Source organism: Pseudomonas sp. MB-090624, assembly GCF_003205245.1.
GTDB lineage: Bacteria > Pseudomonadota > Gammaproteobacteria > Pseudomonadales > Pseudomonadaceae > Aquipseudomonas > Aquipseudomonas juntendi.
The window spans coordinates 1-57,671 of sequence record NZ_QJRK01000020.1 but is presented as its reverse complement, the minus strand read 5'-3'; the positions used below and the strand labels follow the sequence as shown (position 1 = coordinate 57,671).

The window sequence follows — 57,671 nt, the reverse complement described above, 5'->3', positions numbered from 1 at the left end:
CTGGGCCGCTTCTTCGGCGTTGCGCGCCACATCGTGCACGGTGGCGGTCATCTGTTGCATGGCGGTGGCGACCTGTTCGGTTTCCTCTTTCTGGCTGCCCACCTCACGGTTGGTCTGTTCGGTCACCGCCGACAGCGCCTGGGCACTGCCTGCCAGTTGCTCGATGCCCTGCTGCAAGCCACTGACAATACCGGCCAGCCCCGCGGCCATCTGCTGCATGGCCTGCATCAACTGCCCCACTTCGTCACGCCGCGGCGCCTGGGCATCGAACGCCAGCTCGCCCGCAGCAATGCGCTGGGCGCGGGCGATCACATGCTTGAGCGGGCCAACCACCGCGCGGGTAATCAACCAGGCCGCCAGCACGCCGGCCAGCAGCGCCAGCACCGTGGCCAGGCCAATGGCCAGGGCATTGCGCTGCAGCTCGCCCTGCAGGGCCTGCTCCTGCGCCAGGTAGGCCTGGTCGACGCGCCCGGTGACCTGCTCGGCGCTGGCCTGCAACTGGTCCTTCAACCCTTGTTCACGGGCCAACTCGTCGGTGTATTCGTTGAGCTTTTCCGAGAAGCTGCCGATGTGCCCCGCCACTTCGCCCAGCACGCTCTGGTAACCGGCATCGGTAACGGCGCCCTGCAGCTGGCCGACCAGGCTGGCCGCCTCGACGGTTTGAGCAATGCGCTCTTTACTGACACCCTCTTCGCCCTTGCGGCTTTGCTCCAGGCGCACCCGCGCTTCGTCCATGGCCTGCAGCATCAGCCGCGACACCTGTGCCACCTGCCCGGCTTGCTCGAGAAACTCGCCGCCCTGCTGGCCTTGGGACTGCTTGAGGGTGTACACGCCATCGTCGGCTAGGCCGGCTTGCAGCACATCCAGGTTATTGGCCACGCTGGACACCGACCAGCTGGCCATGTCCAGCGCCAGCTCCTTGGCCTGCACCGCCTGCACGAAGGCCTCGAATGCCTGGCCGTAGGCCGCCAGGTCGGACTCTGCCGCCGTCAGCGCCGGCAGGGTACGGGCGCGCTCGGCCAGGCCCTTGAGGCCGCTGCGCAGCGCCTCGGCCTGTTTCAGGTCGGAACGCAGGGCAAATGCCTGTTCGTGCTGGCGCAAGCGCAGCAGGTCGGTATTGAACTGGGCCAGCTGGCGCAAGCTGTCGAAGCGCTGGCCCACGCTGTATAGCGCCGCAACACCAATGGCTGCAACCGCCAGTGTCAGCAGCAGCACCAGGGCAAAGCCCAGCCCCAGTTTACGGGCCATGCCCAGGTTGGCCAGCACACCATGCTTGCTCGCGCCCATTGCCCATTCCCCTTGTGCTTGCGAGGTTAACCCGAAGGCCAAGGTTGGCAACGTTGCCTGCTGCTGAACAAGGGCCTGACGTCAGAATAGTGTCAAATAGCTATGTCTTGTCGCTTTTAGCTGCGCTGAAGTCGGTTTCATCAGATCGCTGTCGCCCCACCGTCCACGGTCAGGCAGTGGCCAGTGGTGAACGCCGCGCCGTCGCTGCACAAGTACAGCACCGCACTGGCAATTTCCTCCACCTTGCCAATGCGCCCGACCGGGTGCATGGCCGCGGCGAATTCAGCCTTGCGCGGGTCGGCTTCATAGGCACGGCGGAACATGTCGGTGTCGATCACCGCCGGGCACACGGCGTTCACGCGGATGCCCTTCTTGGCGTACTCGATGGCCGCCGACTTGGTCAGGCCGATGACCGCATGCTTGCTGGCACTGTAGATGCTCATCTTCGGCGCCGCGCCCAGCCCTGCCACCGAAGCGGTATTGACGATCACCCCGCCGCCCTGGGCCAGCAGCAACGGCAGCTGGTACTTCATGCACAACCACACCCCCTTCACGTTCACGCCCATGATGGCGTCGAACTCGGCCTCGCTGCCATCGGCCAGGCGATGCTGCTCGATCTCGATACCGGCGTTGTTGAAGGCGTAGTCGAGCCGGCCATAGGCCGCCATCAGCTCGTCGTGCAACTGGCGCACCGATGCGTCACGGGTTACGTCGCAGGCAATGAACAGCGCCTGGCCCCCCGCTGCCTGGACAAGCGCTACGGTGGCTTCACCGCCGACCGTGTCGCGGTCGGCCACTACCACCTTCAAACCCTGCTGGGCGAACCCCAGGGCGGTTGCCCGGCCAATGCCGGCCGCCGCGCCGGTAACCAGGGCTACCTGGCCAGAAAAGGTCATGCTCATCGCGCGCTCCTGTGACGGTATGATGGGGTTCAGAGCATAGTCAGGCGTTGGCTGGCGGGGCAGCATCATCACATGAGCATTTGGGCTGCCATGCTTGTCAGTGATATTAAGGACCTGTCTTCATCAACAGGGTAGATTGAAGCCCTGTTTCCCTCCACTGCCTACAAGGACCCCGTCATGAGCCAAACCAACCGCCGCTTCCTGCTCGCCAAACGCCCGGTGGGTGCCGTGCGCCGAGACGACTTCAGCTACGAGACCGTACCTGCCGAGCAACCCGGCGAAGGCCAGGTGCTGGTGCGCAACCTGTACCTGTCGCTGGACCCCGCCATGCGCGGCTGGATGAACGAAGGCAAGTCCTACATTCCGCCCGTAGCCCTGGGCCAGGTGATGCGCGCGCTGGGCGTGGGCGAGGTGGTGGCTTCCAACCACCCGGACTTCAAGCCCGGCGACCATGTAAGCGGCGCGCTGGGCGTGCAGGACTACTTCACCGGCGAGCCCCAGGGCCTGCACAAAATCGACCCCAACCTGGCGCCGCTGCCACGCTACCTGTCGGCGCTGGGCATGACCGGCATGACCGCCTACTTCGCCCTGCTGGAAGTGGGCCAGCCCAAGGCTGGCGACACCGTGGTGATTTCCGGCGCGGCCGGCGCGGTGGGCAGCATTGTCGGGCAGATTGCCAAAGTAAAGGGTTGCCGCGTGGTGGGCATTGCTGGCGGCGCCGAGAAGTGCCAGTACCTGAAGGACGAACTGGGCTTTGACGGGGTGATCGACTACAAGGCCGAAGACGTGCTGGCCGGTTTGAAGCGCGAGTGCCCGAAAGGCGTGGACGTGTACTTCGACAACGTGGGCGGCGAGATTCTGGACGCGGTGCTGACGCGCATCAACTTCAAGGCGCGCATCGTGATTTGCGGCGCCATCAGCCAGTACAACAACAAGGAAGCGGTGAAGGGCCCGGCCAACTACCTGGCATTGCTGGTGAACCGCGCGCGCATGGAAGGTTTTGTGGTGATGGACCACACCAAGGAGTACGGCAAGGCCGCACAGGAAATTGCCGGGTGGCTGGCCAGCGGACAGGTGAAAAGCAAGGAAGATGTGGTGGAGGGGCTGGAGACCTTCCCAGAGACCTTGCTGAAGCTGTTCAACGGTGAGAATTTCGGCAAGTTGGTGCTGAAGGTTTAACCCTACCCGAATGCGCAGCCCCCGGAAGTTGCGGCCCGGCTTCACGCCGGGCTGCGCAGCACAGCCCCCCTCGTTCCCGCACGCTCAGCAGGCGCCCGTGGCCCTGCTGGCGCCGCGAATTGCAGCATCCTTCGGCGTACCGGATTCACAGGTTGACCTTGCCTGTCAGATACCTGCCGTATCCCTTCGTTGCCCCTTCATTTAGAATGGGTAAAGCCTGAGCAAGACATTGGATTATCATCACTTCAGGCCTGGGCAAACAGGCAGTCTGCACCTAAGCGTCAGACAAAACGGATCAACGCTAGGGGTTTGAAATGTGTTCTGAGAATCACGCCGTTACTGACAATCCGTTGGTGACAGTGATCATCGCGTCTTACAACCATGCGCGCTACATCGAAGCCAGCATCATGAGCGTCATCAACCAGACCTACAAGAATATCGAGCTTCTGGTGATCGATGACGGTTCCAAGGACGACAGCCCCGCATTGCTCACGCGTTTGCAGCAGCAGCACGGTTTCTACCTACGCCTGCAGGCCAACCAGGGCCTGGCACGCACCCTCAACGATGCGATCGCGCAAGCCAAGGGCGACCTGATAGTGCCTTTTGGCTCTGACGACATCATGCTTGCGCACCGTATCGCCACCCAGGTGGCGTATATGCAGGGCAAGCCCGAGGTGGGAATTTGCTCAGCCAACATCGAAACCATCGACCAGGACGGCAAGGTGATGGGTGCCCGTGAGCAGCGCAACCGCAACCTGCCCTTCCGCCGCCTGGACTTCGACGACTTGTTCCTCGACCGCAAGCCAGGGCCCATGGCAGCCACTTTGATGCTGCGCCGTGAGGCCCTGGAAAAGGTAGGTGGCTTCAACCCGGATATCCGCCTGGAAGACGTTTACATCGAGTTGTCGATTGCTCGGGCCGGTTATTACATCGACGTGTTGGGTGAAGTACTGGCGCAGTACCGTGACCACCCTACCAATACCTTCAAGAACGGCCGCTTCATGGTTGATAACGTACTGCGAACCTTTGCAGTGTTCAGCGACCACCCGCAGTACGAGCAGGTTTGCATGAAATTCCGCAACTCCATGCTATTGAAGTACGCCAACCGGGACAAAGCGCTGAGCCGGGAAATGCTTGCGCAAATCCCGCTCAGGTACTGGAACCGCAAGACCCTGCGCGGGCTGTGGCGGTTGCTCTGGTCTTAAGTAACGCGGCCGCGCTGCCAATGGATCAGTGACTGCCCGTAGACCAGCGCCAACGGAATCCAGATCAGGAACCAATGCTCTTTCGGGCGTGACATGAACGCACTGCCTTCAGTCAGGCCCGAAACAAAGCCGAAGATCAGCCAGGTGGCAGCCAGCGTTACACCAGGGTGCTTGCGATAATTCCAGCAGAAGTACATGGCCAGGCTGTAGATCGTCATCCACAGCACCAAGCCCACCACCCCGCCTGAATACAGCACGCCCAACTCGATGTTATGGGGGTCGGCAAGCGTTTGCGCGAGGCCCGGAATAATCACGGTCATGGGCGCGTCGTAACCATGCCCCAGCCACGGATGCTCGCCAATCTGGCGCAGCGCCTCCAGCCAAATGGCCGGGCGATACGAAAAGCCCCGCTGCGTGAAGGCCTCCGGGTAGACCAGCACCATGCCCAGCAGCGCGACCAACACCGCAGCCAGCGCCAACAGCCCGCGTTTACGGTCGCCGACAATAATCAGCCACGCCAATGCAGCGCCAAGGCCCATCAAAGGCGTCCGCGAACCTGTGGCTACTACCGTGGCGCCCAGGATCGCCAGGCACACCAGCGACATTGGATCGAGCAGGCGCTTTGCCTGGAACCAGTACGCCAGCCATACGGCTGTGAAAGCGCCCAGCACATGAGCGGTTAGTAGAGGGTTGTACAGGGCCCCGTAACCTTCCAGCCGGCTGGCACCCGCTGGCCGTTGGTAAAGCAGGAAATAGCCGAGGTATAGGGCAGCCGCTATCCCTACCAGAGTTGCAGCGATGCGCACGCACTGCTGGAGATGGGCCGGGGCATGCAGGCTGATCATGCCCGCCGATAGCAGCACCATGGCGATGTACAACGGCCTTTTCAGCAAGCTCCCTGCGGAGTTGGCCGAGTCGGACCATGCAATGCTCAACATGGTGTACGCACAAAACACCAGGAATGCGATGAATAAAGGATTGCCGGCCAGCTTTTTCAGCATTGCCGGCTGCAATAGCAGCGCCACCAAGGTTGGCATTGCCAGCAGGATATAGAACAGCTTGTGGTAGAGAGAACGTTCCCCCACCCAGAACATGCCCGTGAGCATGACCAGCCAACCCAAAGGGAGAACATAGCTGTTGACCTTCCTTCCCCAGCGCTGGGCCGGGGATTCGACTAATACATCGGCTGACATTGACGTTCTCGACAAGAGTGGGGAACTCACGGGCTGCTTACTCGATGTGACCGTAACACAGGCATGTGAACAGAGCGCCTAACGCGCAAGGCTTTGGCCCAACGATGGCTCGGCACTCAGTTGCGAATTTCGGCAACAACGGCTGACAGCGCCTGGCCAGGGTTTGCCGCTTGGCTGATGGGCCGGCCGATCACCAGGTAATCCGAGCCGGCATCCAGCGCTTGGCGCGGGGTGAGGATGCGGCGCTGGTCATCCTGCGCGCTACCCGCCGGGCGAATACCCGGGGTCACCAGCTGCAGCGCGGGGTGCGCCGCCTTCAAGGCCGGGGCCTCCAACGCCGAGCAAACCAGCCCGTCCATGCCCGCTTTCTGCGCCAATGCCGCCAGTCGCAATACCTGCTCTTGCGGGTCTACATCCAGGCCGATGTCGGCCAGGTCTTCACGTTCCATGCTGGTCAGCACGGTCACGCCAATCAGCAACGGCTGCGGGCCGCTGCGCTTGGCCAGCTCTTCGCGGCAGGCCGCCATCATGCGCAGGCCACCGGAGCAATGCACGTTGACCATCCACACCCCCATTTCGGCCGCTGCCTTTACCGCCATGGCCGTGGTGTTGGGGATGTCGTGGAACTTGAGGTCGAGGAACACTTCGAAGCCCTTGGCGCACAAGGTTTCGACAATACCCGAAGCGCTGCTGGTGAACAGCTCTTTGCCCACCTTTACCCGGCACAGCGCAGGGTCAAGCTGGTCAGCCAGCTTCAGGGCGGCATCACGGGTCGGGAAATCCAGGGCGACGATCAGGGGCGTCTGGCAGGCGGACATGGCAGGGTCTCTTGGCAAGTCGAAAACGGCGCGCATTGTAAACGAAGTGGCGCGGGCTTTGGGGCCCGCAGGTCACGGAATTGGCCCGGCACCGGCCGGCACCTATAATTGAACCAACGGAACGGGTAATTGCTCAAACTTTACACACGCGTTGCCCATGGCCCGATCAAAGGAGAACGACAATGCCCTGGTATGCCTGGCTGATCCTCATCATAGCCCTTGGCTCCATCGTCGGCGGGCTGATGATGCTGCGCGACACAGCGAAAAAACTGCCGCTGACCGACGAGCAACTGCGCAAGGTGCATGAGCGCAACGCCGAGGCAGATGCCAAGGATGCGCGGGATCGCTGAGACGGCCCGCCGTTGCCCGGGGCGCGAGGATTGATTTTACGGCCACTTGTAAACGGGGCTGGGGGCTAATGCCTGTTAGTTAAGCGTTACTGGGGCTGCTTTGCAGCCCTTCGCGGGCACGCCCGCTCCCACAGGTTGGGCGCTGAACTCAAGAAATGCGCGATCCCCTGTGGGAGCGGGCGTGCCCGCGAAGGGTCGCAAAGCGGCCCCAAATTACTTAACTGACTGGCACGACCCCTGCCCCTCCTGCAGTTACTCCACCATCACCTTGTCCCGGTTGCGCTCCAGCAGGGCATTGCCTATCCCCTTGATCTCCAGCAACTCATCCACCGAGGCAAACGGCCCGTTCGCTTCGCGGTAGGCCACAATAGCCTCGGCCTTGGCCTTGCCAATGCCATTCAGCTCCTTCTGCAGTGTGAGGGCATCGGCCTTGTTCAGGTCCAGCCGTTGCGGCTGCTGCACCTGCTGCTGGCTGACTATCGGCACCGGTTCGGCAACCGCTGCCGTATTGGCCGGGGCGGCACTGAGGGAAAAGGACAGGCTGGCGAACAGCGGCAGCAGCAGGTACGACAGAACGTTGTTACGCATGGTTAACACTCCTTGGGTTGGTCTTTTACAGCAGCCGGTTTCCTTCGGCTGTGCCAACAACCCTAGCGACTAATCCGGAAGCAAAACACCCACGCCCAGCAGCGAATGGTTACCAGATCCGTCAACAAGCCTATCAACCTCGCCGAACCTCAAACCGAGTTCACAGCCCCCCCTAGGCGTTGTCCTCACTGAGGCATGGCCCTGCCGACCGACCTGTGGGCAAATGCCTAAATCTCCGCAAGCGCCTGCCCACCCTTAGCCGGCTGTTTTCCCACAAGGCACGCCGCACAAGCCTATGATCACGCGCAATAGCACATTGACATCGCGCTAGGTTGTGGCATTAAAGGCGTTGATTATTTGCCAATGTCAAGGATGCGCGATGCCGAGCGGAAAAAAATCCACTCCCAGCCAGCTATGGAACCACCTGGTCAAGGATGCGGGCCTGGAGCTGAACCTGAAGAAAAAACCCGGTCGTGATGCCGACTTGGAGTTGGAGGTACTCCGGCAGCTAGACCCCGCCCACGGCACCCCGTCGGCCTACCCTAGCGTTAAAGCGCTGCTCAAAGCCGACCAACAGGCAGCGGCACCGGCCGTAACGGTAGAACGCTTGCTGGTGGCCGTGCTGGAATCCCAGAAAGGTTTTGCGGCGATGATGGGCGAGATTCTCGACACGCTGGCCATGGCCGAAGCCACCTTGGGTGAGCACAACCTGACTATCGACTTCAGCTATGACGCGGTGACCGATAGCCACCTGAAACAGACCTTGGAACAGTTCCGGGTAGATGAAGAGCGCACCCGTAGAGTATGTGTCAGCCGCTTTGTATCGCTGTCGCAAGAACAACGCTTTGACATCTACAGAATTCTCCGCGCCCTGAATAACCCCAGGCAGGGCGCCCGTGACGATCGCCTTCCGCTCACACCTCAAGTGAATGCCACGCCTGTTCCGACACGGTTCCGTGCCCCATTGCTTGCACTGGAAACAGTGGTGGCGGACTTTTTGCGAAAGTGCAGCGTTTATGGCGTTTCTCGCGAGGGTATCGGAACCGGCATGAGGCACTCAGGGAACTGGTCGGAGTTTACCGACGAACAGAAGGAAGACGCACGTACAGCCGCAGCTGTTCTAGATCATTGGGACGTTGATATCGTCGATAGCATCAACTTCATCAAACACCGCGCAAGCACCACACCCTCGGAGCAAACCTCACTACTGGCCACGCTGAATGAGGCCGTGGCGTTGATCCCGACCAAGCAACAGTGGGTCGACGAAACCTACAAGCAATTGCTCGACCTACTGAACCTGCCAACCTGGAAACGGCGCCACGAGCTGTATTCGGTTTGGGTTGGCACACGGCTGCTCAACGTAGCCAAAACCCATGCAAGCCAGCTCACCTTCCACACGCACGGCAAGGTGCTGTCGTTCGCCTTTGGTGGAAGTGCGTTGGCCACCTACACGTACAACGGCGAGCAGTTCGCAATCAAATGCGAGGTACGCAGCGACCTGGTAGGTACCAGCACCAAGCGCAAGCGCGCCATTCAGCCAGACTTCAGGGTGTTCCGGGAAGGCGGTACCGCCACCCCCAACGACGCCACCTACCTGGTGGTTGAATGCAAGCATTACCTCCAACAAAATGTGAACAACTTCGCTACCGCCGCCAGCGATTATGCACGCAGTTGCCGCTACGCCACTGTATTGGTGGTGAACCACGGCCCCGTGGAAGAACCCAAACTGTTGAGCGCCGTGGAACCTGAAGTTCAAAACCGCGCACGCTTCATCGGCGATGCCACGCCAGGCACGCCGGCCCAACTGCAAGCCTTTATACAAACTGCGCTGTTTTCGACGCCCGCCAGGGCGCCGTCGGTTCCTTCACCCCGCGCCCAGGCAAGCGCCAACGCCCCAAGAACCGGAAGCCCGACCGCGCCACTGTTGTCGGTGGAGGTGGAATGGGACGCCGCGTTACAAGACATTGACCTTGCCCTGGCCTTCGATCCCGACGCGACCAATCAACCTGTCGAAATCAATTACGGCAACAAAGGCAGCATGGGTGCGCCCTACTACGCGATGCTACAGCAGGATGTACGCAGCGGCCCCGGCAAAGAGACGATTGATATCTACCAACTGACGTCGCGGCGATACGAAGTGATAGTGCGTAACTACTCGAACATAGGCTATTTCCCAGCAGCGCACCTGTGCGGACGCATCTTGCTCGGCAATCACCGAATCTTGGCGACTCCACCCGTGGATAACGTCATCGAATGGAAAATGGCGGTTTTGATGATTGATGCAGACGGCACAATCACCGTCGAATCCTGACTCTGCCGCCCTCACCAGCGCCACGGGGACGTGAGGAGCGGGTGCAGGCTGACATGTCAGACTTTCCTGAAACACTTCCCCGCCTCTTCAGCTTTGGACAACAAGCGAACTATCCTACGCTCCGGTCAGAAGCAGCTGAATAGCCGGGGAAATGCCCCAGGGATAACTTCACCGGGTCGCCGATTTGGTGACCGGGTGTGAGAACCTGCTAAGCACTGCTGCTCTCCTGTTCATGGCGGCCATTCGCGGGCAAGCTTCGGCTTGGCCGGTTTTCAGTGCATCGGTTTCTCACCCCGCGTAATGGCTGCCACCTTTGTCCGTGAGAAAGATCGAGGTGGTGGTTTCTGCCAACGCACTGGAACCCCAACATGAAAAACCACGACCAAGCCCCCATCCTAACCGCAGGCATCGAAACCTTCCTCGAAGCCGGCAACCCCACCCTGGACCTGCTGCGCGTGCAACCCGGCGTTCCGGTAGACGATGCGTATGAGCACGTCTCCGTGCTGCTAGGCTACTGCAAGCACCTGGTACGCGAAGGCGACATGGAAGATGACCACAAGATGCTGGGCGCAGCGGATTACCTACTGGCCCTGGCCAAGGCCCTGATGAACGACATCGAAATTGCCAAGAACAAACGCCACTAAAAGCACTGCCACCAGGCAATCCAAACCCAGTGATCGGGTCGCGGTAACGGGACAAGCCCGTCCCCCGTCCAACCGCCGGGTGCGGTTTTCCGCACCCGGCGGTTGGACAGCAGGCAAATGCGGCGATACCCCCGACCGAAAGTGAATGCATACGAGCCGGCCAAAAGCTTACCTCCCCGCGAATGCTCAAAAAGCGGCAGAAAGATTGTAGAATCCCCCCGTCTGCAGTTAGCAAGGGCATGCTGACTACAATTCCTTTGCCATGTCCCAATGGCTGCCCTTTGGGCCTATCGAGTAAAAAATGATCAAGATCAACTCCACCATCGAATGCTCCAACTCGGCTCCTTTTGTGCTGTTCGGCGGCATCAATGTTCTCGAGTCTGAAGACCTGGCGCTGACCGCCTGTGCCGAGTACGTGCGCGTCACACAGAAGCTGGGCATCCCATATGTGTTCAAAGCCAGCTTTGATAAAGCGAACCGCTCATCGATCCACTCCTACCGTGGCCCCGGCATGGAAGAAGGGCTGCGGATCTTCGAAAAGGTGAAGGCCGAGTTCGGCGTACCGATCATCACCGACGTTCATGAAATCTACCAGGCGGCCCCGGTCGCGGAAGTGGTCGATGTACTGCAGCTGCCGGCTTTCCTCGCCCGTCAGACAGACCTGGTGGTCGCCCTCGCCAAAACCGGCAAGCCAGTGAACATCAAAAAGCCGCAATTCCTTAGCCCGTCGCAAATGCAGAACATCGTGCACAAGTTCAAGGAAGCGGGTAATGACCAGCTGATCTTGTGTGACAGGGGCACGTGCATGGGCTACGACAACCTGGTCGTGGACATGCTTGGCTTCGGCGTCATGAAACGCACCTGCGAAGATCTGCCGATCATCTTTGACGTTACCCATGCCCTGCAAAACCGTGACCCATCCGGCGCGGCTTCCGGGGGCAGGCGTGAGCAGGTAGTAGAGCTGGCGCGTGCGGGAATGGGCGTGGGCCTGGCCGGCCTGTTCCTGGAAGCCCACCCTAACCCTGATCAAGCCAAGTGTGACGGCCCCAGCGCCCTGCCACTGGACAAGCTGGAACCCTTCCTCGCGCAAATCAAGGCGCTTGATGACCTGGTCAAGTCGTTCCCGCCGTTGACCATTGCTTAAGCTGCGATGATGAACTGGGCCGCTTCTGCGTTAGAAGCGGCCTAGTATCAAGACCCAGGGTTGCCGTCGAAAATCTCGACAACACCGACCATGGCGCCGCCGGGGCCCACCACTACCAGGGCACGGATCTTGTTTTCCAGCATGTAGGCTTCAACAACCGACACGCGGCACGCGGCAATCTGCGGCGATGGCATGAGGGTTCAACGTCATCAATTCGGTAACGGGAGAATGAATGACCTGGTTACCCTTCAGCAAGGCACGGCGCAGACCGAAAAGCAGCAATTAGCTTTTTTGTTGTTGCTGGTAGATCCAGTCGACAATTTCACCTGATGGCGCGTAGCCATTGACCAATTCCCTCAGTAATTGACGGATACGGGCAAAATCATCAACGGCAACAGCGTTGAGCATTACACCCAGACGTTCACGTAAAAATTCCCAGCCTACATAATCTTCATTCGCCACCATGATCATGGGATGAACCGTAGGAGAAACGTCGTCACCGATCAACAACTCTTCAAACAGTTTCTCCCCCGGGCGCAACCCTGTGAACTCAATTGCGATATCGCCGCTGGGGTTCGCTGGACTACGCACGCTAAGGCCCGACAGGTGAATCATTTTTTCGGCCAGCTCTACGATTTTCACCGGCTCGCCCATGTCGAGAACGAAGACGTCCCCGCCTTGGCCCATAGCCCCGGCCTGCACGACCAACTGGGCAGCTTCGGGGATGGTCATGAAATAGCGGGTGATTTTTGGGTGCGTAACCGTGATCGGGCCACCACTTTTGATCTGCTTGTGAAACAACGGTATCACCGAGCCAGAGGACCCCAGTACGTTGCCAAACCGCACCATGGTGAAGCGGGTTTTATTGACTCGCGCAACCTTGCTGCTGTCACCGTACAACACGGGAGCCGTCTCGCGGCTGAGGGCTTGTAAAATCAACTCCGACAGCCGCTTGGTGCCGCCCATTACATTAGTAGGCCGTACTGCCTTGTCGGTGGAAATGAGCACAAAGTTCGCGACGCCTGACTGCAGAGCCGCCTGCGCCGTACAGAGCGTGCCATAGACATTATTCAGAATGCCCTCGGCCATGTTGTGTTCAACCATCGGCACATGCTTGTAAGCGGCCGCATGATAGACAGTGGCTACACGCCAGGTCGCCATCACATCTGCCAGATGTTGCTGATTACGCACTGAGCCCAGAATGGGCAACAGCCTCACCGAAAGCGATTCGCGTGCAATGCGCTGCTCCAGTTCGGTAAGAATCGCGTAGAGGTTGTACTCACTATGATCGAACAGCAGCAATGTAGTAGGCCCGAGCCCGATGATCTGGCGGCAAAGCTCTGAGCCTATGGAGCCCCCTGCCCCGGTAACCAGGACCGTTTGCTTGTAAATACAGCGTTCGAGCAGATCTTCCTGGGCTGGCACTGGGTCCCGCCCAAGCAGGTCGGCAATGTCGACATCCTGAATGTCATCTACCTTGACCCGGCCACTGGCCAGGTCGGCAAAGGCCGGCACGCTGCGCACATGCAGCGGGTAGGGCTCAAGCAGGGCCAGTATCTCCTTGCGCCGGGCGCGCGACACGGAAGGCAGGGCCAACAGGATCTCTTGCGCTCCGGTTTCCTTGATCATCTGCTGCAGATGCTTCGGTTTGTAGACCTGCAAGCCGGAAATGACCCGATTGGCCAGATCGCCATCGTCATCGATGAACGCCACCGGACGCATCACACGGCCCATGCGCAGTGCTGCAAGCAACTGGTTGCCGGCCGTGCCAGCGCCGTAGATAGCCACTTTGACCAAGCCGTCATCGCGGCTGGCGAACGGTATCTGATGGGCGCCGGTAAACCAGTCACCCATGAAATACTGGCGCATGACCAGGCGCAACCCGCCAATGATCACCATGCTCAACCACCAATAGTTGAACACGATGGAGCGAGGGACGAGGACCTGGTGGTTGCTGTACCAATACACAACCACGGCCAATATCAGCGATGACAGGGTGACCGCCTTGATGATGGCGACCAAGGCGTCATTACCGAAATAACGCATTACCGCCCGGTACATGCCAAAGCGAATGAACAGCGGAATGGCCACCACCGGTGCAGCCATGAACAACCAGCGATGCTCGACTATAGGGTTGTACATCTCGTCGATGCCCAGGCGCACGATGAACGACAACCACAGTGCTAGCCAGATCAACACCACGTCGGCGCACACTTGCACCAGGCGTTTTTGCCGCCTGGACAGGTTAACGAGGTATTCACGCACCCTGCTGTTCTTCGCTGCGCTCATCTGGCATGCCTCAGCGCAAACAGGCTGCGAATGACGGCCGGCGGCGTTTCAGGGGCCAGGTGCAGGGTAGGTTCACCTGCTGGATGCCTTGGGAGCTTGCTCATCCTATTCTTTTTCCCCTGCTTTATAGATTAACGCCAACACTATCAGAGGTACGTAGGCCACCAAGGTTCCCAGTGCACCATCGAGCTGAAATACCACGACCACCATTGCCACGGGTAGCAGCCAACCCAGGTTGATGGCCGCCACGGCCAAGGTGACTGTGCGGTGGCTGCCGTGGTGGCGGGTCGCGTACTGGTAAGCATGGCTGCGATGCGCTTCGTAAACCTTGTCGCCGCGCAGCAAACGCCGAACCAAGGTAAATGTGGCATCCACCACGAACACACCCAAAAGTATTAACCACCCCCAGAATAATAGCGGGTTTACCCAACCTGCCAGTAACGCCAGCAGGCCCAGCACCATACCGAGGAAACCACTGCCCGCATCACCCATGAAGATGCGGGCGGGGGGGAAATTCCAGCACAGGAAGCCGGCCACCGTCGCAGCCAGCAACAGGGGTAGCCAGGCGTGATGAGCATGATCGGTTACCCAGTACAACAGGCTGGCCCCCACGCAAACGCAGATGGCCTCGACACTGGCGAGGCCGTCGATACCATCCATGAAGTTATAGAGGTTCAGCAGCCATACCAGGTACAGCGCGCCGAATAGGCTGCTCAGCCATAAGGGGGCCAGCGTAAAGCCAAACACACTGATGGGCGGCATGCCCCCCAGCCAAGCGAGGCCCCAGGCCGCAGCCGCAAAATGGCCCAACAGGCGCCAGCGCGCAGCGATATGCCCGTGGTCGTCCATGAAGCCGATCACCGCCACAAGCCCCCCGGCGCCCAGCACCCCGACTACCACGTAAGGTGCGATATGCCCCGTAAGAGCTATACAAAGCGCTGCCATCAGGAAAGCCACCACAAAGCTCAAGCCGCCGCCGCGCGGCGTAGGCAGAGTATGTGAGCTACGAGCATTGGGGATATCCATCAGGCTACGGGACAGCGCATAACGCCGCAGCGCTGCCGTCATCCACCATGCTGCCACGCCTGCCGCCAAAACGAGCCAGATCATGGGCGGCGCGCTTCCAGCAAAGATTGAGCGGTCATTTTCAGTCCTTGTTCCAACGTGTAGGGAGGGTACCAGCCGAGCAACTGCCGGTTCTTGGCGATATCCACCTGCAGTGAGCCGAGCAGGCGCTGAGCGAGGTCCCGCCGCCCCACCAACTGCGCTGCGCCATGCAACACCCCCACCGGCACAGGAAGCAGGCGCGCCGGCTGCCCCAGCACGCGACCTAGCGCATGCAGCAACTGGCTGAGAGAAACGTCTTCCCCGTCACTGGCCATGAAGGTCTGGTTGGCGGCGTTTGGATGGTCAATGCAGGTAATGATCAGGTCGACCAGGTTGGCCACCGACACCAGGCTGCGACGGTTGTCGACCTTTGCGAATGGCAGTGGCACACCACGCTGCACCCAACGCATCATGCTATGGAAATTGGCCTTGACCCCCGGCCCGTAGACCAGCGTAGGGCGAATCACAACCACCTGCATCGCGGTAGTCGCTGCCAGCTGGCGCAACCCCTGCTCTGCTTCGAGCTTGGACAGCCCGTAGGCATCCTGCGGTGCCGGCACATCATCAGCATGCAGCGGCTTGCCTGGCTGGCTGAGCTCACCATTGACCTTGACCGAGCTGATGAAGATAAAGCGCCTTACACCTGCGGCAGCGGCCTGGCGGGCCAGATTGAGCGTGCCCTCGACATTGACCCGACGGAACTCGGCCAGGCTGTCGCTGGCAGTTTCCTTCATGACATGCACCCGGGCAGCGGCATGCACCACAGTATCGACACCGGCCAGTGCTGCAGCCCAGTCGGTGCTGGCGGCGAGGTCAGCGATGCGCACCGCTTGCGCACCCGCAACGGGCGCCTGGCCATTGCCACGCAGTGCGGCTCGGGTATCGAAGCCCGCGTTACTGGCCAGCTGACGGCATAGCGCGCTGCCGATGAAGCCGCTTGCACCTGTAACGAGTATCGTGCGTTTTTCCATATAGCTCTGTCTCGAGTCAACGGGGCGCAGGTTTAAACGGAAATTGCCAAGGCGCAACCACTGCCCGATCCACCACCGTGCAACGCGCTTGGGTGCCGCAATGGCCGACCGGACTTGCTGCTTGGCTGCGCGGGTGAACAGCTAAAGCAGGCTACGATAGAGTTCGGCATAGCCAGACGCCATGGCCGATGCGGTGAATACCTGCTCATAGCGCTGCAACGCCCGCCCTCCCATGGTTTGGGCCATGGCCGGATCGTCCCACAACCGTTGCATGGCTTGCGCCAGCGCTGCGGCATCGCGTGGAGGCACTACCAGCCCCGTCTCGTCGGCCAGGTTGATGAACGTGGTGCCCGATCCCATTTCGCAGGAGATAAGCGGTTTGCCATACATGGCCGCCTCGAGCAGCGAGATGCCGAACGACTCCGAACGCAGGTGGGACGGGAAAGCGAAGGCGTAGCACAGTTCAAGCAACGCCGCCTTGTCGTCATCCGGCAGCCCGCCCAGGAACTGGACATTGTGCAACCCCGCCTCCGCCGCCTGCTGCTTCAGCTGATGCTCAAGGAAGCCGCCCCCCATGATCACCACCGGCAAGCCGTTGATACGCGCGGCTTCCAGCAAATAATCCAGGCCCTTGTAATAGCGCAAGGCGCCAACGAACAGGAAAAAACGCTCGCCCAGGCGTTGCCGCCAATAGGCCAGCTTCTCGGCACTGGCGGCGGGGTAAGTGGACCGGTCCAGACCATAGGGAATGATGGCGACCTTGTCTTTGAACTGGGTCAGCACCGGGCTATGCGCGGCGTAATTCGGCGAAGATGCAACTATACGATCAACGCTGGAAAAGAACCGCCGCATCAAGGGCTGGTAGAGCTTGAGCAGCCACTTTTGCTTGACGATATCGGAGTGGTAGCTGACCACGGTCGGTTTGTTCAGCCGGGCCAGGAAGTGCACAACATCCATGTACGGCCAGGGGAAGTGGTAATGCACGATGTCTGCCTGCCTGGCGAGTTCGGCAAAATCCTTCATTGCCGACAGCGAAAAGCCCGTGGAGGCGACGTGCAAATCGAGCTTGGCCCGATGGGTGCGGTGGTTGGCCACGCGTTCGTCACGCCCTGAGCCCCGTGGGCTGAGGTAGAGCACTTCAGGTTCAACGCCGTGGGCTTGAGTCCCTTCGGCAATCTGGAAGATTACCTGCTCGATACCGCCCATGGAGTCCGGGTAGTACGTTTTGAAAAAATGCAGAACCTTTATCATCTTTCCCTGACCGACTTGTAAACCTCGACCGTTGCCTGGGCACAGCGCTCCCACGAGAAGCCGCCGGCATGCAACAGGCCCTGCTGCACCGCCGTTGCCCGCCAGGCTTCGTCCTCAAGCCCTTGCTGCAACAATGCAGTCAACCCTTCTACATCATCAGGTGCGCACATCAGCGCAGCCGGGCCTGCCACCTCAGGCAGCGACGAGCTGTTGGAGCACACAACGGGCACCCCGGAGCTCATGGCTTCAAGTACCGGCAAGCCAAACCCTTCGTAATGCGACGGGAAGGTGAACAGGCGCGCGCCGGCGAACAGCAAAGGCAGGTCTGCGCTGGCCACGAACCCGAGGTAGTGGGCCCACCCCTGCTGCTGCGCCTGGGCGATACGGTCATGAATGGCTTCGCTGCGCCAACCATGGTAACCGGTAAGAATCAACGGCCAGCGCTGGCGCAGGGCGAGCGGCAGACGACTGTAGGCATCCAGTAGCGAGACGATGTTCTTGCGCGGCTCGATGGTGCCGACGAACAGGCTATAGCCGCCCGGTTGCAGGCCATGGCGGGCCAGAGCCTCACGCAGGGCATCGGGGCTGCGGGGGTGAAACTGTGGTGAACTGGCCAGGGGTACCGCGTGAATCCGGTCTAGCGGCCAATTGAAATAGTCGGCCAGTTCCTGTCGCATGCAGTGCGATACGGTAATCAAGGCATCTGCACGCTTGAGGCTTTGCGTAAGCTCCCTTTGCAGATACCGCGCGATTTGCGGCGTATGGCAGTGCGCCCAAGTGAACGGCGACAAATCGTGAAACGTCGCGACCCGCGGACCCGCAAATGGCGGCAGGTAAAAGTTGGTACTGTGATAGATGAAGTCTTCATGCCCGCGTAGCGCTTGCTTGCGCAAAATGGGCATCAGCCGCCGGTACACTTCCACAGCCAGTGCGTTTTTCTGCACAAAGCGCTTCAGGCCGTGCACGGCGTCGGACTGGTCAGAAGGTGAAACCAGTTCGGGCAAAAACTTGCGACCAGCAAACAGCCGCAACTCGCTGATTTCCTCAGCGTGCTGCAGCCGTGAGGCTAATTCATAGGTATAACGCCCAATGCCGGTAAGCGGGAAGCGCACCGACTCTACAGAAAGGATGAGCTTCATTTATCAGCAAGCATCCAACCCAGCGTTTCATCCAGCGACGGGGTTTCCCAGCCAGGTAGCAAGGCCCGCAGCTTTGCGTTGTCACCACACAGGGTTTTGACCTCGTTAGCGCGGACAAAAGCCGGATTCACCTGTACCTCGAGTTGGTGCCCCGTAATAGCCGAGCACTTGCCGATTACTTCGCGCAACGAATGGGTGGTACCAGAGCTGACATTGATCGCCTGCCCAACCGGCCGTGCTTCGATCAAACCACGATAGGCCTGGACAACCGCGCGCACGTCACTGAAGTCGCGCCAGACATCCAGGTTGCCAAGCTCGATCACTTCGGCCTTGCGGCGAAAGTGCGAGACGATCTTGGGTAGCAGGAAGTTGTCTGCCTGCCCAACACCGGTGTAGTTGAAGGGCCGCGCGATAACGATAGGCAGCCGATCGCACCACAGCTTGGCCATGTATTCCATGGCCAGTTTGCTGACCGCGTAATCATTGGCGGGCGCCGGCGGCGTCTGCTCGTTCAGCAGCCCTTCGGAAACGTTGCCGTAAACATTGGCACTGCTGGCAAGCAACACACACTCGGGTGTTTTGCCGCAGGCCGCAATAGCTTCGAGCAGGTTGCGCGTACCTATCAGGTTGACCTGGTAGAACGCGTCGGCAGCACCATGCCCTACAAAAGCAATGGCAGCCAGATGGACGATGACATCCGGCTGCAGTTCGGCCAGCAACGCGCGCAACCCAGGCCCATCGGCAAGGTCGACCTGACGGTAGTCAGCGGCCTGCAGGGGCTGGCTGCCAGTGCCGAAAACTTCATAGCCAGCAGCTCGTAATTCTGCCGCCATGTAGCGGCCGGTGAACCCGTGTATACCTGTGATGAGTGCGCGTTTGCTGGCCATTTGCATCAGAACGAGAACCCTTGTTCGTTACGACGCAGGTCGGCTTCGACCATCATGCGGCACAGCTCTTCGAGGCTGGTCTTGGGCTCCCAGCCCAGCACGTTCTTGGCCTTTTCCGGGTTGCCGATAAGCAGTTCGACTTCGGCTGGGCGGTAGAATTTCGGGTTGATGACAACCAATACCTTACCGGTTGCAGCGCAGCTGCCCTGCTCCGCTTCGTCTTTGCCGCTCCACTTGATTTCAATACCGACTGCCTTGAAGGCCATGGTAACGAAGTCGCGTACGGTTTCGGTACGGTTGGTGGCGAGCACGAAGGTATCCGGTTCGTCAGCCTGCAGCATGCGCCACATGCCCTCAACGTATTCCTTGGCGAAGCCCCAGTCACGTTTGGCGTCGAGGTTGCCCAGCTCCAGCTTGTCCAGCAGGCCCAGCTTGATCTTGGCTACCGAGTCGGTGATCTTGCGGGTCACGAACTCACGGCCGCGCAGTGGCGACTCGTGGTTGAACAGGATGCCGCTGGTGGCGAAGATGTTGTACGACTCACGGTAGTTGATGGTCATCCAGTGAGCGTAGAGCTTGGCCACGCCGTAAGGGCTGCGCGGGTAGAACGGGGTGGTTTCGACCTGCGGGATTTCCTGCACCTTGCCGAACATTTCCGAGGTGGAAGCCTGGTAGAAGCGCGCCTTGGGGTTAACGATACGAATGGCTTCGAGCAGGTTGACCGCACCCAGGCCGGTGATTTCGGCAGTGGTCAGCGGTTGCTCGAACGACACACCCACAAAGCTTTGTGCGGCGAGGTTGTATACCTCGGTGGCCTCGGTGGTTTGCAGCAAACGGATGCTGGCCGACAGGTCGGTGAGGTCGTATTCGACCAGGTGCAGGTTAGGGTTGGTATGGATACCCAACTCTTCGATGCGCCAGAAGTTGACCGAGCTGGTGCGACGGTAGGTGCCGTAAACGGTATAACCTTTGTCCAGCAGCAGTTCCGCCAGGTAGGCGCCGTCTTGACCAGTGATCCCCGTAACGATTGCTTTCATGCGACTTAACCAACTCCGATAGTGCCGTGCGGGCATGGATAAATGATGGAACCACGCGGGCCGTTCCTGCCGCGCGTGTAAAGATTTGATGCGGAAGTATACATAGGTCGGACGGAGGACTCGACTCGCAAAATAACCGCGTGGCGGGTTGTGCCATTTACGGCTTGCCGGCCAGCGCCTTGGGGAAGGTGCAACGGATGAACGACCTAGCTGATGAGCTAAAGTAAGTACCCGCGCAATGGCTTGCCAGCATCTAGCGTGTAGGAAAGGTCTGAAACGGAAGGCGGGGTCCATGTGGACCGCTGCCTGCCGTCGGGCGCTCAATCAGCCGCGCGCATTGACCCGCGCCACATCACCACCCGGCAGGCTGGTTTCAGGCACCGGGCTAAGCCAGACATTGACATTGTGGACGCTTTCCTCGGTCAACTCCCCTGCCCAGCGGTTCAGCAGAAACAGGTTGGTGATGAAGTCGTACTGAGTTTTCAGCAGGTCGCGCCGGGCCTTGAATTCGTTCTGAACTGCGGTCAGCACATCCACGGCATTGACCACGCCGAAAGAAAATGCCTTCTGCGCCGCCAGGCTGGACTGCTGCGCCGATGACAACGCATTGCGGTTGGCGCGAATTTTCTCGACAGCGGCCTGAGCGGTAAGGTAGGCAGTGGTAGTTTCCTTGACCACCTGGCGCCGCACGCCCTCCAACTGCTCTTCAGCTGCCAGCTGATCATCGTACAGCCCACGCACCCGAGCAGAAGTGGAACCCCCGCTGTAGATCGGGATTTTCAACCCCAGCGACGCTACATAGCTGTCACTGCGCGGCGTTTGGGTGTTGTCATAACCTTGGTCGTTCTGCTGCGCAGTCAAGCTCAGGCCCAACTGCGGATAGTGCTCACCCTTGCCTTCGCGCACCGCCGCTGTGGCTGCGTCTGCTCCACTTTGGTACGACTTGAGCATCGGGTTGGTTTCAATAGCCTGAGTGACCCAGTTCTGCAAGGGGCGGGTAGGCGCCTGCAACGCCACGTCATTACGAACCCGGCTAAGCGGCTCGGTAATCGGGCGCCCGACAATCTCGGCCAACGCCTCGCGGCTGACCTGCACCTGGTTGCGCGCTTCCACTTCCTGCGCAAGCAAAAAGTCTACTCGCGCCTGCATATCCAGCTTGTCGGTGATCTTGGCCATTTGCCGGTCGAACATGCTACTGACGCGGTCAAGGTTTTTCTGGGTGGCCCGGCGCTCCGCCTGGACCAGGGCCAACTCGTCGTCTGCCGCCAGCGCTACGAAGTAGCGCTTGGCCAGGTCGACCGTGGCCTCCGCCAAGATATCCTCCGCCTCAAACCCCTTCTGTGCCTTTAAGCTCTTGGACTTCTGGTAACGCTCCCAAGCCGGCTTGTTGTACAGATACTGGGTCAAGCTGAGCGAATAGGTTTCGGTGTTGTAGATGTCGCGCTCGAGTTCGTTCTTCCGCAGAATGCGGCTGGAGTTGGCATTGGCCGACACCTGGGGCAATAACCCACCCAGCGCGGCACGCTGCTGCTCACTCGCAGAGCGCGCCCGTGCGTAAGCCGCCAACACCCGCGGGTCTTCAAGGCGCGCCTCCCGGTACAACCCGGCCAGGTCCAACGCATAAGTAGAAGCCGACACGCCCTTCGGAGCAACGCCTTCGCCACCCCTCCCCTCCACGGCCACCGCCTGCCAGGCGACCATGCACAATATTACTCCCGGTAGCAAACGCAGCACGATCATTCCTCAATCAGCGATTCAGCGAACATGTTGCGCGCCGGTTTCAGCAGGTACTGCAGCATGGTGCGGTCGCCTGCATTGATCAAGACTTCGGCCGGCATGCCAGGTTGCAGCTTGCGACCGGCCAGTTTCTTCATGCCGTCTTCGGTGACTTTAACGCGCACCAGGTAGTACTGATCGCCCGAGCGCTCATCAACCAGGCTGTCCGCCGAAATGCGCGTCAGCTTACCCTCGATGATCGGCGTAGTGGCCTGGTTGAAAGCCGAGAAGCGGACGTCCGCAGTTTTGCCCAATTCCAGCCGGTCGATATCCCGCGGGGCTACTTTGGCTTCTACTACAAGCTCGGACTGCGCTGGCACGATATCCAATAGCGGCGTTGCGGCACTGACGACACCGCCAATGGTGTGCACCTTCATATCCAGCACCATGCCGCTTTCAGGGGCACGGATAACTACGCGGGAAAGGCGATCGCGAAGCGCTGCTTCCTTTTCCTGCAGGTCGAACACCTGAGCCTGTACGTCGGAAAGCTCCTTGGCAACATCGGCATCGAACTTCTTCTTCAACTGCACGATTTGCAGTTCGGTCTCGCCAATCTGCAACTTGGTCTTGGTGATGCTGGACTGGTGGTCAGCCACTTCGGTCTTGAGCATGTCAAGCTTACGCTCCTGCTCCAGCAACCGCTGGTTGTCGACAAACCCTTCCGCCAGCAACTCTTTCAGTTGCTTGATTTCACCCGAATAGGACTTCTCAAGGCCTGTCTTGGTGCGAATCATGTCGTTCAAGCCAGCAATCTGCTGCTGCATTTGCTGGATGCGCTCGCGGTTGACAGAAATTTCGCCCTGCAAAGAATCATGCCGCGCCTTGAACACTTGCTGCTCCCCGGCCAACGCTTCCTGGGCACGACTGGAGTCGGTGCCCTCCATCGTCACCGAAGGGATCGACGCCAGGCCGTCGCGCTCGGCGCGCAGGCGTGCCTCTTTATAGCGTGCAACGATAAGCTGGTTGCGGGTGGACTCGTATTCAGCGCTGAGCTGTGACTCGTCCAGCACTATCAGCGGGTCCCCTTTGTTCACCAAGTCACCATCCCGGGCATGCAACTCTTTGACGATACCGCCTTCCAGGTGCTGCACGGTTTTGCGATAGTTCTGCACGGTGACCACGCCGGTGCCGTGCACTGCGTTGCTCAAAGGGGCGAAAGCCGCCCAGGTACCGAAAATGCCGAAGGTGACAAAGACGATGGTCAAACCAATCCGGCGTATACCGCGGTCCGACGTTGGCATGTCATCGAAATTGTGGTCGAAATTTGTAATTGCTTTACTGCTCATCTAGAAGTCCTTTCAAACGCCAGTACTGGTAGTGGCGGGCACAACCGCCGCCGGCCCAGCAGGGGCAGCATCTGGCGCGGGTGGAGCAGTTGGCGCAGTGGCAGGCGCCTGGGCAGCCGCCGCTTGCGCCCCACGCTGCTGAAGCTTGGCTTGCTGGGCGGCCAGTTCAGCGATAACGCGATCGCGCTCGCCGTACAGCGAAATGGTGCCGCCGGCCATTACCAGAATACGGTCCAGGCGGGTAAGGATATTGGGGCGGTGAGAGACGATAAATACCGTGGCGCCAGTTTCCTTGAGCTTTTGCAGGGCCACGCCCAATGCACGCTCGCCCACATCGTCCAGGTTGGAGTTCGGCTCGTCGAGCACGATCAGGCGCGGGTTGCCGTAAATGGCGCGCGCCAGACCGATCCGTTGGCGCTGACCGCCCGATAAGTTCACGCCCTCACTACCAATGACCGTGTCGTAGCCATCTGGCAACATCAGGATCATTTCATGCACACCTGCCATTTGCGCGGCTTGCACTACTTTTTCAGGGTCAACCTTGTCGAACCGCGCGATGTTTTCGCTGATGCTGCCCTCGAACAGTTCGATGTCTTGCGGCAAATAGCCCACATACGGGCCCAGCGCCTGTTTATCCCAGCTGGCAATATCGGCGCCATCAAGACGCACCACGCCATGCTGCGGCGGCCAGATCCCCATCAATGCGCGCACCAGCGTGGATTTGCCTGCCGCACTCGGGCCAACGATGCCCACGATTGAACCTGCCGGCGCTACAAAACTGATGCTTCGCAATACAGGAGCTTTGGCACCAGGGGGCGCTACGATCAGGTTCTCGACCTGGATGTGGCCTTCTGGCGCAGGCAATGGCATACGCTCAGGCTCATTGTTCAGGTCATCCATCACTTTGTTGAGGCGGTCATATTGCACTTTGGCTGCGACAAAGCCTTTCCAGCTGCTGATCATCTGGTCGATCGGCGCTAGCGCACGCCCCAGCAGCAGCGAGCCCGCCATTAACAACCCGGGGTTGATTTCGTGGGTAACGACAAGATACGCACCAATGGCCAGCATGATCGACTGCGACCACATACGGAACGTTTTAGAGGTAGAGCTTACGATCCCACCTTTGTCACTGGCCTGTGACTGCAGCATCATGATGTTGCGTTGGCGTTTAGCCCACCGGTTCATCAGCGTCTCGAGCATACCCATAGACTCGATCACTTCGGCGTTACGCAGCGTCTTGGTCGTTACCACGTTGGAAGCCACGTTCTCTTTGTTGGCCGCAGCCAACGCCTGCCCTGTAAGACGGTGGTTGACGACAGCCAGCACCGACAGAACGGCACCACACGCCAGCGTCATCCAGCCGAACCACGGGTGAAAGAGGAACATCACGATGGTGTAAATTGGAAACCAGGGAGCATCGAAGAAAGCAAACAAGCCTGGCCCAGTAAAAAATTGGCGCAAGGCTGTGAGGTCATTCAAGGATTGCGCAGTTGCATCCGCACCACCACTGGTCAGCGCGCGCTTGAAGCTTGCACGGTATACATCCCGACTGAGCAAAACATCCAGACGGTTACTGATACGAACCATGATGCGAGAACGTACCCACTCCAGTGCCCCCATTGTGAGTAGCAGCACGGTCAGGATCAGCGTCAACATGAGCAATGTTGAAGTGCTGCTGGAGGGCACGACTCGACCCGATACCTGGATCATGAAGAAGGTAGGCACCAGCATCAGCGCGTTGACGAAGAAGCTGAAGAAACCGACCGAAAGGAAGCTGCTTTTACAAGCTTTAAGGGCAGCTTGCAGATTATTTTCGGATTGTGAACTCATGGTATCCATACTGAGGAAGGCGGAAGCGGCAGGCAGTGTAACACCCGCATGGGTACGTCTGGCTCTCAGATTATCCGGAAACCAGCTCGTTCCCCGACCAGCCGCGATTATTCATGAAAGTTTGCTGAGCAATCCGGCCCTGAACCTCCACCGTTCGCCAGACGCAACACAAGGCGACAAACGGCTAGTAGGTCAAACCTTCCTGCAAAGGCTTAGTCAAAAAAATCAGGCCGAGGCGAAACCTGCGTAGCGCTTTGGATAGGCTGCTGATTTTTCAGATATTTCTCTCCAGCCTGGGTAACCCTATTATTTTTGTCGGGTACTAAAACCAGCCCCTCGAGAGCGCGAAAGCCAGCGCTAAGTTCCGGAAGGATATGAAATTTTTTTTAGATTTCTTGGTTGACAACCCTTCCCTCGGACGGCATCTTCGCCACTCGCAGGGAGCCTTAACCGGCCGCTTGGTGCACGCACGGGTTTGAGCAAGTTAGCTACCAGTGTTTTTGCTTAAAAGGAGCTTAACAACGCCATGTCTATGCCTTCGCAGACCCTTGACGGCCTGAAAATCAGTTCCCGGGTTACGCTGCTCGAGCCGGGCATGTACATCTTCCGCTACGCCTCGCAGCCACCTGCCGACAAGCCCGTGTGCATCGCTCTACAGCAAGCACCATTGGGCAAAGGCTCCATCGACTTCTTCCCCGCCGAGGGCGTCAGCAAAAACATGCTGACCAAACTGGGCGACACCATTGTGGCTCGGGTCAAAGGTGGTGTAACCACCGTTCTGATTACCGAATACCACATGTTCGACGAAGTGATCGACCCGATCGACCTTCGCATCGACCGCATTGATACCTCGCCGGCCATCATGCGCACCTATGCCGTTGTCGCGACTGCTGAGCCAGCCCAGGCCATTGCTGCCAGCGCCAAACCCTTGCCCATCACGCTTACCGCCCACCTGAAAAAGGCGGGTGAGGTAACCTCCAATGAGGGTTGGGTAGGTGCACCCGGTACCGAAGACTTCATTGAATCGTTTGCCGTCGAATGGGCTGAAAAACCGGTAGGCGTAGATTTGCTCTACACCTGCATGGTGGCTGGCTCAGGGCCTTGTCGCAATGTGTCGACGGGGACGTTCGTCGGCGCCAAGGCGCAGGGCCTACCACTACTGTGTGTTGGTTTCAGCCTGGTCGGCCCTCTGCGCAAACACTACGAATTGACTGGCGTTGTGGTGTTCGGCAATGCCGAACCACAACGCCTGGTCGCCAATCAGATGATGCATGGCCCCACCGGCAACGAGCCGCTGGTGGCGCTGCATATCGCCCTGACCCCCGTTACGAAGATGAACGCTGCCCGCCTTAAGTCTCCGTGGGAAAACTCTGCAACTGAGCAGACTACTATTGCAGCAGGCCAACCGGCCTGAAGTAACAGGAATACACCATGCAATACGATAATCCCGTATCGAGCAGCGACGTACAAGCTACTCTGACCGCCGAAAGCGCCAACCTGTCCGACTCCACCATCGAGGCCATCAACAGCCTGCTGAACCTGGATAACGCAGAGACCGTTTCGGTTGCTGGTATCACCGGCACTACCGTTCAGCTGCCAGAATCCGGTGCTGCCAGCATCGTTCAAGGCACTGTTGAAGGCGTTAAAGGCGACACCGTGGTACTGGACCTGGCCGCAGCTGAAGCTGCTGGCGCCAGCGTTTACCACCTGCAGAGCGACGCCAACCTGGTCGTGAACCTGGAAGGCCAAGCTGCTGCCCCAGCTGCCGACGTTCAAGCCTTCGCACTGGCTGCGGTCGACACCTCGGCTATCGAACTGGTAGTAGCTACCGGCAACGGTGACGACGTAATCACCGTTAAAGGCGACCAGAACACCCTGATCGACGCTGGCGACGGCAACGACACCATCGTTACCGGCAATGGCGACAACGTAGTTATCGCTGGCGCTGGCAACAACAACGTGACCACCGGTTCGGGCAATGACACTGTCATCCTGAGCGGCAGCAACCACGCTGACATCGTCAACACTGGCGAAGGTTACGACGTTGTTCAACTGGACGGCTCTGCCGAAGACTACGACTTCGCAGTCGGCAACAACTTCACCGTGAACCTGACCGGCAACCAGACCGCTGCTATCAGCAACGCTGAGTTCCTGTCGTTCGCCAACGGTGACACTGTAGCCCTGGCTCACAGCGACGAAGAAGCAGCAGCCCTGCGCCTGTACCAAGGCATCCTGGGTCGCGACGCTGACCTTGAAGGCGCCAAGGCATTCACCGGCCTGGTGAACGAAGGTACTTCGCTGACTGACATCGCCAACCAGTTCCTGAACTCTGCCGAGTTCGGCGGTGCTGCTACCGAAGCCAGCATCAACGACCTGTACAACACCCTGCTGGGCCGCGACGCTGACGAAGCTGGCTCCGATGCATGGCAGGCTGTACTGGCCAACGGCGCTTCGCTGGCCGACGTAGCTGCAGCTATCGCTGTGTCTGAGGAAGCTCAGGACCGCGACCAGTCCAATGGCGACTTCGTCCGTGACCTGTACACCAGCGTTCTGGGCCGCGAAGCCGACGAAGCTGGCCTGGACGCTTGGGTGTCCCAGCTGTTCAACGGCACCAGCCGCGCAGACGTTGCCAAAGGCATCGTTGGTTCGGTTGAAGCTACCGACAAGTCCAACAGCGACTTCATTGACGCTCTGTACCAGTCGGCTACCGGCCGTGCTGCTGACGACGCTGGCAAAGCTGCTTGGGAAGCTGTACTGGAGAACGGCGGCACCCACGCCGACGTAGCTCTGGGCATCGTTGGTTCCGCCGAAGCTATCGCTCACATCGACAACGTCGTTGTACTGCACGGCCAAGTGTAACTAGCCCTGCTGTAGCGCTGCGTATGTCCGGCCTCAGGGCCGGGCATATGCCAAAGGGGCGACTTTCGGGTCGCCCCTCTTTTTATTATCTGTAGCCAAGCCAAGCTTATGTCCAGACAACTCGACCATGGGCGAGAGACGCTCATGGGCATCTTCCACCGCCACCGTCAGGCCAACGAGCATGACGCGGCGGCAACTGCACTCGAACGTGCGTTGCAGGTTCCCGAGTATCGGGCCGAAGCACTCGTATGGAAAGGCATCGCGGCCTTGCCGCAGACGCCCGAGCTGGCTTTTTTATATTTTGCCAATGCCGCCAGGGCATTGCCCGAGCGGGCCGACGTTCACGCGTTGGTGGGGCGCAGCCTACTGGCGCAAGGCCACTTCGAGATGGCCACGCGCTACCTTACAAATGCCTGGAAACTTCAACCCAACGATCTGGCGCTGCGGCTGACCCTTTGGGAGGCTCGTAGCCGGTCAGAAACGCCTGCCGAGTTGCGACGCACAATCCTGGCCCACTTGCCCGATATCCAGACAGGTAAAGAGCTCGGGTTAGTAGTCAAGCTGCTGGCGGCGCAAAGCGACGCTCCGGGCACTATTGGTGTTGTGCGCTATCTGCCGGAACAGAAGGAAATTCAGGGCTGGGCGATCGACTTGCAGAATCTGCAAGCGCCCGCAGCGCTGCAGATTGAAGCCAATGGCGCCCGCATTAACGCGACTGCCAGCGCCGCCCACCCGCTGCTTGGTGCAGCGGGGCTCCCAGCGACCCATGGTGGTTTGCGGGTGAGCGTACCGAACCCCACCCCTGCGGTGCACATACAATTTACCAACGGCATGCCCCTGCAAGGCAGCCCGGTTTACGCCATGCCGGTCTTCGTTCCGCCTGCTAGCGTAGGTGGCGGCGAAAACAACCCAGTGGATGTGCTGATTCCGGTCTATAACGGCCTTGAGGAAACACTGGAGTGCATCAACAGCGCGCTGGACGCCCGCAAATTGAACCGCACCCCGCACCGCCTGGTGGTTATCGAAGACAAGACGCCGGTCCCTGCCCTGGCCAAGGCACTCAAGGTGCTTGCTGCCAAGGGCAAGATCACGTTGATCAACAACGCGGTCAATCTCGGTTTCATCCGTACCATGAACCGCGCCATGGCCCTCAGCCCGAACAAGGACGTAGTGTGGCTCAACGCAGATACCCGCGTGCACGGCGCCTGGCTGGATCGGTTGCGTGCAGTTGCTTATAGCGACAAACGCATTGCGTCGGTAACGCCGTTCACCAATAACGGCGAGCTCATGAGCTTCCCCCGTAGCCAGATCTGCCACGAAATGCCCAGCGCCAAGGCTCAGGCCGAACTGGATGAACTCGCCCGGCAGGTGGCCAGCCCACCCGTTGAAATCGAGACGGGCTGCGGCTTTTGCCTGTATATCAAGCGGGCCGCACTGGACCAGGTGGGCTACCTGGACGAAGTACACCTGGCTCGGGGCTACGGTGAAGAAACCGACTGGTGCCTGCGCGCCCGCAGCCAAGGCTGGCGGCACATGGGGGCGCCTAACGTGTTTGTGGCACACCAGGGTGGTATTTCGTTCGGTGCCGAGAAGGTAATGCGGGTGGCGGTGAACAACGCAACCTTGCGCCAACGGTACCCCGACGCATCCAGCAGCTATCAAGCATTCTGCCTGCGCGACCCTATCAAGCCTGCACGCCAGGCTTTACAGCAAGCGCGCCTTGAGCACTTGGTACGTAAACCGGCGAGCGAGCGAAATCTCAGTTGGCAGATGGGTGAGGACAGAACGCTCTACATCCACGATGGCCCAAATGACGATGCCGCTTTCAGCTTGGCTTATCACCACAGCAGTCATCGAACTTGGGTAGTGCTGACCGCCCCATTGTGCCCCTTGCCTCTGAATCTGGAGTACGAACTGCCGGGCGATTTCACTCACTTGGTCGAATGCCTGCGCAGCCTGCCATTGCAGGCAATGTTGTTCCAGAACCTTGCCCGCTGCCCGATTGGCTTATGTGATCTGCCGGCAATGCTGGACATTCCGTACCGCATTCTGTGCAACGACGACCGCTTGCTCGATTCGAGGGGTGATTATGACTGGCGGCGTTTTGCTCGCGAAGCGGCTAGCGTTCAGTTGCCATGGCCAGCGCTACAACCTGTTTACAGCGATGCGCTGCCAGATTCCAAGTTAGTAATAGAAGCGACTGCGGTAACCAGGGGGTTGACTGTGCATATGCCTCAATCACTCGTCATTGGTGACAGCCTGCGCGATGCCAGCATTGCCCAGCATTGGCTGGATGTTGCAAGGCATATTAAACGCGCGGAATTGTCCATCCGTTTGGTTGCGCCAAGCGATGGCCCCCTGCTGAAACAACTGCAAGCCACCGGTTCCGTTCATGTGCTGCCCGACTTGAATGGCTTCACCTTGGCCGAGCGAGCCCAAGCCGCCGGATGTGATGCTGTGCTCAGCCTGGCTGAATATCCTGGCAGCGACTGGGCGGCCCCTCGCTTGGCAGCCCAGCTGGGTATACCGCTGTTCGCACCCTCCAATTTGTTGGCAAGCGACACAGGGGCCGCAGCCCTGACCGCCTTGCCTTTCACCCTGAGCCTGCTCCAATGACCGAACACCTTCTGGATCAAAAGCAAACGGCTCAGCCGGTCGCCCTACCCGCCTTCAGCGGCGCCATATTTGGCCTTCAGGGGGACGTACTGCACGGCTGGGCGATGGACAACACGCAACCGGAAAACCGGCCTGTCATCGAGGTGTTCATCGATGGAGCCAGCGTTGCTCTGGCACGCGCCGACCAATATGAGCCTAACGCGCCAATGGGCGACCAGTACCATGGCTTTGCCGTGCAATTGCGCCAGCGCTGGCTTGACGAGGCATGCTTGATCACCGCACGCATCGCCAACCAGTCCTTCGAATTGGAAGGTCAACTGTCGCTCCCGGCAGCACCCAGTGACGACAGTGCCTCGATTGCGTCCCAGGTTTGGCATACAGGCGGCTTGCGTGTCGGTGGTTGGTGCTGGGATCCAAAGGCACCTGATCGACATGTGGAGGTTACGGTACGGGAAGGCGATCAAGTGGTTGGTCGGGCGGTATGTAATGAGCACAACCAGGCCTTGGCGTACCGCGCCACAAGTGACCACGGTTTCGGCATCGATCTGCCCTGGGAGTTGGCCGATGGCAAGGTGCATGTGCTGGAAATCGTCAATGATCTTGGCCAGCCACTGGCTGGTAGCCCCATTCGCTTGTGCTGCTGGCCGGAGGGCGTTGAAGGGCTGCTCCAGAAATTGGATCAGGCACACGATGCCGCAACGGTGGCCCTGCTGACTGAGGTTGCCAAGGACCAAACCATGCGCCTGCCGAAAAGTGCAGGCTGGCATCACTACCCTCAATGGTTCGAGGTGTTCCAGCGCCTGGACACACTGCCCTTACCGCCGCTACAAGGCAAGTTGGGGGTGCTGCTGCTGAGCGACGGCGATACGGCACTGGAACAAATAAGCCTGAACAGTCTGGGTGCCTGCAACGCTGGCGCGCATGCAGTTGCTATCGCCCCCCCATGCAATCTCTTGCCAGCGCTCACTCAACTGCTTGAAGGCGACTGCGATCGCATCCTGCCAATGGTGGCGGGCGATAGGTTGGCGCCTCTGGCGCTGGCGCACCTGAGTGCCTTGCTTGACGATGAGAGCGCATGGGCATTCGCCGACTGCGATCGCGACGGTCCGCAGGGGGAGCGCAGCCTGCCGTGGCTGAAACCGGTGTGGGATATCGACCTGTTTATCGGCGCTGATATTTTCACCCCTGGAGCAATCTACAGCGCGAACATTATCAAACAAGCCTTGGCGCTGCTCAAGGGCCGTCAAGCAGATGGTTCTGTAAGCTGGCACGACCTCCCAGTCGGCATTGCGTTGGCCACACAGAACACCAGAGCGCAGGTTACGCACTTGCCTCGCGTGCTTTACCATCGCGCTGCCCATGCACCTGCGAGCCCGGAGCAGAGCCAGCCTTCGCAACAGCGTCTGCAGGCTATTGAATGGTTGTGTGAACAGCTGGCACCTGGTGCCACGGTGAGCCAAGTCGCTGACTACCCGGCACTGTTTCGAGCCCACTGGCCTTTACCAGCGCAACTACCCCGCGTGAGCCTTATCGTGCCAACGCGGGACCAATACAAGCTGCTGCATGCCTGCATCGAAGGGCTCTTAAACGACACGGATTACCCAAACCTGGAAATTATTGTTGTTGATAACCAGTCCAGGGAATCACAGACCGTAGCATACTTAACCGAGCTGGCTACGCGCGGTGTAACCGTGCTGCCTCATCCCTATCCCTTCAATTACTCGACGATCAATAACCGTGCAGTGGGGATTGCCACTGGCGAACTGATTGGGTTGGTGAACAACGATATCGAGATTATAGAGGCAGGCTGGTTGAAAGAGATGGTTGCACAACTGCTGCGACCGGGGGTTGGCGTGGTGGGCGCCAAATTGCTTTGGCCGAATAAAATGGTGCAACACGGCGGTGTAACTGTGGGGATCAACGGCCTGGCGGCGCACACTGGCAACGATCTTGAACAACGGGATGCTGGCTATCTAGGCATGAATCAGATTACCCACCGACAAAGTGCTGTAACAGCGGCATGCTTACTATTGCGCAAGTCGGTTTTCGATTCAGTCAATGGGTTGAATGAGCGAGAGTTCCCGGTTGCGTTCAATGACGTGGATCTTTGCTTGCGGATCCAACAGAGGGGCCTGCATGCGATTTGGAGTGCATTTGCCCTACTAATTCATGCTGAGTCAGCGAGTAGGGGCAAGGATGGCACTGCTGAGAAGAAGGCACGAGCAGCTAGAGAGCAAAGAAACTTTATGGAAAAATGGGCAGACATCAGCCTCCGCGATCTCTTCTACAACCCGTCGATGGCTTTGGACTATCTGAGCGGTCCTTACGGAGCGCTGGCATTACCGCCCAGAGATTCGATGACGAGCCGGAAAAGCGCAATACCATTGTTAACAACTAACTCAGCCGCCAGCGCGAAGGAACTATCGTGACAACCAAGAAAACATCAAGTGCCTTGCAGCCCGGCCCATCTGGCGCTTCCGGCGCACTCAAAGATCCAAGCACGGCGACAACCGAGGCACCTAAACTCGAACCAATAGCTTCACCTGTGGGAAATGTGGTTGCTAAAGTGAAAACGTTGAAGTTTGTTCCCTCACTAGATCCCAATAAAAAATTTGTCGAGCAGCTAATGCGCGACCGGCAGGATATTGAACCTGATTATATATACCGCTGCATTATTAACCAGCAGCAATATTTTGATAAATATCCAGATGTACAGCACAGCGGCATGCTGGCTGCCGACCACTACTTTACTTATGGCTTCAACGAATCCCGCGAACTTAAACGACCAGGGCTACTCAAGCATCATCAGGCATTCCGAATTGATCATCAAGCCACTTTGTTTCTATCAAGTGCTCCACGTCGGGATGGTTCTTTCGTTTACCGCTGCCTTTTCCAATCGAAAAAGCTAAAGAAAAACCTTGTGTATCACGGGAAAACTGAAATCCTGAAACTAGTCCGTGCAATATTCAATTGCAAGGAATTGATTTTCTCCCGCCCCGAACACAATGAAACCTCACTGTACCTGATCGAGCTGGCCAAAAATATTGGCGTTAAAGTGATCCTTGACTACGATGACCTGTTGGTACCTGAACATGCGGAGTACCTAGGACATGTTAGATCCAGCGAAGGCCGCTCTGTCGATGCCGCAAGAAATAACATCATGGGAAAGTCTGCTTTCCTATTGTACGCCGATGGATTCCGTTGCAGTACGGATCTGATTGCAAAAGCCATGCATCACCTCTCAAAACCTGTAGAGGTCCATAAAAACCAAATCCTGGCCAGTATGGTGCGCGCCAAGCAGGACTGCGTTGTTAGACTGAACGATCTACCTCGCCGAAAACTCAAAATTCTCTATCTGTCGGGCACCGCCACGCACAAAAAGGATTACTCTATTGCTCAGGGTCCGCTTATTAGGCTGGCGCAGCTCTATCCCGATAGCTTTGAAATTACATTTCTGGGCAATACCGGAAGCCATTCTGCACCTATCGAAATTTTCAATCCGCATGTAAAAACCGTCTCCCGTGTCAACTTTGATGAAATGCTCACCATCATTTCGCAACATGACATTGCACTTGCACCACTGGAAAACACCATTTTCAATAATGCCAAATCAAACATTAAATTTATAGAATGTGGTTCGCAAGGCGTCCCTGTTATCGCCAGTCCTCGTGATGAGTTCAAGGCAGCGATAACACATGGCGTAAATGGCTGGCTGTGTGAGTCTCAAAATGAGTGGTTTACCCAGTTGGAAAAACTTATCAAAGACCCCAAAGTACTACATAGGGTATCTTTGAAAGCTAGAGAATCTGTAATCAAACAGCATGTACTGGGTGAACAATGACTATCGCCATCAAATCTTATACCCCCCAACAGAAAATCTCAAAACAGACGATTCTCTATATCACCAACAATTTCTCTCAGGTGGAGCTTGCGATTTTATCCGCTACGGGCTCAAAATTTGACTATCTAATCTATAATAACTCTCCGCAGCGCGATTACCATTTAGCCACTGACTATAACCTACCAACAAATATCAAAATCACGTCAGACGCCAAATCTGCAATCATGCTGGTCGGTGCTTTTTCTGCCGCAATCACCACAGTCGGACATATCAGTCCTGTGTTGAACGCTGACATTTTGTCAGTTTTGAAAGCCTGTGCAGTGATGAACATGCCGATCATTGAAGTACCCCACGGGCTATTTCAGATAGGATTCAATTTATCAGACGATTCCGTGTTCGTTAATACAGCTTCACACACCCTGGGCGCAGGCTTTCCGGTCCCCTCTTTTGCTGATCATCAAGTGAGCTGGTTCGATAATGCGGAAGTGGGATATCCGCGCTATCGAGAAGTCTCTCTGAAAAAGACTGATACCCCTGTCGTGCCTGACTACACCGTTATCACTACCAACACCAACTGGTACCTGTATAACTTCGAGGACCAGCGAACAATCGCTCAATCTTTATTCGAGCTAGCAAGAGCCAACCCTCAGAAACTGTACATATGGGCTGCTCATCCAGCAGAATTGAATAAACAGAACTTAATTCATTATATGCTAGGTGCTAAACCTTCCAACCTTCTACGATACGGCCATGACAAGGAAATCTATTTCCACTCGATTGACACCACGGAGGAGCTGATCAAGCACGCGAAAGCAGGTGTGTCTACAGTCTCGACCTGCATCCTCGAGTACGAGATGTATAATGTACCTCTCGCCATCTATCGAAATAAATCACTTGAAGGCGTGACTAACTCACTTGAACGCGCAGCCTTCTTTAGTTCGCCGGATGAACTTAAAAATACAGAGTTTCAAGTCCCGGTGACTGGTAAACTGCACAGCTTCAATGTCGAAGGATTCGATTTAGCGCTAAGCCAAATTCTAGCAGGCCCTCAGCATCGCAATCCTATCAGGAATGTACTCGCAATACTGTAGGGGATTGAAAAAGTCAGAAGGGCTGCACAGCCCATCTGGCTTGCCTAATATAAGAACATATACAACCCGCATTGCATCACCAACTTCGACTGAAGTGATGAGTGCGGTTCAGAAAATGACACCCTTCGGATTGGGCTGTCGATATCACACTATTAAATCGAGCATCTTTTTTTCTTTTGAGGCATGCATACCCGTCCTTTCACCATACATATCTTTTATTTTAAGTAAGGTCTCACGCACTTCCCATTCAGGGGCCAGCGGAAGCTCGCTTGGCGCGCACCCGTGTTTAAGCGTGAATATCCTCACCGCCTCAGCAACTTCATGTTGATGGTGATCACCTGAACTGATCGTGGACTGCTCCAAACTCCATTCCTCATCCCCAATATATCGGCCAGAGTCGACAATATCGGCGAAATACCAAAAAGGTGGATGCATGGAGCGCTTGATAATTTCTAATGTATGATCGACGTGCTCCAGAGCATTATGAAAACTCGTGTCCATCAGACCACTCATGAGTAAGGAATGCCTGGTGTAATAAGAAAAAGCTCCAACGCAATGCCTATACAGCAAGATTGTTGCTACTCCGTCACAGCTCACGCTTGCAACAGGCTTTGGAGCACCCTCGCGGGTTTTATTCATCCGGCCATGTTGGCTAAAATTTAGATGTTGCACGCCGGACCAATTCGACGCTTCGACATAAGCTTCAAAAACACGCACATCCTTAATGAATATATCATCCTCTATTAGAAAAATGTGCTCACAGCCCTGATCTAATAAGTGCTGCAAGGCTTTATTCTTAGACTTTCCAACACCTAAATTTCTAGAATTGTGACTTATTAGATGAGTAGGGATGACTTCAAAAGAATCGTACCACTCCCCATCATTGACAATATGTATAACATCCAAGATATCATGCGGCAGCGACTTATAAAGCTTCAACAGAAGGTGTGGACGATTGAACGTAACGATACCACAGCCCGTTTTTTTTCCGCCGACCATAATCCTCGTCCTTCTCTTTAGCCATTAATGAAAATCAGAAGCCGCTGCGATACTTTTTTCAATGGCCTGCTTGGTTAGATGGGCCACCTTGGGTGACCGGGCTTTGCCTGATTTATCCAGTTCCTGTACAGCAGCGATGAACGCATTGCCGTCACCGCTCAGGAAGCAGCACTCTATGTAATGCTCAGTCAAATCAACATTAATTATCTTGCGATTGGAAAATCGCTTGTACATATCGTAAAACCAAGCATAATTATTAGTCGAGAAGCAGTAGTCAACAAAACTTAGCAAGGTCATTTTCGCCTTAGCTGCATCAATGCTTAAACCGTTTAATTTCCGCCACTCAATTACGTCTATCGACTTCTTGTAAAGCCTACCTGCAGCGTTTACACGGTTCCTTGTGAGTGAATTCCGTGCAGCGTACATCCACGCCACACCTGATTTTGCGCGATTTCGCCTGTACTTAGAGAGCAACACGGCGTAATCAACATTAGCGCTCAACAAAGAGAAAATGAAGTCAGATAAAATGCCCGACTCATTTAATACTGCGAATACCTCGTGCCCTGAAAATGGCAAGCTAATTAGCTTGGCATGTTTGATATAGTTTGAAACAAGTCGAGCATGACGACTGTCTTCAAGGTGATAGCGGTCATAAAATATTGTGATATTCAGAGGAAAATTATTTTCTGCATGCCAGCTGTCAGACTTATAATCAATTTTGTTCCAGAACTGTAGGAATCTACTATCGAACTCAGACTGCGCGCCGGTGACCGCCGCTTGCGGCGATATCGAAATCACATCGCATGCCTTCAGGTAATTAGCATATTTTAAGACCCCGTAGCCGCCCATGCTAACACCGTACAACACGACTTTCTTGAACCCTTTCGCTATGACTTTGACAATCTCAAGAGCATCCTGCATATACTCATATTGATACCAATGATTCCATGTGGGTATCACATAAATGCATGAAATTTTTTTATTTTCAAAAAAAACCTTACCGAAACCACTATCTTTAGTCATTGTCTGCCTCTCATCAATCAGCGGACAGAAAGAGATGACTAAAAGTTCAGTATCATAAAAACTATTAGATATAATTACATCTTTATTTTTATAAAAAATTTCCATTCCTACTTTTACCCAATTCTCAAATTTTCAAAATACATTACATTTCCCAACATGGCAACTCTGTACTCATCCATTACCAGACTTTTTTTCAGTGACCTGTAATTTTCCAATTTTCTTGCCTCTACCTTGCGTATTCGTCAAATTTACGTCAGCGCTCACTTTTTCCACATGTTACTAGATGTGTCATCGTCTTTGCCCAAGGCATACGTGCATGTGGCGGGCTCAGCGCAACCACCAACGGCCTTACAGATAATTCGCTCCAGAGATGCTGTGCACAAGCTTGGCGGAGACCGCGCAATAGCAGCCTTGAAGCCTCACCGAGCTAAGACTGATTTCGCACCCACATGTATAGTGGCCTTCCCGTAGCTTAGTACCCTATGCATGCCAAGCCGCAGCTCAAGACCGACCTCGACGCCTGCAAAACGAGATTTCGCCTTTAGTTGCTGAAGCACGGAACTGACCAACAACGACGTTGCCGAAGAGACTCGTCGATCGGGTATACTTTGTGCAACGTGTTTTTACCAAGCCTGACGCGTATGGAATGCGCAGGGCTCCCCACTCACCACACTCACTATCAGAACCTCAAGGTAGAAAACTCTCGTGAAGATTTTAGTAACCGGTGGTGCCGGCTTCATTGGCTCGGCAGTCGTGCGACACGTTATTTCCAACACCGCAGACTCAGTTGTCAACGTCGATAAGCTTACGTACGCAGGCAACCTAGAATCACTTCAATCCGTCGATCAAAGCGATCGCTATGCTTTCGAGCGTGTGGACATCTGTGACCGCGAGGCGCTAGATCGCGTATTCCGCGAGCATCGGCCCGATGCTGTTATGCACCTGGCCGCTGAATCGCACGTCGACCGATCAATCAGTGGTCCGTCAGAGTTCATCCAGACCAACATTGTCGGAACCTACGTACTTTTAGAAGCGGCACGTGCGTACTGGAGTTCGTTGGAAAAGAGCCTTCAGGGTGCTTTCCGCTTCCACCACATCTCTACCGACGAAGTCTATGGCGACTTGGAAGGCCCAGAAGACCTCTTCACTGAAACCACCCCTTACCAGCCAAGCTCGCCCTACTCGGCCAGTAAAGCCAGCTCGGACCACCTAGTTCGCGCCTGGGCGCGCACCTATGGCCTGCCTACGCTGGTGACTAACTGCTCGAACAATTATGGACCGTTCCACTTCCCAGAAAAGCTCATCCCGCTGGTAATTTTGAACGCTCTGGAAGGCAAACCACTGCCTATTTATGGCAGAGGCGATCAGATCCGCGACTGGCTGTACGTTGAGGACCACGCCCGTGCACTCTATAAAGTGGTGACCGAGGGCAAGGTAGGTGAAACCTACAACATCGGCGGCCATAACGAGAAACAGAACATCGAGGTGGTACGCACGGTCTGCTCGCTGCTAGACGAGCTGCGCCCGGACTCCAAATTCCGCCCCCATGCTGAACTGCTGACCTACGTTCAGGATCGCCCAGGCCACGATCTGCGTTATGCAATCGACGCGAGCAAGATCCAGCGCGAACTGGGTTGGGTTCCAGAAGAAACCTTCGAATCGGGCATTCGCAAGACCGTGCAATGGTACCTGGACAACCCTGAATGGGTTGCACACGTCAAAAGCGGTAGCTATCAGCAATGGATTGACAATAACTACGCCACGCGTACAGGCCAAGCATGAAAATTCTGCTGCTCGGTAAAAACGGTCAGGTAGGCTGGGAGCTGCAGCGCGCGCTGAGCGTCCTGGGTGACGTTGTAGCACTCGACCGACACCCAGCCTCCACACCCTATGGTGAACTTAAAGGTGATTTGTCAGATCTCGACAGCCTTCGAGCCGCCATTAGCGCTGTGTCGCCTCAAGTGATTGTCAACGCAGCCGCCTATACGGCAGTGGATAAAGCTGAGAGCGAACGCGAGACTGCCCATATTGTGAACGCCTTGGCTAGCCAAGTGATGGCGGAGGAAGCCAAGCGCCTGGATGCATGGTTGGTTCACTACTCAACCGACTACGTTTTCGACGGCACAGGTACTACCCCGTGGAGCGAAACCGACAGCGTTGCGCCGGTCAACTATTATGGCGCTACCAAGCTCGAAGGCGAACGACTGATACAGGCTTCGGGCTGCAAGCATCTGATTTTCCGCACCAGCTGGGTGTACGCTGCGCGAGGTAACAACTTCGCCAAGACCATGGTGCGGTTAGCCAAAGAACGTCAAACGCTCAATGTCATCGCGGATCAGGTCGGTGTTCCCACGGGAGCAGATCTGCTCGCAGATGTGGCCGTTTTGGCGCTGCAGCAGGCGCTGCACAACCCGGATCTGGCTGGGGTCTACCACCTAGCTCCGTCGGGCGAAACAACATGGCATGCCTACGCCAGCTATGTTATTGAGTTCGCGCGGAGTCATGGCGAAGATCTCATGGTCGAAGCCGTGAATCCAATTGCCACTACCGAGTACCCTACCCCGGCCAGTCGCCCGTTGAATTCGCGCTTGGATACCGCCAAGCTTCGCAACTCGTTCACGCTGCACTTGCCAGACTGGCAAAGTGGTGTCACCCGTATGCTCATGGAAGATCTGAATAAATGAACACAACCAATCGTAAAGGGATCATTCTGGCTGGTGGTTCCGGAACGCGTCTGCACCCGGCAACGCTTTCTGTTTCGAAGCAGCTCTTGCCTGTTTATGACAAGCCGATGATCTATTATCCGCTGGGCACTTTGCTGCTGGCAGGCATCCGCGACATTCTCATCATCTCCACCCCGCAAGATACGCCGCGTTTCGAGCAGCTTCTGGGCGACGGCAGCCAGTGGGGCATCAATCTGACGTACGCCGTGCAGCCGAGCCCGGACGGCCTGGCGCAGGCGTTTACGATCGGGGCTGACTTCATCGGCAATGATCCCTCGGCACTGGTGCTGGGCGATAACATTTTCTACGGTCACGATTTCCAGTCACTGCTGCTGAACGCTGGTAAGCGCAACGCAGGCGCTTCGGTGTTCGCTTACCATGTGCAGGATCCTGAACGTTACGGCGTAGCGGAATTCGACCAGACCGGTCGTGTACTGTCGCTCGAAGAAAAGCCCGCAATTCCGAAATCCAGCTATGCAGTAACCGGCCTTTACTTCTACGACAACCAAGTTGTCGACCTGGCCCGTGACTTGAAACCGTCCGCGCGGGGCGAGCTTGAAATTACCGATTTGAATAATCTCTACCTGCAGCAAGAGCAACTGCATGTCGAGATCATGGGCCGCGGTTACGCATGGCTGGACACTGGTACTCACGACAGCTTGCTGGATGCGAGCCAATACATCGCAACCATGGAGCGCCGCCAGGGCCTTAAAGTGGCTTGCCCGGAAGAAATTTGCTATCGCGCCGGCTGGATCGACGCCGAGCAGCTTGAGCGTCTGGCACAACCATTGCTCAAGAACGGTTATGGCCAGTACCTGAAAAATCTGCTTAAAGAGAAGATTTTCTGATGAAAGCGATACCCTTGGCCATCCCCGAAGTTTTTCTATTCACCCCAACGGTTTTCGGTGATGAGCGCGGCTTTTTCTACGAAAGTTTCAACGCGCGCGCGTTCAGTGAAATAACCGGCCAACAAGCAGAATTTGTGCAAGACAACCACTCCCGCTCGTCAAAGGGCGTACTGCGCGGCTTGCACTATCAGTTGCCGCCCCATGCTCAGGGCAAGCTGGTGCGGGTGGTGCAGGGCGAGGTATTTGATGTCGCTGTTGATATCCGCCGCTCATCGCCCACCTTTGGTAAATGGGTAGGCGCTGTGTTGTCTGCGCAGAACCATAACCAGTTGTGGATCCCGCCAGGGTTTGCCCACGGTTTCGTCACGCTAAGCGAGACAGCAGAGTTTCTCTACAAGACAACCGAGTTCTATTCACCACAAAGCGAGCGCTGCATCGCTTGGGATGATCCGGAAATCGCGATCGAATGGCCTATTGAATACACACCCTCGCTCTCCGCTAAGGATTGCTTGGGCGTGTCATTGAGTAAGGCAGAGCACTTCGATTGAGGTGATCGCTTGGCGTGGTCGAAATAACGATTAATCGAAGATTTCGACCACGCCTACCACTGCACCTTCCGCGCTGGTGACCGCCAGAGCCCTGATTTTATTGTCCAGCATGTAAGACTCCGCCTCGGAGAGCTGCGCATTTTCAAAAATGGTGTGCGGCTTCCCCGTCATGAACTGAGCAACAGTTTCTTGAGTGATGCCTGGGTTTTCCAGCAGCGCACGGCGGAGGTCACCGTCAGTCACGATGCCTACCAACTGATCGCCTTCCAACACAACAGCCAAGCCGAGACGACTGCGCGTCATCACCAACAGGCAATCGTGGAATCCGGTAGCCCGCGTTACAACCGGGGCCGGTGAATGCATCACATCTTTGACCCGGGTGAGCAGTTTACGGCCAAGGCTACCCCCGGGGTGGTAACGGGCGAAGTCCATAGGTTTGAACTGGAGAGCTTCGATTAACGCAACCGCGAGCGCATCCCCCATGGCCATCGTTGCCAAGGTGGACGTGGTTGGTGCCAGGTTATTTGGGCAAACCTCACGTTCAACCGAGATATCAAGCCAAATGTCGGCGTGCGTCGCCAAGGTGGATTTGCCATTGCCTGTCATGGCAATGATCTTGTTGCCGAATGACTTGAGGCTTGGGATGAGCTTGATTACTTCCTCAGTTTCGCCGCTATAGCTGATGAGAATCAGCACATCCACCGGCTTCAACATGCCCAAGTCCCCGTGGAACGCCTCCGCAGGGTGCAAAAAGAAGCTGGGGGTGCCCGTGGAGGCGAAAGTCGCGACCATTTTTTGACCAATCAGACCTGATTTGCCCATGCCGCACACTACAGCGCGACCTTGACAGCCCAGCAGAAGCTCCACTGCACTTTGAAATTCACCGTTCAAACGATCAGCGAGTTCGTTGACGGCGCGAGCTTGGGCGATGAGTGCTTGTTTGGCAATATTGAGGTGATTCATATTCTTCCATGAAGGATTTGATTAATGGCAAATGTGTGAATTTTAAAGGCTTCACTACGCGGCGCAAAGCGGGACAGCTGACATACCCAAGCCCTCGGTCACGCAGGTTTAGCTTAACCTCCGCTTTGGAACCCTGCGCTGCCGTCAGCTGAACTAACGCCCGTACAACATGAGCAGCGCCAGCACCAGTTGGCGCTGGAGGCAGTGCATAACTCCACCAGCTGACGCATGACTGTGCCGCTTAGCTGGCTGAAAACCTCGAGTGTAAGCTAACCACCGCACAGAGCGCGGGGCCGTAAAGGCCCCGCACCGTTATGCTAGCGCGTGGGGGAAAATGCCCAAAGTTTCATGACTATGTAGTTGAGCACCGGCACCACAAAAATCACCATCAGCAAACCAAAGGCGTAATGCCAACCCAGGAACTCCACCAGCGAGGTGATCGCCAAGGTAAGGGCCAACGACACCAAAGAAACCAGCAAAAAGCGCCGATAGCCAAGAAAACTGGCGGGCGTTTTGAAGGTGAAACGGCTATTGAGGATATACGACATCACGTTGGCAAACATGAACGCCACGCCATTGGCAACATAGGCCGGCGGTGCCAACAGTTCCATCAACGTGACCACGATTCCCGCATGCACTAGAGTGTTGGTCACGCCCACCAGGCCGAAGCGGATGAACTCGTGGTAACGTTGGGGGACTAGATTGATCACTTGATAACATCACGCACTATGTAAACCGGCCGTTTTTTCGACTCGGCAAAAATCCGCCCTACGTATTCTCCCAAAACACCAATGCCAATTAGCTGTACACCACTGGCAAACAGTATGGTGATCATGATCGATGCATAACCCGGCGTGTCAGCACCAAAGAAAATGGTTTTGATCAGCAAGTAAGCGGCGTACAAGAATGACAACGCCGACACTGCACAACCGAGGTAGGTCCAGATGCGCAACGGCGCACTGCTGAAGCTGGTGATGCCCTCGATTGCAAAGTTCCACAGTTTCCAGGTATTGAAGCTTGAGGTACCGTGCTCACGCGGGGCTACTTTGTACTCCACGGTGGTGGTCCGGAAGCCCACCCAGGCAAATAAACCTTTCATGAAGCGTCTTGTTTCAGGGAGGGTTTTCAAGGCTTCAACGACCTTGCGGTCCATCAGTCGAAAATCGCCGACATCGGCAGGAATATCAATGTCGGAAATCCGGTTGTGCACACGGTAGAACCAGTTGGCCGTCAGCTTTTGCACAGCGTGGTCAGTGTCACGGTCGACCCGCTTGGCCAGCACCACTTCTGCACCCTCCTCCCACTTCTGAATAAGCTCGAGGATGACCTCTGGCGGGTGCTGCAGGTCAGAATCAATGGGGATTACCGCGTCACCAGTGGCAAAATCAAGACCCGCAGATATGGCCGCCTCCTTGCCGAAGTTGCGCGACAGGTCGACAACGGTAAGGTAATGGTTTGCTGCTTTGGCTTTGACCAGCTCATCGTACGTGCGGTCACGGCTGCCATCGTTGATACCAATAACTTCGAGCTCGTAGCGGTCGGCGAGCGGTGCGAATACTTCGTTGATCCTGGCGAAAAAAGCTTGTACACCCTTTTCTTCGTTATAAAACGGCGAGACCAGGGAAACTTTTCGCTTTGGCAAAGGGGTCATTGTACTTTACTCCCTGTTGGCTGGAAGCTGCACACATGGGCGAAATCGATTTCTATGCACGCAGGTTGGCGGTCTGCCGGGAACAACGCTTTCACCTGTGCTACTGCAGGGAAATCGCCGCGGTTGAACACATACATCGAATTGGCCATTTGCGAGCCTGCAATTTCGGCCTGAGTGCTTTCCACTGCGCAGTTAGAAGCCGCTCGTGATACATAACCGGTGTTGATCTTCAGGTTATGCACGGAGGCAAAGCGCATGGTTGGCATCAGCGTGTTCAAAATCTGGTCGGCCCGACCGCAACGGAACTTGGGGAAAAAGTACAAGTACTGGGTGTCGGTAGTGAGTTGTTGGTCCCAGGTCGGCTGGGTCAGCACGGCCGCAGCAGGACGTTTGGCGGTATCGACCAGACGGTGGCGCAAGTTGGACAGGTCTGCCAATTGCAGGCCGATCAATACCACCATGCTGACGGCAAATACTTTGGCACCCAAGCGTTTATAGAGGCTCGCAATGGCAAATATCACCACGCAATAACCCACAGGCCAGAAGAACCTGCCCGAGGCACGGAACTGAGAGGTGATACGGTCCATGAATGAAGGATAGTGAAGCGAGACAATTTCATGCACGCCAAGGTAGATGGTGTCTGAAAGCGCGTAGGCGGTGAAGAGGAACATCAGCCATGTCAGTGCCCGGTGTTTGGCGAAGCTGCTCTCGGACGCACTACGGTTCAGCGCCCAGGCAAGCGCAAAGGCCAGCAGCACACCCAGGCCAAGATAGTTGAAGCCTTCATACTGGCCAGGCATTTCAGGGTCGGGGAACTTGATGTACTTGCCACCATGAAACGGTGATAGCAAGTTCATTGAATAAGTACCGAAACCGGACTCTGGTGCTACTTCTACCCGCTCCATGGGGAAGATGGTAAGAAACAGGCTGGCACCGATTATCACGAAGGGAATGGCAGCTCGGGCCAATTCACGCGGTGCGCGCCACGACGGCTGGTGAAACAGCCCGGCAACGTAGATGGCGCTGGCCATTACACAGAGATAGATGTTGACGTAGAACGACGATACCAACAGCAACGTCCAGCCCAGCCGCTCTGGCGTGACCGTGCGACGGCTGCGGACATACAACGCCAGTGCGCAAAGGATAATCCAGTGCGACATCAGCGAGATATGCCCCAGGCGGGTAGTTAGCGCCGGGAACGTCAACAGGCACACCACCAAGGCAAACAGCGCCAACCAGGAATGCACCCGCAATTCACGCAGGATCCACCAGCCGCATACAGCCTGGGCGATGAAGGAAAGCGCGACCCACACACCGAACGGGTTGAACGGCGCGAAGCTAGAAGGTACGAAAACCTTTAGCAGCAACGCGTACAACGGGATCGCGTCAACAAAAGTGGCGCGCGTGCCTTGCGGATAGTTGATGCTGTCGAAAGCCAGTAGCGGGTAGCTGAATGGCGCATTAAAGAAGGCGTTGAACCCAGCGAAGTACTGAGTGACATCATCGACCTCGGTTAACCAATACGAGGATGTCCCAGTGATGAAGCCCGCGGGAAAGTAGCGCAGGACAAAAAACACCCCAATAGCCAGCGCGACCGCAAAGCCGGCTCTCCCCGTTGAGTCTAACTTCAAACGCATTTCCCTATATCCCAAATTTTCTGCTGTGTCGTGACTGGCTTATCAAAACTTGTACTTGTCGATCTCGCCAATGAGTTGCTGTGCGCTGGCCTTCCAGGTAAGCCAAGGCATCTGGCTGGACTGCGGGTGCCGCCCTTCGGCATGCAGCAACAACCATTCGCCAATACTGTCGGCAACTGCCTGGGCATCGGCACCCGAGAAGAACCACGCATGCTCACCCGCCACTTCGCGGAACACAGGGAGGTCGCGGGCAATAATGGGCAGTTGGTATTGCGCAGCTTCAATCAACGGCAGGCCAAAACCCTCACCGTAAGAGGCCGCTACCAGGCAATCGCAGTTGTTATACAGATATTCGAGGTATTCGTCGCTAGCCCCTTCCAGCCAGAGCAGCCGTTTGCCGGCCTCCGGATGGTTGCGCAGCTTGGCTGCCAGGTCGTCGACCAGCCAGCCGTGCTTGCCGACAATTATCAGGTTGGCCTCTACGCCGGCCGCCCAGAGGCGCTCGAACGCTTCCAGTGCCTGGGCATGGCCCTTGCGTGGTTCAAGGGTACCGACCATGAGGAAGTTGGTGTTGTCGGCCAAAGCTTCAAGGCGCTTGGCCGGGTCTTGCGGGAGACCGGTGGAAGGCATGGACTGGTCGATGTCCGCCCCCAGGTGGAACGCGCCAATACGGAACGGGCGTTCGCCTGCCAGGTTGTTTTCGGCCAGCCAGTCGCGCAACTCGTCCGCCACAGCGCGGGAGATGCACAGCGCACCATCGTATTCGGCAACGGCATGGATCCACGTGCGGTAGTGAGCTTGCAGGCTGTCGACGAAGCAGTGCGGCAACTGCAGGATCAGCAGGTCGTATACCACGAAGAAAATGTTCACCCCATGGCTACGCAAGGTATCGAGGTAGCTGCGCTTATGCGGCAACACGTCCATCAGCAGGTCAAGGCACAGGTATACATCGCCAGCGCGGTAGCTGATGGCTTCATCTTCGACGTGCTCGAACGCCTGGCCAAGGAACTTGGCGGTAAAGCGCGAGGCATGGCGGTAAAAAGCTTCGCCGGCGACGGTATATACAGGCCGCACGTCATACGCCGCAGGCGGGTTGGTCAACCATTCCAGCAGGATGCTGCGCACTACCCGTTGGATGCCACTCTTGCCGTCGTGCTTGCTCAGCTCGGAGATATCCACGAACAGTTGTGGCTTGCCAGCCGGGCCCTGTAGCGAGTAGTCAATGGCTTTTGCCAGCCGCTTGATATCCACTGCACCGGGCTGCAACAGGGCTCGGCCAGCAAGGCCGTCGATCAGCGCCTGCAGGGCGTCGGTGGCCTGTTCGACCGCGACCGGTTTATCGGCCTGGGCCAGTGCTTGCTCAAAGGCCTCCACGGCAGCCTTGCCGGTAAGGTCCCACGAGAAGGCTTCAGAGCGCTGCAAACCATGGGCTGCCAGGCGCTCGCGGAACGCTTCATCACCCAGTGCCTGACGCAGCTTTGCCACCAAAGACTGGGTATTGAGCGGGTCGAAAGTCGCTTCCTCCAGCCCGATGACCTCGGGCACGCTGGAAGTATTGGCACCGATAACCGGGGCGCCGCACTTCATCGCTTCCAGCGGTGGCAAGCCGAAGCCCTCGTGCCATGAAGGGAACACGTAGAGCTGGCATGCGTTATACAGTGCAACCAGTTCCTCATCGGTAATGTAGCCGGTGAAGACCAAGTCGGTGTCCCCCAGGCCGTGGCTGCGCGCAGCGGCGCGGTACTGGTCGATATGAAACTGCGGCATCTTGCCTGCAAAAACCAGCTGCACATTGCCAGCTTCCTGGCGAACCTTGGCGAATGCCTCGATCAGCCTTACCAGGTTCTTGCGTTCATCGGCCCCCCCCGAGTAGAGCACGAAGGGGGTGCGCAAGCCGAAGCGCACGGCCTGGGCCTGACGCTGCGCTGCGTCCAGTTGGATGGGCCGGAATATCTCGTCAGCCGCTGTCGACACATTCACAACCTTGGCGGCCTCCAAAGGCAGCAGGGACAGTGCCTCTTGGCGGGCGAACTGGGAAATCGACAGCAACAGGCCGTACTGTTTGAACGCCTCGACCTTGTCCAGGTAGTGCGCCTTGTAGCCCGGGTTGGGGTCCAGGTACTGCCGGGGGCTGACCAGCGGAATCAGGTCATACAGGGTTGCACTGACCAGCGCCCGCTGATCCAGTTGCGGGCTGCCGATCACGGCATCGTCGATATAGCCTTCCACCGGGCTACAGACATGTACCACATCGGGTTGCAAGTCATCGATGCAGGCCTGGCGGATACGCTCGGCCACCTCGCGCCGGGCGCGGTTGGCCGGGTCGCGTGCAGACACTGGGCCTTCGGCGTACCACACGCGAATGTGGCTTTGCGGCAGCAGGCCGATGAACGCTGTGCGGATGCTGTCGATGCTGTCTGACAGCATGCCGTTAAGCAGCAGGTATACCTCATGGCCGTTACTGTTGCGCACGATGCCCTGCGCCAGGGAAAGGCTGTAACGCCCGATACCACGGAAACGGCTCTCGGTTTGCGCGCCCTGCAAGTCAATTACGATACGCATTCAGTGCTTGCTCTTATTCATGGCTTCGCTAAGTGCGCTTTCAATCGAGCGCCCACGCGGTGTCAAGGGTGCGTGGTCGATCACGCCGTGTTGTGGGTCACTGGCCATTGCCACGGGTTCGGTTGCCAGTACCCGGCGAATCTGCTGCGTCAGCCAAGGGCTACGGTGCAAAGCCGCCAGCACCAAGCGTTTTACCGCTGGGCGCCGCTCTACCCAAAGCCGCGCATGCGGTGCCACGCGACGCAACGCAGCCTTGCCGTGCCGGGAAGGCCAGTACAGCACCCGGCCTATCAGGCGCAGCGGCGCGCTAACCCGCCACGAGGTGCTGGAAAGCATTGCCTGCAATTGTTGCTCAACGGCCTGGGCGCGCTGGAAGTGATGATGGCAATTTTCCAGCGCCACGTTGCGCTCTTGCTGCACTGCGCCAAACTGCTGCTGCAGGTCATTGAGAGCTGTCTGGTAGCGATCCTGGATCACCAGCAACTGATGGGTTTGCTGGGCCTGGACCTCGGCCATGATTCGCTGGAATTCAGCGGGTTCGAAGAATGTCGCTCGCACCGTTTCCACCGTGTTGTGCAGTTCAGCGAACCGGCGGTCGATCGCGCGATCGTAGCGGTGCGCCAGTTGGTCGAGTGAGATGCCATAAGCCGCCTCGAACATGTCGTTAAAGGGCTGCAACTGGCTTGGGCTAGCGGCTTTCTGCGCTACCACGGCGTAGTCCGGGCTGACGCTGAACAACACGTTCAACACGCCAAGGGGCGCTTGCTCGTCATGGACTTCAGGCGGTTCCTGCAACCGCACAATCTTGGCCCGGGCAAACCCGCTGTAATCCGCCAGAAACGACATCAGCAGGCTGGGCAAAGGTTGTTCGTGGGTTGGGTCAAGGTAGAAATTGTTGGTGCCAACCGTCACGTTTTCAGCGTTGGGGGTTTCCAGAATCAGCAGCCCGGCAGGGCGCAGTACCCGCAAAGATTCGGCAACCAGTTCCTGCAAAACGGCAAACGGCAGGTGCTCGGCGATATGAAACCCGCTTACCGCCACCTGGCTGTTATCGGGCAGCTTGCGCAGCGCGCTCAGCACATCATCCTTGTTCGCCGGCAGCTTGAGCGCTTCGCAGGCTTCCAGCATGCCGTCGTCCAGGTCTACACCCAGTGGTGAAAAGCCCTCGCGCACCATCAGCTCCAGCCACTCTCCACGGCCACAACCTAGATCAAGTACAGGGCAGTCAGCGTACAACGCCTTGAGCGGTTCGAGGAACGGCAGATAGGCCTGGAGCCGCTGTGTGATCGTCTCGCGCGAACCACGGTAACGGTCCTCGAAAGCCCTGTAAAAACCTGCATTCATCAATTGCACTCCACTGTAGGCGGGATCCACGCAAGGCCTACGAAGTTCTGTTCGGACATGTTCACCACATTGAACACCAACGCGAGGTCACGCCACTCATAGTTATCAGCGATATGGCTGTCGGTGGCGTGCAAGGCAACAGCCACCGAATAAGATCCCACCCCCAGGTTTGCCGGGAAGCGGAAGGCGTAGGTCAACCTTGTACCCGCCGCAAGGTCGGTGCGCACGCACTGCAGGTGGTGAGTGTTGGTACCAAAGACGTCCTGGCCAAGGCGGTCCTTGATCACATAACCCACCACCAATTCCGGCAAGCGTGCATGCACCTGGACGCCGATACTCAAGCAAACGGCCTCTCCGACCGTAATGTACTCAACCGGCGCGCCCTCGGCGTTAAGCAGTGCCACCTTGGCAATACTGGCCTTCCCGCTACCTGAACGCGTTTGCACGCTACCATCCTGCAAGGTCTGGACCTCGACCGTGGCGTTTTCTTTCTGTGCGATGATGGCGTTGTAGTAATCCATTACTTCTTCGGGCGGCCCGTCCTTGATCACGGTACCGCCGTCCAGCAGAATCGCGCGGTTGCACAAGGCCTGGATCGCGCCACGGTCGTGGGACACGATCAACAGTGTGGTACCGGCCTTTTGAAATTCCTTGATACGGCTAAAGCTTTTGTGCTGGAAATAGCTGTCACCTACTGACAACGCCTCATCAATGATGAGGATTTCCGGCCGAAACGCGGTCGCCACCGCGAACGCCACGCGCATCTGCATGCCGCTTGAATAGGTACGCACGGCCTGGTCAAAGTACTCGCCAATTTCGGCGAACGCTTCAATGTCGGCTATGACACCGTCGATCTGCTCCGTGCTGAACCCCATCAGGCCAGCGGCGTGGTAGGCATTCTGGCGGCCGGTAAGCTCGGCATTGAAACCCATACCCAGCTCAAGAATAGCGGCGATACGCCCGTGTACCTGCACGCGCCCTTCGGTAGGCTGCAGCGTACCGGTAATCATCTTCAGCAGGGTCGATTTGCCAGCACCGTTCTGCCCTACCAGGCCAATGGCTTCGCCGGCCTCAATGTTGAAGCTGACGTGCTTGAGCACCCAGTGCTCGCTGCTGGCCTTGACCGGCATATAGAACCAGCGTGCGATACGTTGCCATTCCGAGCGATAACTGCGGTAGGCCTTGCCCACGTTGTTGACGGACATGAGTGTCATAGGGAGTCCACCATTTCAGCCGAGGCTCGACGGAACAGGAACAGCCCCAACACCATCAGGCCCAGGGCGATGCCAATGGTGACACCCAACCCGGCGATATTCGGCGCGAGTTTGTACACCATTACATTGTGGTAGGAAGTGACGATGGCATACATGGGGTTGATGTCCAGCGTGCCCTTCAGGTAGTCGGGCACGATATTCACCGAATACACAATCGGGGTGAACCAGAACCACACCTGCAGGATGATCGGTACGACCTGGCCGATGTCGCGCAGGAATACATTCATCACCCCCAATACCAACCCGAGCCCCACGGCAAATGCCACCACAACCAGCGTCAGCGGCAATAACCAGAGCATCTGCAGGTTGGGTGCATGCCCCAGCACTGCAAAAATGATCATCACTGCCACAAACAACAGCAAGTTATTGAGCAGGCACGAGCCCACCACAATCACTGGAAGGGCGATGCGTGGAAAGCGCATCTTCTTCATCAGGTTACCTTGGTCGATGAACACCGTAAGGCAACGCCCGACGATCTCGGCGAAAAGGTTCCACGCCAGGATGCCGGCAATCAGGTAGAGCGCATAAGCATACTTGTTGTCGATACCCGGCAGCCGCGCGCCGAGTACATTCGACAAAATCAACGCATAGATGGCTACTTGCGCCAGAGGGTGAATGATCATCCACAGGCCACCGAGCTTGCTGCGCGCGAACCTGGAGATGAATTCGTTTTTGATGGAAGTAAAGATGAAGCCTCTGTAATCCCAGATGCCCCGAAGCATGCCAAACATAGTTATCCCTGGATCAGGCCGGCGATTTCAGTCACGCGTTGCGCTACCAGCGCTTGATCACCGCGGCTTTCAACATTCAACCGCAGCAACGGCTCTGTATTGGAGCCGCGCAGGCTGAAACGCCAGTCGGCAAATTCGACACTGATGCCATCGGTACGGTCCACACTCGGCGCCTGGGGCAGGTAGAAGGCCAGGATCTTATCGATAGTGCCTGCTACATCGGCCACTTCATAGTTGATCTCGCCGCTACACGGGAATGCCGCAATACGCTCATCCACCAGTTGTGCCAGGCTCTTTCCAGTCACGCTCATCAGCGCGGCTACCAGCAGCCACGGGATGTTCCCGCTATCGCAGTAGGCAAAGTCGCGGAAGTAATGGTGCGCGCTCATTTCGCCCCCGTATACGGCGTCTTCGGCGCGCATGCGTTCCTTGATGAAAGCGTGACCGGTTTTGCTCTGGATGGCCTGGCCACCGGCAGCGCTGACTTGCTCGATGGTGTTCCAGGTAAGGCGAGGGTCATGAATGATCTTGCTGCCTGGGTGCTTGGCCAGCAGCATTTCGGCCAGCAGGCCGACCACGTAGTAGCCCTCGATGAAACGACCTTGGCTATCGAAGAAAAAGCAGCGGTCGAAATCACCGTCAAACGCGATGCCCATGTCTGCCCCAGTGTCCAGAACGGCCTGGCGGGTAAGGTCCCGATTCTCTGGTAGCAGCGGGTTGGGGATGCCGTTGGGGAAGTGCCCGTCCGGCTGGCCGTTAATGATGGTTATCGCCAGCGGCAGGCGCGCCTTCAGCAGTTCCAGCACGGGGCCGACCGCGCCGTTGCCCGGGTCGGCCAGCACTTTCAACGGCTTGAGCGCGGCGAGGTCAATATAGGTCAGCAAGTGGTCGATGTAGGCGGTTTTATCAAACGCTTCGCGCACGCTGCCAGGGTGGGCGGCCTGCGGGCCAAGGTCGCCGGCTTCGACGCGGTGGCGGATATCGGTGAGGCCGGTGTCGCCACTGATGGGGCGAGACTGCTCGCGGACCAGCTTCATGCCGTTGTAGCCCTTGGGATTATGGCTAGCGGTGACCATGATGCCGCCATCGGCCTGGTAGTGGCTGGTAGCGAAATACACTTCTTCGGTACCGCACAAGCCGATGTCGATTACATCGGCGCCGCCTTCGGTCAGCCCTTTTATCAGGGCACGGGACAGGCCAGGGCTTTCCAGGCGCATGTCCCGGCCAACGATATAACTGCGCCCGCCCAACTGGGCCACCAGGGCGCGGCCTATACGGTAGGCGATGTCATCGTTGAGGTCAGCGGGCACTTGGCCGCGGATGTCATAGGCTTTGAAGCAGCGGGTCTGGATAGGTGCGTACATGCATCTCTCTCGGTGCGCAAGCGCAAAACAGGTTCCGACTGGAAGGGGATGACCGGCGAAGAATTGCCGCATGAAAACCAGCCCCGCGCCCGACTGGCAGGGGGCCGACAGCATAACCGGTGTCAGGCGTTGCAACGCCCGTACTTGTCCTCGAAGCGAACAATGTCATCCTCGCCGAGGTAATCACCACTCTGCACTTCGATCAGCACCAGGTCGATGACGCCGGGGTTTTCCAGACGATGCCTGTGGCCTGCGCGAATGAAGGTGGACTCGTTAGTGTTGAGCATCAATTCCTGGTCGTCATTCACCACCACCGCCATGCCGCTGACCACAATCCAGTGTTCGCTGCGATGATGGTGCATTTGCAACGACAAGGAAGCCTTGGGCTTGACCACGATACGCTTGATCTTGAAGCGCTCGCCATTTTCCAGTGTGGTATAGGTACCCCAAGGGCGATGCACGGTCTGATGCAACAGGTGTGCCCCATGGCCGTCGTTTTTCAGGCGCTTGACGATATGCTTCACGTCCTGGGCGTGATCCTTGTGGGCGATGAGCAAGGCGTCGGGTGTATCCACTACCAGCAGGTTTTGCACGCCCACCAGTGCAGCCAGGCGGTTCTCGGAATTGACATAGTTATCGCGCGCGTCGTAGGCCATTACCTCGCCTTCAAAGCGGTTGCCGAACTCATCCGGCGGAGTCAGCTCACTGACCGCGTTCCACGAGCCGATGTCGCTCCAGCCAATATCGCATGGCACGGTAGCCACTTTGCGAGAGCGCTCCATCAAGGCATAGTCGATGGAGATATCTGGCACCTTGGCAAAACTGTCAGGCTCAAGCGCCAGGCAGCTGTAACCGGTGGAGGTGGAGCGGCGGGAAGCCTCCAGGGTGTGCTCCACGGCTTCGAGCACATCGGGGGCATGGGCCCTGAACTCATCAATGACGGCGCCGACCTGGAAGCAGAACATGCCCGCATTCCAGAAGTAGTTGCCGGCAGCAACGTAGGCCTCGGCTGTTTTCATGTCTGGTTTCTCTACGAAACGCTCGACTTTGAGGCCACCTTCCAGCGCTCCGCCGGCAGCGGCCTCGATGTAACCGAAACCGGTTTCGGGATACTGCGGCTTGATGCCGAACGTAACCAACCAGCCTTGCTCGGCCAGGTGCAGAGCTTTTCCGACGGCATCGGCAAATGCCTGTTCATTCTGGATAAGGTGGTCGGCAGCCAGCACCAGCATGTGCACATGAGGGCCGTGGGTCTGGTGCAACTGCAGCGCAGCGGCAGCCACGGCAGCCGCGGTATTACGGCCGAAGGGCTCAAGGATGTAACCCTGGGCATGGCCTTGGGTATTGATGCTGCGGTACTCGTCTTCGGTCTTGAACAACAGTTCCCGGTTGGTGACAGTCAGTACTTCGACCACACCCTCCAAGCGCGCGGCGCGCTGGAAGGTTTTCTGTATAAGATTCTGCCCGTCGGGCAGGGCCATGAATGGCTTGGGATGAGCCTCACGGGAAACTGGCCACAAACGGCTGCCAACGCCACCGGAAAGAATTACCGGGATCAATTCCATAATCGAGTCCTTAACGGCCACTTGAAGTTGTCAACCTCAGGGAACCTGCATCTGTTTTTTATCACTGAACACCACCGCGGCAGCCGCAGCGGCGCATAAATATACGCGTTTAGCGAGTTTAATCCCTAGCCATCCATAGGCTGTAGAGGCAAGCTTCGGCGCTAGAATACCAGAGATTTACCCGCCAGGTTGGGCGCCCCTCCCTGTCCATACGGCTTCCGACGTACCAAGGAGCCAAGCACCTAACCACCTGTAAAGCCCTTGAAACGGATGAGGGCGCGGTTGAGACAACAGAGATCGCCAATGTTCTGAGCGCGACCTGTTTATTTGCCTATAAAAACCGCCATTGGTCGGTTCGCTTCAGCCAGACGATGCTCAAGCGCCTGCTTCAATGCGGTTTTCGCCTGCCGCTCACCATGCACTAAAACAACTTTTGCGGGAGGCGATGGAATACCCTCGATAAAACTTATCAAACCTTCCCTGTCTGCGTGGCCCGAGTAGCCACCAACCGTTAGCACCTTCGCTTTGATCTCATGCGTCTTGCCGCTCAGCTCGATCTGCAAGAAGCCTTCCGCGCCTTCACTGGCCTGTATCACCGCCCCTGGCGTCCCCTTGGCCTGGTGGCCGACAAAAATTATTTCATGCCGAGGGTCGCCGAGCATGGCCTCCAGGTAATTGACGATTCGACCACTTGAACACATGCCATTACCTGCAATCACGATCGCCGGGCGCCCGGTACTCTTGAGGTAATTGACCACCTGTTGGTGGCGGGCATGGGTGTCCACACTGATCAGCTGACTGAAACCGAGCGGGTCGCGCCCTTCAGCCAGGCGAGCCCTGGCTTCAGCGTTCCAGTACTCGTGCAGCTCGCTGTAAACGCGGGTAATACGCTGGGCCAAGGGTGAGTCGAGGATGATGGGCAACTGCGACCAGTTGACGGGATCTTCGTCACCCGCTCCGCCGCGGGCTCCGGTCAATGCCTTGCGGTGCAGAATATCCTCTATTTCGTACAGCAGCTCTTGCGTACGCCCCAGGCTGAAGGCCGGAATCAGAATGGTGCCTTTGTCGGCCAAGGCGCGATCAATTGCCGCCTCCAGCTGCTGCTGCCGACCGCCCTTGACCGGGTGCAGGCGGTCACCGTAGGTACTCTCCAGCACCAGCACATCTGCCCGCTCTGGGGGCCGAAGCGGGCGCAGCAATGGGTTGGCACCATTGCCCAGGTCGCCTGAAAACACGTAACGGGTGTTGATACTTCCATGCAACAGGTCGCACTCGACATATGCCGACCCAAGCAGGTGCCCTGCACGCTGCAAGCGGATACGACACTGCAAACCCGGCTCCATCACCACTTCATGCCACTGCTCGAAGGGCAAAGGCACAATCAGGCTTGTGACCCGTTCAAGGTACCGCGCCACCTGAGCAGGCTCGCGGTTGATGCCCACCCTGTAGGCGTCCTCCAGTACCAGCGGCAATAGCCGCGCCGATGGCTCGCTGCAGATTATGGGGCCGCGGTAACCTGCAGCCAGCAGCGCAGGTATGCGCCCGACATGGTCCAGGTGTACGTGGGTGACGATTAGCGCGCGAATGCCCTGAATATCGAAGCTGAGCGGCGCGGACTCTGCACCAGGCGGCGCATCGGTGCCCTGTTCCAACCCACAGTCCACCAGCAAACTGCTACACGAGGCCAAGTGCAACTGGTGGCAGGACCCAGTCACACCCCGGGTGCCACCGTGATGGAAAAGGCAGGGGAACTCCATGCTACGCACACTCAACTTGGCCATAAATGAAGTGGGCTATTACTTCATGGCGGCCAGCCTGTGCATAGGCGGACTATTCCCAGGAAAGCGTAGGAAATTTCCTTAGTTACCGCTCAATGCCGCTTGCCGGGCAGAGGCCTTGATCTTGCGCTTGCTGCGTTGAACGCCGTATGCGCCCAGTAGCGGGCCTATAGCCAGGCCGATGACAAGCGCTGCCAGCACCAAGACAGCTACGGGCATTTCCGGCGCAGCCCAGCCGAACAGCACCAGCGCAACGGGCTGCTGGTTCTCCAGCACGAAGAACAACACCACCGCCGCCAACAGCAGCACGAAAATAGCCGCCAGGGCGCGCTTCAGGTTACGCATCAGATTGCTCCTTGAGTGCTCAGGCTTCGGCCTCGTCTTCTTCGTTGACCCGGTCGCGCAACTCTTTGCCGGGCTTGAAGTGCGGTACGAACTTGCCTTCGAGGCTGACCGACTGGCCGGTCTTGGGGTTACGCCCTACGCGTGGGGCGCGATAGTGCAGCGAGAAGCTGCCAAAACCGCGGATCTCGATGCGGTCGCCGGTAGCCAGGCATTGTGACATCTGTTCAAGCATGGTCTTGATGGCCAACTCCACGTCCTTGGACGAGAGCAGCCCTTGATGGGTGACAATACGTTCGATCAGCTCCGACTTCGTCATATTTTTCCCTTCGTTATCAAGCAGCTAGATCATTGCTTAAGCAGGTTGTAGCACGCTGGGAAGGATTTGAACAGGGTGCATCTTGACTTAATAAAAAATTTCAAGATTGAAGTTTTACCGGAATGGTCTAGGGAGGCCGCGCCGCGCGGGCGGCGCTCGATTTGCGCACCACCACATCCCCCACGCCAAGCACCCCGGGGCTACCCCGGTATCTCATGCCATGCGCCGTGCCGGTGAAGGTACGGCGATGGAGCGGCATTGCCCGCGAGGCCGCGCCGCCCGCGCGGCGCATCGCGAGCTGCGCTCGCTCCTACGTTTGTTTCGGGCCAATTATGCCTGGGGGATTTGCGCGCGAACCCTTTGGCGCATGCCTCAATATCGCGTCGTATGAACCAGGCG

47 protein-coding genes and 1 pseudogene (1 of these 48 running past the window's edge) are annotated in these 57,671 nt (G+C 57.5%); 16 read left to right on the top strand and 32 right to left on the bottom strand.

Translation table 11 applies throughout. The annotated features are described in order from the left end of the window. From DMX12_RS30310 to DMX12_RS12905, 3 genes and pseudogenes are all read right to left on the bottom strand, one after another. Positions 1–51: the beginning of a methyl-accepting chemotaxis protein gene (locus DMX12_RS30310; protein WP_371262779.1), read on the bottom strand. Its footprint begins 654 nt before the window's first position; only the first 51 of its 705 coding nucleotides appear in the window; the start codon lies at positions 49–51; its stop codon lies beyond the left edge, outside the window. Between the two features lie 204 nt (positions 52–255). Next, a pseudogene (locus tag DMX12_RS30305) lies at positions 256–735 on the bottom strand (methyl-accepting chemotaxis protein); the annotation flags it as partial. A gap of 692 nt (positions 736–1,427) precedes the next feature. Next, positions 1,428–2,189: an SDR family oxidoreductase gene (locus DMX12_RS12905; protein WP_110677930.1), complete on the bottom strand. Its 762-nt coding sequence runs from the start codon at positions 2,187–2,189 to the stop codon at positions 1,428–1,430. 177 nt (positions 2,190–2,366) lie between these two features. Here DMX12_RS12905 and DMX12_RS12900 point away from each other — a divergent pair, with 177 nt between their 5' ends. Then, positions 2,367–3,368, top strand: coding sequence for an NADP-dependent oxidoreductase (locus DMX12_RS12900; protein WP_054911863.1), 1,002 nt, complete (start codon positions 2,367–2,369; stop codon positions 3,366–3,368). Between the two features lie 314 nt (positions 3,369–3,682). Next, positions 3,683–4,573 (top strand): glycosyltransferase, encoded by an 891-nt coding sequence (locus DMX12_RS12895; RefSeq protein WP_110677928.1) that lies wholly within the window; start codon positions 3,683–3,685, stop codon positions 4,571–4,573. Here DMX12_RS12895 and DMX12_RS12890 read toward each other — a convergent pair. Together DMX12_RS12890 and pyrF are read right to left on the bottom strand one after the other, a co-directional pair. Next, positions 4,570–5,766: an O-antigen ligase gene (locus tag DMX12_RS12890; RefSeq protein ID WP_110677926.1), complete on the bottom strand. Its 1,197-nt coding sequence runs from the start codon at positions 5,764–5,766 to the stop codon at positions 4,570–4,572. The genes DMX12_RS12895 and DMX12_RS12890 overlap by 4 nt on opposite strands. A 116-nt stretch (positions 5,767–5,882) precedes the next feature. Next, the gene (gene pyrF, locus DMX12_RS12885; RefSeq protein ID WP_009685949.1) at positions 5,883–6,584 is read right to left on the bottom strand and encodes an orotidine-5'-phosphate decarboxylase; all 702 of its coding nucleotides are present in this window, start codon (positions 6,582–6,584) and stop codon (positions 5,883–5,885) included. A 182-nt stretch (positions 6,585–6,766) separates the two neighbouring features. Between pyrF and DMX12_RS12880 the strand changes: the two genes are divergently transcribed. Next, positions 6,767–6,934: a DUF2897 family protein gene (locus DMX12_RS12880; RefSeq protein WP_009685950.1), complete on the top strand. Its 168-nt coding sequence runs from the start codon at positions 6,767–6,769 to the stop codon at positions 6,932–6,934. A gap of 252 nt (positions 6,935–7,186) precedes the next feature. Here DMX12_RS12880 and DMX12_RS12875 read toward each other — a convergent pair whose 3' ends face one another. Further along, the gene (locus DMX12_RS12875) at positions 7,187–7,522 is read right to left on the bottom strand and encodes a helix-hairpin-helix domain-containing protein (protein WP_029885250.1); all 336 of its coding nucleotides are present in this window, start codon (positions 7,520–7,522) and stop codon (positions 7,187–7,189) included. A 379-nt stretch (positions 7,523–7,901) separates the two neighbouring features. Here DMX12_RS12875 and DMX12_RS12870 point away from each other — a divergent pair, with 379 nt between their 5' ends. The 3 genes from DMX12_RS12870 (at position 7,902) to kdsA (ending at position 11,621) form a co-directional block, all read left to right on the top strand. Further along, positions 7,902–9,833 carry a hypothetical protein gene (locus DMX12_RS12870; protein WP_110677924.1) on the top strand — a complete coding sequence of 644 codons (1,932 nt, stop codon included), beginning with the start codon at positions 7,902–7,904 and terminating at the stop codon, positions 9,831–9,833. A 368-nt stretch (positions 9,834–10,201) separates the two neighbouring features. Continuing rightward, complete coding sequence (locus DMX12_RS12865; RefSeq protein WP_009685953.1) at positions 10,202–10,477, top strand: DUF3077 domain-containing protein; 276 nt, start codon at positions 10,202–10,204, stop codon at positions 10,475–10,477. Positions 10,478–10,778: 301 nt separating this feature from the next. After that, on the top strand, positions 10,779–11,621 hold the full coding sequence (gene kdsA / locus DMX12_RS12860; RefSeq protein ID WP_009685954.1) for a 3-deoxy-8-phosphooctulonate synthase: 843 nt from the start codon (positions 10,779–10,781) through the stop codon (positions 11,619–11,621). Positions 11,622–11,668: 47 nt separating this feature from the next. Here the strand turns inward: kdsA and DMX12_RS12855 are convergent, their stop codons facing one another. The 11 genes from DMX12_RS12855 to DMX12_RS12805 form a co-directional block, all read right to left on the bottom strand. Then, positions 11,669–11,815 carry a hypothetical protein gene (locus DMX12_RS12855; protein ID WP_236184573.1) on the bottom strand — a complete coding sequence of 49 codons (147 nt, stop codon included), beginning with the start codon at positions 11,813–11,815 and terminating at the stop codon, positions 11,669–11,671. 88 nt (positions 11,816–11,903) lie between these two features. After that, positions 11,904–13,910 carry a nucleoside-diphosphate sugar epimerase/dehydratase gene (locus DMX12_RS12850; RefSeq protein WP_054911858.1) on the bottom strand — a complete coding sequence of 669 codons (2,007 nt, stop codon included), beginning with the start codon at positions 13,908–13,910 and terminating at the stop codon, positions 11,904–11,906. 105 nt (positions 13,911–14,015) lie between these two features. After that, positions 14,016–15,020, bottom strand: coding sequence for a glycosyltransferase family 4 protein (locus DMX12_RS12845; RefSeq protein WP_110677922.1), 1,005 nt, complete (start codon positions 15,018–15,020; stop codon positions 14,016–14,018). After that, positions 15,017–15,988, bottom strand: coding sequence for an SDR family oxidoreductase (locus tag DMX12_RS12840; protein WP_110677920.1), 972 nt, complete (start codon positions 15,986–15,988; stop codon positions 15,017–15,019). Before DMX12_RS12840 ends, DMX12_RS12845 begins: the two co-directional genes overlap by 4 nt. A gap of 141 nt (positions 15,989–16,129) precedes the next feature. Then, positions 16,130–17,239, bottom strand: coding sequence for a glycosyltransferase family 4 protein (locus DMX12_RS12835; protein ID WP_029885246.1), 1,110 nt, complete (start codon positions 17,237–17,239; stop codon positions 16,130–16,132). Then, positions 17,236–18,378 (bottom strand): glycosyltransferase family 1 protein, encoded by a 1,143-nt coding sequence (locus DMX12_RS12830; protein ID WP_110677918.1) that lies wholly within the window; start codon positions 18,376–18,378, stop codon positions 17,236–17,238. The genes DMX12_RS12835 and DMX12_RS12830 overlap by 4 nt, the downstream gene beginning before the upstream one ends. Then, on the bottom strand, positions 18,375–19,271 hold the full coding sequence (locus tag DMX12_RS12825) for a GDP-mannose 4,6-dehydratase (protein ID WP_110677916.1): 897 nt from the start codon (positions 19,269–19,271) through the stop codon (positions 18,375–18,377). Before DMX12_RS12825 ends, DMX12_RS12830 begins: the two co-directional genes overlap by 4 nt. After that, positions 19,271–20,302 carry a GDP-mannose 4,6-dehydratase gene (gene gmd, locus DMX12_RS12820; protein WP_054911853.1) on the bottom strand — a complete coding sequence of 344 codons (1,032 nt, stop codon included), beginning with the start codon at positions 20,300–20,302 and terminating at the stop codon, positions 19,271–19,273. Before gmd ends, DMX12_RS12825 begins: the two co-directional genes overlap by 1 nt. 324 nt (positions 20,303–20,626) lie before the next feature. Then, the gene (locus DMX12_RS12815; RefSeq protein WP_054911852.1) at positions 20,627–22,042 is read right to left on the bottom strand and encodes a TolC family outer membrane protein; all 1,416 of its coding nucleotides are present in this window, start codon (positions 22,040–22,042) and stop codon (positions 20,627–20,629) included. Beyond that, positions 22,039–23,364 (bottom strand): HlyD family type I secretion periplasmic adaptor subunit, encoded by a 1,326-nt coding sequence (locus DMX12_RS12810; RefSeq protein WP_054911851.1) that lies wholly within the window; start codon positions 23,362–23,364, stop codon positions 22,039–22,041. Before DMX12_RS12810 ends, DMX12_RS12815 begins: the two co-directional genes overlap by 4 nt. Before the next feature lie 12 nt (positions 23,365–23,376). Next, a complete protein-coding gene (locus DMX12_RS12805; protein WP_110677914.1) occupies positions 23,377–25,194 on the bottom strand; it encodes a type I secretion system permease/ATPase in 1,818 nt (605 codons plus the stop codon). A 532-nt stretch (positions 25,195–25,726) separates the two neighbouring features. On the opposite strand from DMX12_RS12805, the gene DMX12_RS12800 reads away from it, so the two are divergent. From DMX12_RS12800 to DMX12_RS12775, 6 genes are all read left to right on the top strand, one after another. Further along, positions 25,727–26,608, top strand: a complete 882-nt coding sequence (locus tag DMX12_RS12800) for a hypothetical protein (RefSeq protein ID WP_110677912.1) — start codon at positions 25,727–25,729, stop codon at positions 26,606–26,608. A 17-nt stretch (positions 26,609–26,625) separates the two neighbouring features. Then, positions 26,626–28,053 carry a DUF4214 domain-containing protein gene (locus DMX12_RS12795; protein WP_110677910.1) on the top strand — a complete coding sequence of 476 codons (1,428 nt, stop codon included), beginning with the start codon at positions 26,626–26,628 and terminating at the stop codon, positions 28,051–28,053. A gap of 144 nt (positions 28,054–28,197) precedes the next feature. Next, positions 28,198–30,669 (top strand): glycosyltransferase family 2 protein, encoded by a 2,472-nt coding sequence (locus DMX12_RS12790; protein ID WP_110677908.1) that lies wholly within the window; start codon positions 28,198–28,200, stop codon positions 30,667–30,669. Beyond that, on the top strand, positions 30,666–33,098 hold the full coding sequence (locus DMX12_RS12785) for a glycosyltransferase (RefSeq protein ID WP_110677907.1): 2,433 nt from the start codon (positions 30,666–30,668) through the stop codon (positions 33,096–33,098). Before DMX12_RS12790 ends, DMX12_RS12785 begins: the two co-directional genes overlap by 4 nt. Next, the gene (locus tag DMX12_RS12780; protein WP_146226826.1) at positions 33,095–34,510 is read left to right on the top strand and encodes a glycosyltransferase; all 1,416 of its coding nucleotides are present in this window, start codon (positions 33,095–33,097) and stop codon (positions 34,508–34,510) included. The genes DMX12_RS12785 and DMX12_RS12780 overlap by 4 nt, the downstream gene beginning before the upstream one ends. After that, positions 34,507–35,601 carry a hypothetical protein gene (locus DMX12_RS12775; protein WP_110677903.1) on the top strand — a complete coding sequence of 365 codons (1,095 nt, stop codon included), beginning with the start codon at positions 34,507–34,509 and terminating at the stop codon, positions 35,599–35,601. Before DMX12_RS12780 ends, DMX12_RS12775 begins: the two co-directional genes overlap by 4 nt. 144 nt (positions 35,602–35,745) lie before the next feature. Here the strand turns inward: DMX12_RS12775 and DMX12_RS12770 are convergent, their stop codons facing one another. After that, on the bottom strand, positions 35,746–36,600 hold the full coding sequence (locus DMX12_RS12770) for a glycosyltransferase family 2 protein (RefSeq protein ID WP_110677900.1): 855 nt from the start codon (positions 36,598–36,600) through the stop codon (positions 35,746–35,748). Positions 36,601–36,624: 24 nt separating this feature from the next. After that, positions 36,625–37,728, bottom strand: a complete 1,104-nt coding sequence (locus tag DMX12_RS12765; protein WP_146226825.1) for a hypothetical protein — start codon at positions 37,726–37,728, stop codon at positions 36,625–36,627. A gap of 600 nt (positions 37,729–38,328) precedes the next feature. On the opposite strand from DMX12_RS12765, the gene rfbB reads away from it, so the two are divergent. Genes rfbB through rfbC form a run of 4 tightly spaced genes read left to right on the top strand, consistent with a single transcriptional unit; the run spans position 38,329 to position 41,742 of the window. Then, positions 38,329–39,405: a dTDP-glucose 4,6-dehydratase gene (rfbB, locus tag DMX12_RS12760; protein WP_110677896.1), complete on the top strand. Its 1,077-nt coding sequence runs from the start codon at positions 38,329–38,331 to the stop codon at positions 39,403–39,405. Next, complete coding sequence (gene rfbD, locus DMX12_RS12755; RefSeq protein WP_110677894.1) at positions 39,402–40,307, top strand: dTDP-4-dehydrorhamnose reductase; 906 nt, start codon at positions 39,402–39,404, stop codon at positions 40,305–40,307. The genes rfbB and rfbD overlap by 4 nt, the downstream gene beginning before the upstream one ends. Then, complete coding sequence (rfbA, locus tag DMX12_RS12750) at positions 40,304–41,194, top strand: glucose-1-phosphate thymidylyltransferase RfbA (RefSeq protein ID WP_110677892.1); 891 nt, start codon at positions 40,304–40,306, stop codon at positions 41,192–41,194. The genes rfbD and rfbA overlap by 4 nt, the downstream gene beginning before the upstream one ends. Continuing rightward, positions 41,194–41,742, top strand: a complete 549-nt coding sequence (rfbC, locus tag DMX12_RS12745; RefSeq protein WP_110677890.1) for a dTDP-4-dehydrorhamnose 3,5-epimerase — start codon at positions 41,194–41,196, stop codon at positions 41,740–41,742. Before rfbA ends, rfbC begins: the two co-directional genes overlap by 1 nt. A gap of 30 nt (positions 41,743–41,772) precedes the next feature. Here rfbC and DMX12_RS12740 read toward each other — a convergent pair whose 3' ends face one another. From DMX12_RS12740 to ihfB, 13 genes are all read right to left on the bottom strand, one after another. After that, the gene (locus DMX12_RS12740) at positions 41,773–42,705 is read right to left on the bottom strand and encodes an SIS domain-containing protein (RefSeq protein WP_054913318.1); all 933 of its coding nucleotides are present in this window, start codon (positions 42,703–42,705) and stop codon (positions 41,773–41,775) included. 317 nt (positions 42,706–43,022) lie between these two features. Beyond that, a complete protein-coding gene (locus tag DMX12_RS12735; protein ID WP_054913319.1) occupies positions 43,023–43,415 on the bottom strand; it encodes a GtrA family protein in 393 nt (130 codons plus the stop codon). Then, complete coding sequence (locus DMX12_RS12730) at positions 43,412–44,356, bottom strand: glycosyltransferase family 2 protein (protein ID WP_054913320.1); 945 nt, start codon at positions 44,354–44,356, stop codon at positions 43,412–43,414. The genes DMX12_RS12735 and DMX12_RS12730 overlap by 4 nt, the downstream gene beginning before the upstream one ends. Further along, positions 44,353–45,993, bottom strand: coding sequence for a DUF6311 domain-containing protein (locus DMX12_RS12725; protein WP_110677888.1), 1,641 nt, complete (start codon positions 45,991–45,993; stop codon positions 44,353–44,355). The genes DMX12_RS12730 and DMX12_RS12725 overlap by 4 nt, the downstream gene beginning before the upstream one ends. A 42-nt stretch (positions 45,994–46,035) precedes the next feature. Then, positions 46,036–48,555 (bottom strand): glycosyltransferase, encoded by a 2,520-nt coding sequence (locus DMX12_RS12720; RefSeq protein ID WP_110677886.1) that lies wholly within the window; start codon positions 48,553–48,555, stop codon positions 46,036–46,038. Next, positions 48,556–49,899 (bottom strand): class I SAM-dependent methyltransferase, encoded by a 1,344-nt coding sequence (locus DMX12_RS12715; RefSeq protein ID WP_110677885.1) that lies wholly within the window; start codon positions 49,897–49,899, stop codon positions 48,556–48,558. After that, complete coding sequence (locus DMX12_RS12710) at positions 49,899–51,113, bottom strand: ABC transporter ATP-binding protein (RefSeq protein ID WP_110677883.1); 1,215 nt, start codon at positions 51,111–51,113, stop codon at positions 49,899–49,901. The genes DMX12_RS12715 and DMX12_RS12710 overlap by 1 nt, the downstream gene beginning before the upstream one ends. Then, positions 51,110–51,904, bottom strand: coding sequence for an ABC transporter permease (locus DMX12_RS12705; RefSeq protein WP_110677881.1), 795 nt, complete (start codon positions 51,902–51,904; stop codon positions 51,110–51,112). The genes DMX12_RS12710 and DMX12_RS12705 overlap by 4 nt, the downstream gene beginning before the upstream one ends. Positions 51,905–51,906: 2 nt before the next feature. Next, a complete protein-coding gene (locus DMX12_RS12700) occupies positions 51,907–53,268 on the bottom strand; it encodes a phosphomannomutase (RefSeq protein WP_110677879.1) in 1,362 nt (453 codons plus the stop codon). Positions 53,269–53,390: 122 nt separating this feature from the next. Then, positions 53,391–54,833 (bottom strand): mannose-1-phosphate guanylyltransferase/mannose-6-phosphate isomerase, encoded by a 1,443-nt coding sequence (locus DMX12_RS12695; protein ID WP_110677878.1) that lies wholly within the window; start codon positions 54,831–54,833, stop codon positions 53,391–53,393. A gap of 323 nt (positions 54,834–55,156) precedes the next feature. Next, positions 55,157–56,590, bottom strand: a complete 1,434-nt coding sequence (locus DMX12_RS12690; RefSeq protein WP_110677992.1) for an MBL fold metallo-hydrolase RNA specificity domain-containing protein — start codon at positions 56,588–56,590, stop codon at positions 55,157–55,159. 102 nt (positions 56,591–56,692) lie between these two features. Beyond that, positions 56,693–56,956, bottom strand: coding sequence for a lipopolysaccharide assembly protein LapA domain-containing protein (locus DMX12_RS12685; protein ID WP_009685995.1), 264 nt, complete (start codon positions 56,954–56,956; stop codon positions 56,693–56,695). 19 nt (positions 56,957–56,975) lie between these two features. Continuing rightward, positions 56,976–57,272 carry an integration host factor subunit beta gene (gene ihfB / locus DMX12_RS12680; RefSeq protein ID WP_003252675.1) on the bottom strand — a complete coding sequence of 99 codons (297 nt, stop codon included), beginning with the start codon at positions 57,270–57,272 and terminating at the stop codon, positions 56,976–56,978. Positions 57,273–57,671: the final 399 nt, after the last annotated feature.

What these genes read in the sequence shown, in the direction of transcription:
- DMX12_RS12700 (WP_110677879.1), bottom strand. Translation starts at nt 53,268, where the DNA reads ATGTACGCACCTATCCAGACCCGCTGCTTCAAAGCCTATGACATCCGC.
- DMX12_RS12720 (WP_110677886.1), bottom strand. Translation starts at nt 48,555, where the DNA reads ATGCGTATCGTAATTGACTTGCAGGGCGCGCAAACCGAGAGCCGTTTC.
- DMX12_RS12845 (WP_110677922.1), bottom strand. Translation starts at nt 15,020, where the DNA reads ATGATCTGGCTCGTTTTGGCGGCAGGCGTGGCAGCATGGTGGATGACG.
- DMX12_RS12875 (WP_029885250.1), bottom strand. Translation starts at nt 7,522, where the DNA reads ATGCGTAACAACGTTCTGTCGTACCTGCTGCTGCCGCTGTTCGCCAGC.
- DMX12_RS12800 (WP_110677912.1), top strand. Translation starts at nt 25,727, where the DNA reads ATGCCTTCGCAGACCCTTGACGGCCTGAAAATCAGTTCCCGGGTTACG.
- DMX12_RS12685 (WP_009685995.1), bottom strand. Translation starts at nt 56,956, where the DNA reads ATGCGTAACCTGAAGCGCGCCCTGGCGGCTATTTTCGTGCTGCTGTTG.
- kdsA (WP_009685954.1), top strand. Translation starts at nt 10,779, where the DNA reads ATGATCAAGATCAACTCCACCATCGAATGCTCCAACTCGGCTCCTTTT.
- DMX12_RS12905 (WP_110677930.1), bottom strand. Translation starts at nt 2,189, where the DNA reads ATGAGCATGACCTTTTCTGGCCAGGTAGCCCTGGTTACCGGCGCGGCG.
- DMX12_RS12865 (WP_009685953.1), top strand. Translation starts at nt 10,202, where the DNA reads ATGAAAAACCACGACCAAGCCCCCATCCTAACCGCAGGCATCGAAACC.
- DMX12_RS12840 (WP_110677920.1), bottom strand. Translation starts at nt 15,988, where the DNA reads ATGGAAAAACGCACGATACTCGTTACAGGTGCAAGCGGCTTCATCGGC.
- DMX12_RS12740 (WP_054913318.1), bottom strand. Translation starts at nt 42,705, where the DNA reads ATGAATCACCTCAATATTGCCAAACAAGCACTCATCGCCCAAGCTCGC.
- DMX12_RS12880 (WP_009685950.1), top strand. Translation starts at nt 6,767, where the DNA reads ATGCCCTGGTATGCCTGGCTGATCCTCATCATAGCCCTTGGCTCCATC.
- rfbA (WP_110677892.1), top strand. Translation starts at nt 40,304, where the DNA reads ATGAACACAACCAATCGTAAAGGGATCATTCTGGCTGGTGGTTCCGGA.
- DMX12_RS12850 (WP_054911858.1), bottom strand. Translation starts at nt 13,910, where the DNA reads ATGAGCGCAGCGAAGAACAGCAGGGTGCGTGAATACCTCGTTAACCTG.
- DMX12_RS12770 (WP_110677900.1), bottom strand. Translation starts at nt 36,600, where the DNA reads ATGGTCGGCGGAAAAAAAACGGGCTGTGGTATCGTTACGTTCAATCGT.
- DMX12_RS12790 (WP_110677908.1), top strand. Translation starts at nt 28,198, where the DNA reads ATGGGCATCTTCCACCGCCACCGTCAGGCCAACGAGCATGACGCGGCG.
- rfbD (WP_110677894.1), top strand. Translation starts at nt 39,402, where the DNA reads ATGAAAATTCTGCTGCTCGGTAAAAACGGTCAGGTAGGCTGGGAGCTG.
- DMX12_RS12795 (WP_110677910.1), top strand. Translation starts at nt 26,626, where the DNA reads ATGCAATACGATAATCCCGTATCGAGCAGCGACGTACAAGCTACTCTG.
- DMX12_RS12785 (WP_110677907.1), top strand. Translation starts at nt 30,666, where the DNA reads ATGACCGAACACCTTCTGGATCAAAAGCAAACGGCTCAGCCGGTCGCC.
- DMX12_RS12705 (WP_110677881.1), bottom strand. Translation starts at nt 51,904, where the DNA reads ATGTTTGGCATGCTTCGGGGCATCTGGGATTACAGAGGCTTCATCTTT.
- DMX12_RS12895 (WP_110677928.1), top strand. Translation starts at nt 3,683, where the DNA reads ATGTGTTCTGAGAATCACGCCGTTACTGACAATCCGTTGGTGACAGTG.
- DMX12_RS12725 (WP_110677888.1), bottom strand. Translation starts at nt 45,993, where the DNA reads ATGCGTTTGAAGTTAGACTCAACGGGGAGAGCCGGCTTTGCGGTCGCG.
- DMX12_RS12805 (WP_110677914.1), bottom strand. Translation starts at nt 25,194, where the DNA reads ATGAGTTCACAATCCGAAAATAATCTGCAAGCTGCCCTTAAAGCTTGT.
- pyrF (WP_009685949.1), bottom strand. Translation starts at nt 6,584, where the DNA reads ATGTCCGCCTGCCAGACGCCCCTGATCGTCGCCCTGGATTTCCCGACC.
- DMX12_RS12855 (WP_236184573.1), bottom strand. Translation starts at nt 11,815, where the DNA reads ATGCCATCGCCGCAGATTGCCGCGTGCCGCGTGTCGGTTGTTGAAGCC.
- DMX12_RS12835 (WP_029885246.1), bottom strand. Translation starts at nt 17,239, where the DNA reads ATGATAAAGGTTCTGCATTTTTTCAAAACGTACTACCCGGACTCCATG.
- DMX12_RS12765 (WP_146226825.1), bottom strand. Translation starts at nt 37,728, where the DNA reads ATGGAAATTTTTTATAAAAATAAAGATGTAATTATATCTAATAGTTTT.
- DMX12_RS12870 (WP_110677924.1), top strand. Translation starts at nt 7,902, where the DNA reads ATGCCGAGCGGAAAAAAATCCACTCCCAGCCAGCTATGGAACCACCTG.
- DMX12_RS12890 (WP_110677926.1), bottom strand. Translation starts at nt 5,766, where the DNA reads ATGTCAGCCGATGTATTAGTCGAATCCCCGGCCCAGCGCTGGGGAAGG.
- DMX12_RS12730 (WP_054913320.1), bottom strand. Translation starts at nt 44,356, where the DNA reads ATGACCCCTTTGCCAAAGCGAAAAGTTTCCCTGGTCTCGCCGTTTTAT.
- DMX12_RS12900 (WP_054911863.1), top strand. Translation starts at nt 2,367, where the DNA reads ATGAGCCAAACCAACCGCCGCTTCCTGCTCGCCAAACGCCCGGTGGGT.
- DMX12_RS12695 (WP_110677878.1), bottom strand. Translation starts at nt 54,833, where the DNA reads ATGGAATTGATCCCGGTAATTCTTTCCGGTGGCGTTGGCAGCCGTTTG.
- DMX12_RS12815 (WP_054911852.1), bottom strand. Translation starts at nt 22,042, where the DNA reads ATGATCGTGCTGCGTTTGCTACCGGGAGTAATATTGTGCATGGTCGCC.
- DMX12_RS12690 (WP_110677992.1), bottom strand. Translation starts at nt 56,590, where the DNA reads ATGGAGTTCCCCTGCCTTTTCCATCACGGTGGCACCCGGGGTGTGACT.
- DMX12_RS12715 (WP_110677885.1), bottom strand. Translation starts at nt 49,899, where the DNA reads ATGAATGCAGGTTTTTACAGGGCTTTCGAGGACCGTTACCGTGGTTCG.
- DMX12_RS12710 (WP_110677883.1), bottom strand. Translation starts at nt 51,113, where the DNA reads ATGACACTCATGTCCGTCAACAACGTGGGCAAGGCCTACCGCAGTTAT.
- ihfB (WP_003252675.1), bottom strand. Translation starts at nt 57,272, where the DNA reads ATGACGAAGTCGGAGCTGATCGAACGTATTGTCACCCATCAAGGGCTG.
- DMX12_RS12825 (WP_110677916.1), bottom strand. Translation starts at nt 19,271, where the DNA reads ATGCAAATGGCCAGCAAACGCGCACTCATCACAGGTATACACGGGTTC.
- DMX12_RS12830 (WP_110677918.1), bottom strand. Translation starts at nt 18,378, where the DNA reads ATGAAGCTCATCCTTTCTGTAGAGTCGGTGCGCTTCCCGCTTACCGGC.
- rfbC (WP_110677890.1), top strand. Translation starts at nt 41,194, where the DNA reads ATGAAAGCGATACCCTTGGCCATCCCCGAAGTTTTTCTATTCACCCCA.
- DMX12_RS12810 (WP_054911851.1), bottom strand. Translation starts at nt 23,364, where the DNA reads ATGAGCAGTAAAGCAATTACAAATTTCGACCACAATTTCGATGACATG.
- DMX12_RS12775 (WP_110677903.1), top strand. Translation starts at nt 34,507, where the DNA reads ATGACTATCGCCATCAAATCTTATACCCCCCAACAGAAAATCTCAAAA.
- gmd (WP_054911853.1), bottom strand. Translation starts at nt 20,302, where the DNA reads ATGAAAGCAATCGTTACGGGGATCACTGGTCAAGACGGCGCCTACCTG.